The following is a 55570-nucleotide window of genomic DNA, read 5'->3' on the forward strand; positions in this document are numbered from 1 at the left end:
AGCTGCAGCGGGCGAGCCTGCTCTGGTATGCGCGCCTGGACAACGCCACCGACCGGCTCGCCTACAGCGCGACGTCGATCCTCACGCAGTCGGCGCCGGGCCGCGTGCCGCTGCCGGGGCGCAGTCTCAAGGTTGGGCTGCAGGCCAGCTTCTGAATAATTGGAATCTGACCCCGATTGGCCGAACTTTTCCAAGCTCGGCCACTCCCTCCTGGTTCCATGAAACGCTGGTCCTTCCTCGCCGCCGCCGTCACCGCCGTCGCCTTGAGCGTCGGCTGCGCCACGCTCGAGGAGCGCGAGCGGGCGCTGATCTTCCAGCCGAGCGACCGCGCCTGGGGCGGTTCTGCCGCATTGGCGGAAGGCATGGACGACGTGTGGATCGAGTTCGAGTCGAAGGTCAGCGAGGCGCCGGCCAGGCTGCACGGACTCTGGCTGCCCGCCGACAAGCCGGTGGGCGCCCCGGTGCTGCTGTACCTGCACGGCGCGCGCTGGAACGTCGCCGGCTCGGCGCCGCGCATCCGCCGCATGCACGAACTGGGCTTCTCGGTGCTGGCCATCGACTACCGCGGCTTCGGCAAGAGCACGCCGGGGCTACCGTCGGAGGAGATGGCGTACGAGGACGCGCGGGCCGCCTGGGACTGGCTGGCCGCGAAATATCCCGAGCGCCAGCGCTACATCTTCGGCCACTCGCTGGGCGGCGCCATCGCCATCGACCTGGCGTCGCGCGTGGCCGACGAGCGCGGCACGATCGTCGAAGGCACGTTCACATCGATCCCCGACGTCGCCAGCACGATGAAGTGGGGCTGGCTGCCGATCGGGCCGCTGATCTCGCAGCGCTTCGAGGCCGTGCGCAAGGTGGCCAAGGTCGGCTCGCCGCTGCTGGTGGTGCACGGCGACCAGGACCGCCTGATCCAGAGCGAGCTGGGCCGCAAGCTGTACGAGGCGGCGCAGGGCCGCAAGCGCTTCCTGCTGGTGGAAGGCGGCTCGCACCACAGCACCATGGCGGTGGGCCTCGCGCGTTACCGCGAAGCGCTGGCGGAGTTCTTCCAGCTGCACTGACCGTGCGGCCTGCCGGGGCCCGCCGCGACCACTTTCCCAAGCTCGACAATGGGTCCATACTGATCCGGCGGCCCGCCGCCGCGTCACGAACCGGAGGGGAAACATGGTTGCACCGTCGGAGTCGGCCATCCTGGCCTGCGTGCGGTTCTTCGAGACCTTGACCAAGGATTCGGTCGAAGACATCCGGACCCTGGCATCGCCCAGGATGCGCTATCGCGATCCCTTGACGGACGCCCAGGGCATAGACGCCGTGGTCGCGTACCTGCACAAGTGGTTCCGCGACCTCGACGACATCGGGTTCCAGCGCGGCGATCGTGCCCAGTGCGGCAACGTCCTGCTGTCGCACTGGACCATGCAGTTTCGCGTGAGGAAGATGCCGCGCCGGCAATGGACGATCGAAGGCATGTCCAGGACCACCTTCGACGACGACGGCAAGGTGGTCGACCACGTCGATTACTGGGACACCGCGCCGATGCTGGAAGCCTTCCCCGTCCTCGGCCGCGCCGTCACGCTGATCAGGAAGCTGGCGGCGTAACTCGCCACGGGCCGGCCGGCCGGGGCATACTGCGCCCGCATCCGAGGACACACCGATGCTGGAACTGGCCACCCTCATCCCGCGGCACGCGCGCTTCCGCCCCGACGCGACGGCCGTCGTGTTCGGCGACGAACGCCTTACCTACGCCCAGTTCGGCGCCCGCGTCGCTCGCGCCGCCAACCTGCTGCGCTCGCTGGGCATCCGCAAGGGCGACAAGGTCGCGACGGTGCTCGGCAACTCGCGCGAAGCGCTGGAACTGGTCTGGGCGGTGCCCGCCATCGGCGCCGCGCTGGTGCCGCTGTCGCCGCTGCTGATGCCGTCGGGTCTCGCCAGCCTGCTGCGCGACTCCGACGCGAAATGCCTGGTCAGCCAGCGCTCGATGCTGCCGGCGCTCGACGCCATCCGCGCCGAACTCGCGCCGCTGCTGCCGGGACGCGTGCTGCTGATCGACGGCGAGACGCGCGAGTTCGGCGACTACGCGGCGCTCACGGCAGCACAGGACGAGACGTTCGTCCCGGAGTCGTGCGGGCCCGACGACCTGTTCAACATCATGTACACCAGCGGCACGACGGGCCTGCCCAAGGGCATCATGCACAGCCACTACGTGCGGTCCATGTACTGCCTGCTGATGGCCGCCGCGTACCGCATGACGCCCGAGTCGCGCACCTTGCACGCCGGCGCCATCGTCTTCAACGGCGCCTACGTGACGATGATGCCGAGCTTCTGGCTGGGCGGGACCTACGTGCTGCTGCCGCAGTTCGACGCCGAAGCGACCATCGCCGCCATCGAGCGCGAGCGCATCACGCACATCGTGCTGGTGCCGACGCAGATCATCGCCATCCTCTCGTCGCCGCAGTATCGGCCCGAGCGCCTGGCGTCGCTGGAGTGCATCCTGTCGCTGGGGGCGCCGCTGCTGCAGCAGCACAAGGACCGCCTCAACGCCGACCTGCCGCACCGTTTCTACGAGCTGTACGGCCTGACCGAGGGCTTCCTCACGATCCTCGACCGTGAAGACGCCGTGCGCAAGGCGGGCTCGGTCGGACGCCCGCCGCAGCATTTCGACATGCGTATCGTCGACCTCGACGGCCGCGACCTGCCGCCGCGCGAGATCGGCGAGATCGTCGGCCGCGGCCCGGTCCGGATGCAGGGCTACTACAAGCGGCCAGACCTCACCCAGCAGGCGGTGAAGGGCGGCTGGCTGTTCAGCGGCGACATGGGCTACGTCGACGAGGAAGGCTTCCTGTACCTGGTGGACCGCAAGAAGGACATGATCGATTCGGGCGGCATGAAGGTGTATCCGCGCGATGTCGAGGAAGTCGTCGCCCGCCACCCCGCGGTGCGCGAAGTGGCCGTCTTCGGCGTGCCGCACGAGAAATGGGGCGAGACGCCGGTGGCCGCCGTGGTCCTGCGCGAGCCGCGTTCCGCCAGCGCCGCCGAGTTGCGCGACTGGATCAACGAGCGCGTGGCCGCGCGCTACCAGCGCGTGTCGGAGGTGCTGGTGCTGCCCGACTTCCCGCGCAGCGCCGCCGGCAAGACCCTCAAGCGTGAACTGCGGGCGCCGTACTGGGCCGGACGCGAGCAGAAGATCTGACGCCGCTGGCGCCTGCGCCATGACGGAGGGCTCCTCGAGCATGCCGTTGCAGGCCCCAGCCCCGCGCGTCCTGCAATGGCTGTGTCTCCAGGCACGGACAGGCCGCAGCGGTCCGCGCTGACAGGACAACGCGGCGACTCTGCTGAAACTCATCGCCTTTGACCCACCTGTCGAGGCATCATGAGCCAAACCGCACAGTCGCTAGCCGACCTCGCTCCCACCCTGCTGTGGTCCGATCCCACCAGCGGAGAAAACTGGGTCGACGTCAACGACACCACGCTGTGGTTCAGGTTCAGCGAGTACGTGCAGGCGCAGGCGGCCGCCGGACCGGTCGTGCTCAAGACCGCCGGCGGCGCCGTGGTGGCGAGTTGGGACCAGATCGCGGCGGAACCGATGGCGCCCCAGTGGGCATCTCTCGCGTTGCCTGCGCCGCTCGCGCCCGACACGGCCTACCGCCTCGAGTTCCCGTCCGGGGCAGTCGTCGACTTCGCGCGCAATCCATCGGCGAGCATGGCGCTCGATTTCCGGACCGCCGTTCCGCTGCCTGACTCGGCGCCCTCCCTCTTCAGGCCCGCAGCTGCGAGCCAGGCGAACGCGCTGGCGGCCGGCGAACAGACGCAGCCGCAGATCGCGCAGTTGGCCGACGGCAGCTTCTTCGTGGCGTGGGCGTCGATCCCCACGGCGAGCGCTTCGACACTGGACGGAGAGATCCGCGGCCAGCGCTATGACGCGAACGGCGCGAAGATCGGTGGCGAGGTGTTGCTGGCGCAGGACGCCGTCGTGCCGCTCGTCGACGCCCTGGAGGGCGGCGGCTTCGTGCTCACGTGGGAGGGGCCGCGCATAGCTTCTGACGGCAGCACCACGATGTTCACGCAGCGTTTCGACGCCACCGGACAATCGCTCGGCGCACCGGTCGCACCGAACACCACCCAACACGTCAGCCTTCACCCGGCGAAGACGGTTGCGCTCGATGGCGGCGGCCATCTGGTGTCATGACACTGCGCGATGGCGGCGGCGCCCTCGCCACGACCAAACTCCTGGCCCAGCGGTTCGATGCGAACGGGGCCAAGGTGGGCGGCGAGATGAGCATCGGCTCTGGGTTGAGCGGCTGGGACGTCGCGGCAGTCGCCGGCGGCGGCTGGGCGTTGATGACCCACGGCATCGACGCCCGCTACGGCGGCCTCGACAAGTTCGAGACGACGCTGTTCGACGGCTCCGGGGCCGTGGTCACCAGCATTTCGAGCTACGCCCGCGGGTTCTATCCGGAACTCGCCACCCTCGCCAACGGCACGGTCCTGGCGAGCAACGGCTGGCAGTTCGAGGTGTTCGACGCATCGGGCACGCCGCTCGCGCCACCCGTCGACTTCGACCTGCCGGGGCTGACGCACGAGAACTTCACGCGGATCCTGGTCACGCCCCGGGGCGATGGCGGCTTTTTCGCGGCGTGGAAGGAGGTCGATGCAAGCAACGAGCCGACCGGCGTCATCCTTGCCCAGTCCTTCGATGCCGCCGGTCATCGCGTCGGCCCGCCGGTGCAGGTGCCCGGAACGATGCTCGCGGCAACCCCCGAGGGCGGCTTCCTGGCAGCCTTCGAAGTGACCAATGCTGGGACCGCCACGGACGTGCAGGTCCAGAAATTCGAGGCGGTGACGGCGCCGCCCCCCGGCTCCGACACGGTGGCGCCCGCCCCGATCGACTTCTTTCCCGCCTCGGGCAGCAACTCGCTGCCGCCGGACTGGAACCTCGCCATCACCTTCGACGAGGCGGTGCAGGCCGGCGCCGGGACGATCACGCTGCGCACGGCAGGCGGCCAGGTGGTGCAGACGTTCGATGTCGCCAGCGATCCCCGCATCCGGTTCAACGGGGCCAGCGTGATCATCGATCCGGCAGCCGACCTGCTGCCGGGCGCGCACTATCAGCTGGTCGTCGCCCCCGGTGCGATCACGGACCTGGCCGGGAACGCCTATGCGGGCGTGAGCGACTACGGGTTCATGACGGCGGGCCAACCCCCTGCCGGAGGCGACGCCGGCGCGCCCGTGGCGGTCGACTTCTTTCCCGCCGCCGGCAGCAACACGCTGCCACCCGACTGGAACCTGGCCATCACCTTCAACGAAGCAGTGCAGGCGGGCGCCGGCACGATCACGCTGCAGACGTCAGGCGGCCAGGTGGTGCAGACGTTCGATGTTGCCAGCGACCCCGGCATCCGCTTCGTGGACCGCAGCGTGGTGATCGATCCGGCGGCCGACCTGCTGCCCGGCACCACGTACCAGCTCGTCGTCAGCCCCGGCGCCATCCAGGATCTCGCCGGCAATGCCTATGCGGGCGTCAGCGACTACGGCTTCACCACGGCGGGCCAGCCGCCGGCCGGAGGAGACCCCGGCGCGCCCGTGGCGGTCGACTTCTTCCCCGCCGCCGGCAGCAATACGCTGCCGCCCGACTGGAGCCTGGCCATCACCTTCAACGAGGCGGTGCAGGCGGGCTCCGGCACGATCACGCTGCAGACGGCAGCCGGCCAGGTGGTGCAGACGTTCGCGACGGCCACCGATCCTGGCATCCGCTTCGACGGAGCCAGCGTGATCATCGACCCGGCGGCCGACCTGCAACCCGGAACGACGTACCAGTTGGTCGTCAGCGCGGATGCCGTGCGTGACCTCGCCGGCAACGCCTCCGCCGGGGTGAGCGGCCACAGCTTCTCCACCGCAGGATCCGCGCCGCCGCCGGGAGGCGATTCGACGGCCCCCGCCGCCATCGACTTCTTCCCCGCCGCAGGCAGCAACACGCTACCGCCCGACTGGAGCCTGGCCATCACCTTCGACGAGGACGTGCAGGCGGGCGCCGGGACGATCACGCTGCAGACCGCGGGCGGCCAAGTGGTGCAGACGTTCGCGACTGCCACGGATCCAGGCATCCGCTTCAACGGAGCCAGCGTGATCATCGACCCGACGGCCGATCTGCAACCCGGAACGACGTACCAGCTGGTCGTCAGTGCCGATGCGATCGAGGATCTTTCCGACAACGCCTTCGCCGGCGTGAGCGGACATGCGTTCACGACAGCCGGAACCTCCACCGGCCCTAACGAAGGGCCGATCCTGCTGGGTCGCTTCCCGGAGAGCAAGATCCCGGTGGACTGGAACATGAGCCTCACCTTCAACGAGGCAGTGAAAGCCGGCTCCGGCACGATCACGCTGGAGACCGCGGCCGGCGACGTGGTGGAGACGTTCGTGACCGCGACGCACCCCGGCATCCAGTTCAGCGGCCCCAACGTCATCATCAACCCGACGGCCGACCTGCAGGCGGGAACGACGTATCGGCTGGTAGTCAGCCCCGATGCGGTGGAGGACCTGTCCGGCCTCGCCTATTCGGGAGTCACCTTCTGGCCGTTCACCGCGACGGCCAGCCAGGACATCGTCGCTCCCACGGCCACCGGGTTTGTTCCGGCGCCCGGCAGCAACACGCTGCCGCCGGACTCCAACTTCACCATCACCTTCGACGAACCGGTGCAGGCGGGTTGGGGCACGATCACCTTGCTCACGGCACATGGCGATTGGGTGCAGGCATTTACCACGGCCACCGACGCGGGCATCCACTTCACCGGGTCGAGCCTGGTCATCGATCCGGCGAACAACCTGCAGCCTGGGACCGACTACAAGTTGCTGTTCGGACCCGGCGCGGTCGAGGATCTCGCCGGCAACGAGGCCGCCATCCAGGACTACTTCTTCACTACGGCACTCGTCGGGGTGCCACCGGCCTGAGCGGCGCGCACCTCCGTCATCCGTGTCCCGGCCGGCCGGGCCGCGGCGGTCTTCCTACAGCGCATGGCCGCGGCGTCCGACCGGCGCCGCCGAGCTGACGCCGTAATGTGGCCAGATGGCGAAGGAACGCAAGGGCCGCGCCGAGCCCGACAATGACGCTGCCGCGCCCGCGAGCAGCCCCGACCCGCGCGACTGCGTACGGGTGCGCGGCGCCCGCGAGCACAACCTGAAGGACGTAGCCGTCGACATCCCGCGCGGCGCGCTGGTGGTGTTCAGCGGAGTTTCGGGCTCGGGCAAGTCGTCGCTGGCCTTCGGCACCATCTACGCCGAGGCCCAGCGCCGCTACCTCGAATCGGTGTCGCCGTATGCGCGGCGGCTGATCGACCAGGCCGGCGTGCCCGACGTCGACTCCATCGAAGGCCTGCCGCCGGCCGTGGCGCTGCAGCAGGCGCGCGGCACGCCCAGCGTGCGCTCCTCGGTGGGCAGCGTCACCACCATCTCCAGCCTGCTGCGGATGTTGTACTCGCGGGCCGGCAGCTACCCGCCGCACCAGCCGATGCTGTACGCGGAGGACTTCTCGCCCAACACGCCGCAAGGCGCCTGCCCGCGCTGCCACGGCCAGGGCCGCATTTACGACGCAAACGAGGCGTCGATGGTGCCGGACCCCAGCCTCACCATCCGCGAGCGTGCCATCGCCGCCTGGCCGCCGGCGTGGCACGGGCAGAACCTGCGCGACATCCTGGTGACGCTGGGCTACGACGTCGACAAGCCGTGGCGCGACCTGCCGAAAAAGGATCGCGACTGGATCCTCTACACCGGCGAGACGCCCACGGTGCCGGTGTATGCCGGCTTCACCCCCAAGGAGACGCGGGCCGCGCTGCGCTCGAAGATGGAGCCCAGTTACATGGGCACCTTCACCAGCGCGCGCGACTACGTGCTGAACACCTTTGCCAACAGCCAGAGCGCGCTGATGAAGAAGCGCGTATCGCAGTACATCGTCAGCACGCCCTGCCCCGCGTGCCAGGGCAAGCGGCTCAAGCCCGAGGCGCTGTCGGTGCGCTTTGCCGGCCATGACATCGGCGAGCTGTCGCAGCTGCCGCTGGCCGACGTCGCCGAGCTGCTGCGCCCCGCGGCCGAAGGCCGGCTGCAGGACGATGCGGCCGACCGGGCGACGCTCAGTCGCGGCGAGGCGAAGCGCGCCGTCGCCGATCGCGTGGCGCACGGCGGCTCGGCGCATGCCGCCGCGCCCGACGTACGGCGCACGCCGAATCTCTCCGAAGAAAAGCGCATCGCCGCGCAGCGCCTCGCCCACGACGTGCTGGCGCGGCTGAAGACGCTGATCGACCTGGGCCTGGGCTACCTGTCGCTGGATCGCAGCACGCCGACGCTGTCGCCGGGCGAACTGCAGCGGCTGCGGCTGGCGACCGCGCTCGGCTCGCACCTGTTCGGCGTGATCTATGTGCTGGACGAACCCTCCGCCGGCCTGCACCCCGCCGACGGCGAGGCGCTGCTGGCCGCGCTGCAGCGACTGAAAGCTTCCGGCAACAGCGTGTTCCTGGTGGAACACGACGTCGCGATGATGCGGCGCGCCGACTGGCTGGTGGACGTGGGACCGGACGCCGGCGAGCGCGGCGGCCGCGTCCTCTACAGCGGCCCGCCCGAGGGACTGGCGCGGGTCGCGCAGTCGCACACGCGCCAGCACCTATTCGGCGAGGCGCACCTGCCCGAGCGCGCGCCGCGCGACCCGGCCGGCTGGCTGCGCCTGCAAGGCATCACGCGCAACAACCTGCAGGGGCTGGACGCCGCCTTTCCGCTGGGATGCTTCACGTCGGTGACGGGCGTGTCGGGATCGGGCAAGTCGAGCCTGGTGAGCCAGGCGCTGCTGGAACTGGTGGCGAAGCATCTGGGACAGCCCGCGCCGGACGCGGCCGAAGACGAAGCCGACCTGATCGAGGAACAGGTGCGCACCACCAGCGGCCGGTTGGCCGGCGACCTGCACGCCATCCGCCGGCTGGTGCAGGTGGACCAGAAGCCGATCGGCCGCACGCCGCGATCGAACCTGGCCACTTACACCGGCCTGTTCGACGCCGTGCGCAAGCTGTTTGCCGCGACGCCTGCCGCGCGCAAACGCCGCTACGACGCCGGCCGTTTCTCGTTCAACGTGCCCAAGGGCCGCTGCGCCACCTGCGAAGGCGAAGGCTTCGTGATGGTGGAGCTGCTCTTCATGCCCAGCGTCTACGCGCCCTGCCCCGACTGCCACGGCGCGCGCTACAACGCGCAGACGCTGGAGATTGAGTGGAACGGCAAGAGCATCGCCCAGGTGCTGGGCATGACCGTCAGCGAAGCGGCAGAGTTCTTCGCCGAGGAGCCCGCCGTGGCCCGCCCGCTGCAGGTGCTGCAGGACATCGGCCTGGGCTACCTGCGCCTGGGCCAGCCCGCCACGGAGCTTTCGGGCGGCGAGGCCCAGCGCATCAAGCTCGCCACCGAGCTGCAGCGCGCCCACCGCGGCGACACCTTGTACGTGCTGGACGAACCCACCACCGGCCTGCACCCTTCCGACGTCGACCGCCTGCTCGCGCAGTTGCAGCGGCTGGTCGACGAAGGCAACACCGTGATCGTCGTGGAGCACGAGATGCGCGTGGTCGCGCAAAGCGACTGGGTGGTCGATATCGGGCCGGGGGCGGGACGCGATGGCGGGAGGATCGTGGCGGAGGGACGGCCGGAGGCGGTGGCGAAGGCGAAGGGGAGTCGGACGGCGGGGTATTTGGCGGAGGCGATGGTGCGGTCGGCCCCGTGAGCGAGGGATACTCGAGGTGCTACGCATCTGTCGATCCCCACATAGTGCAGTTCTTCTAATGATCACTTGATGGGACCTGTGGGTCGTTCGGCGTCACCGTATTGCGGTCGGGCCATCCGGGTGTAGCATTCCGGGTATGCAACTCGCTACTGGTACTGTCATCGATGGAAAAGTGGTCCTCGAGGGCGCCAACTTGCCTGAGGGCACAGTCGTGACCGTGCTGGCTCGCGACGCGGAGGAGACCTTCGATCTTCCTCCGGAGCTCGAGACCGAACTGGCGGCTTCCATCGCCGAGGCTGACCGTGGCGAGACCGTGACGGCCGCAGAACTCTTCGAGCGGCTTCGCCGCATCGCCTGAGCTGAGCGTGCTCGCGGTCGAGGTCACTCCGCGAGCGCTCGCACAGATCGAACGTGCCGCGTTATGGTGGGCTGAGAATCGGCCTGCGGCTCCAGACGCGATTCGCGTGGACCTGGGGGAGGCGCTCGAAGTGCTCGCCCAGCAACCTGGCATCGGGGCGCGCTGCAGCGCGCGGCACTACCCCGACATCCGTCGGCTCTATCTCGCCCGCACCAGATATCACGTGTACTACCGCGTGACTGGCGGCACGCTGGTTGTTCTTGCGTTCTGGCACGCGAGTCGCGGCCACGGTCCTGCGCTCTGAGGCTGTGATGTCGAAGAGGTCAATCGACGAGCTCCACCTCGAGATCACCGAGCGCTCCAACTGGCAGCCCTTCTACGAAAACCGGGAGCGGGCCTGCCCCATCTTCGTGCTTGCGCCGGACGAAAACCTCGACGAGTGGGTTCGTGCGGGTGCTCTCGAAGGCCAGCGAGCGCTGGACATCGGCTGCGGCAACGCGCGCAACGCCATCTATCTTGCGAGGCAGGGGTTCGCGGTTGACGCCGTGGACCAATCGGCGTCGGCTGTCAAATGGGCACGTGAGGAAGTCGGCAAGGCTGGCGTGGCGGTCGCCGTTCACTGCACGTCGATATTCGATCGCGAACTCCGTGCCGGCACCTACGACTTCGCCTACGACAGTGGTTGCTTTCATCACATTCCCCCGCATCAGCGCACGAGGTACGTTCACCTCGTCTCGAGCGCATTGAAGCCTGGCGGCGCGTTCGGGCTGGTGTGCTTCACGCCCGAAGGCGGCAACAACTTCCCGGACGACGAGGTGTACGAGCGTGGCTCGCTCGGCTGGGGCCTCGGCTACGACGAGGAGCGCCTGCGCCACCTCTGGGGGGCGGAGTTCGACATCCTGGTGTTCCGCCGGATGCGGAACCAACCCGAGGGGGCCAAACTCTTCGGCAAGGACTTCCTCTGGACAATGCTCGCGCGGCGGAAGTGATCGCCGGAACCCGTCATGCATTTACTCCCCCTCCTCTGCCTGCCCCTCCTGCTCTCCGTCGCCGCGACTGCCCTGCACGCCCAAGACCAGCCGCGCCCCGCCTACTCGCTGCGCCAGGACACCCCCTCCACCGGCACCAACATCAAGCGCGACATCGTCACGGGCGGCATCGTTCCCTACGACAAGCGCTATGCCGAACTCACGCCCGAACAGCAGGCGGCCGTCAAGGCGCTGTACGAGCAGCTCGGGCCCGGCGACGAGCCGCCGTTTCCGGCCGGCGGACTGGCGCCGATCTTGAAGGCCGTCGCGGCCGCGCAGCAGAAGCTGCAGGTGACCGGCGGTCTGACGATGGCCGTGCAAGTCAATCCGCAAGGCGAGGCCACGTCGGTGGAGGTGCTGCGGTCGCCCGATCCGCGGATGGTGCAGTTCGTCGCGGCCGTGCTGATGCTCCAGAAGTACAAGCCGGCGCTGTGCAACGGCAGCCCCTGCACGATGCAGTTCCCGTTCCGCATGGAGTTCACCCGGCGGCGCTGACGGGCCGGGGCGCACAACAAGTGCGCCTGCGCCTTCGTCCATCCTGCCACGCACGGGGTTTCCGAAACGGCCGGTGACTGCCAGAATCGGCCGCAGATTGGGTCACCGCCCGGAGCGCGCCACGACCGCGATGCGCTTCCTGGCTGATCCAATCGTCGGGTTCGCTACTGCCGCGAACGTGATCTTGCCCAACCTGGTCTGGCGGTCGAGCAAAGAGGAAAGCGATGTCAACTCCGATACGGGTCAGCGAAACCGTCGAGGCCCATTACACCCGGCCCGATCTTGGCGGCGCCATCCTGGCTGCACTCGAGCAGGCCGGCAAGGATCTCGATCGCCTGACGCCCGAAGACCTGGCCCCGATCGACGAGTTTCACATTCGCGGCCGGGTGGCGACGCTCGAACTGGCGCGCGCTGCCAATCTCGACGCCACCAAGCACGTGCTCGACGTGGGCAGCGGGATCGGTGGCACCTCGCGCTGTCTTGCCCGGGAGTTCGGATGCCGCGTCACCGGGATCGACCTGACCGAAGAGTATTGCCGCGCCGCCGCGATGCTGTCCGACCGGACGGGGCTCGCTGCCCTCGTCGAATATCGCCAGGGAGACGCCACGAACCTGCCGTTTCCGGATGCTTCGTTCGACGTCGTCTGGACCGAGCATGTGGCGATGAACATCCCGGACAAGGCCAGGCTGTACGGCGAGATGCATCGGGTTCTCAAACCTGGCGGAACGCTCGCGATCCACGACATTCTTGCCGGGCCGTCCGGTCCCGTCGTGTTCCCCGTCCCCTGGGCGCGCACCGCGGAATCGAGCTTCCTGGCGACGCCGGAACAGTTGCGCGAACTGCTCGAGAGCGCCGGTTTCACCGTGGCAACTTGGTCCGACACCACGGATGTGGCGCGTGCGTGGTTCGTCAGGCTGGCGGAGAAGATCCGCAAGGACGGCCTGTCGCCGCTCGGCTTTCATGTGCTGCTCGGGTCCGACTTTTCGGCCATGGCACAGAACCAGCGGCGCAACCTGGAGGAGGGGCGGATCGCCCTCGCACAGGTGATCGCCACCAAGTGATCGATGCCAGCGGCGCGACGGCACATGAAGTACCCTGCGCCTTCGTCCATCCAGGGAGCTGCCCATGTTCTTGCCGCCGCCGGAGCCCACTGCCGCCGTGGAGCGCATCTACGAATCGAACCAGGCCGCCCAGGGGTTCGTCATGAACCTCACCTCGGCGTGGGCGTGGCGACCCGACATCTTCGACTCGTTTGCCGCGCTGCGCGGCCAGCTCACGTCGAGCTCGGGCCTGTCCAGGCGCGACCAGGCCGTGCTGGTGTGTGCGATGGCTTCGCAATTGCAGGATTCGTACTGCTCGCTGGCCTGGGGCAAGACGCTGGCCGCCGAAGCCGGCGCCACGGCGGCTGGAGCAGTGCTCAAAGCCGGTGACGACGCCGCGCTGACCGCCCGCGACCGCGCGCTGGCGGCCTGGGCGCGCAAGGTCGTCGCCGATCCGAACGGCACGACGCCTGCCGACGTCGCCATGCTGCGCAGCGCCGGACTCGACGATCGCGCGATCTTCGAAGCGACGGCTTTCGTGGCGTTCCGGCTCGCGTTCTCCACCGTCAACGACGCGCTGGGGGCGAATCCCGACTGGCAGCTGGTCGACACCGCGCCGGCCGAGGTTCGCTCGGCCGTCACGTACGGGCGGCGGCCGGGCGCGGCGCCGGCGGACACCCCACTGCCCTGACACGCGGCGTTGGCAGCCGACGAAACATAGCGTATTTGCTATACTCTCGTCCGTGAACTGGGAGATCCGGTACCACGACGAGAGACTCCAGGAGGCCGTACTCGCGCTTCCTGCCGGGCTCCTGGCGCGATATCTGCAGTTGACCGATCGCATGCTCGAGTACGGTCCCGACCTCGGAATGCCTCACACACGGGCGATGGGCTCCGGTCTGTTCGAGCTTCGATTGAAGTCACAGGAAGGTATTGGCCGGGTGTTCTACTGCACTCTGGTGGGCCGCCGGATCGTCATGCTCCATCAGTTCGTGAAGAAGACCAACAGGACGCCGCCGAAAGAACTTGCAGTGGCGCGCAAGCGGATGAAGGAGTGGAAGGATGCTGACGCATAAGCAGTTGCGTGCGAAGGCGCTTCGGGATAGCGAAGTGCAAGCCGAGTTCGAGAAAACCCGGGAAGAGTTCGCTCTCCTGGACGAGTTTCTGAAGGCGCGCACCCAGAAGGGTCTCACACAGGCGCAGGTCGCCGAGAAGATCGGGACGACCCAGTCGGCCGTGGCGCGGATGGAGTCCGGCCGCGGCAAGCATTCGCCATCCATTGCCACCCTTTCACGCTACGCAGAGGCGCTCGGCTGCAAGCTGGAGATCCGCCTGGTCCGCCAGCGGGGGCGTCGCGTGACCTGACGGGTCGAGGAGATGGCCGATGAGCGCGCCTGACATCACGCATCCATTCAAGGCGGCGTCTGCGCTGGCCCTCCTCCTCTACGTCGTCTTCCTTTGTGTACCGAACCGCGCGTGGGCCGATCGGTCGCTGGAGCAGGCGCTGGCCGCCAAGGACCCGAAAGCGGTGCAGCGGGTCATCAGGGAAGCCGCCACCGTCGAACCGCACCTGCTGATGCAGGCGGCGGTTCCATTGCTCGAGGGCGGCCAGCGCGACCAGGCCGTGTTCTGGTTCTACTCCGGCCAGTTGCGCGCACGGTATTGGCCGACGCTCCAGGGGCAGAACGCCCAGATCCTCACGATCCTTGTCATGACCCTCGGCGAGCAGGTCAACGCCGCGGCATTCCGCGATATCCCGGCGCTGGTGAAGACGCTCGACGCCGTCGTCGCCTGGGACGAGAAAACGTTCGCGCGATGGGCCGTGGCCATGAAGCTGGACCCAACCGACCCGACGATGCGCGAACGCCGCCGCAAGGCGATCGATGGGCTCGGACCTTTCAAGGCGCGATTGCTCGCCGAGCGCGAAGCGCTGGAGCAGCAGGCGCGCGAATACAAGAGCCCGGCGCAGATCGAGAAAGAACGCGAGGAAGCCGTCGCCCGCAATTACTCGCAGGCCCCCGTGGAGGTCGATGTGGCCGGAACCCGGTTCAGGGTCCCGGCGCACTACATCTCCCCGCAAGGCGAGGTGGCCAGGTCCGAGCAGCGGTTGCCGAGCATCGGATTCTGGGTCTTCCTGCCCGACTTCGGCGGCTACACCCGCGACAACTGGCGGCAACCACTTGGCGACCCCGCCGCCATCCTCATCCGGGTCGCCGCGGAAACGCGCGCCCGCCCCGAAGACGAGGTGGAGCGTTTCCTGGCCGAAGGCGGCGCCGACACCGAGCGGGTCGGCGACCGCGAGGCGACGGTCTACGATTACCGCAAGACGCAAGCTCGCCTGCCGGTCAACGTGGTCTCGCGCCACCATGTCTTCAAGGCGGTCAAGGCCGGCGGCGGTCCGTACTACGCCGTGTGCGACGCGGAGCGGGGCATCAGCGAGGAGGGTGCGCGCTGCGAAATGTTTTTCGGCGATGCCCAGCGCGGCCTGCGCGTCTCCGCGTTGTTTCGGCGTATCCACCTGGTCCGCATGGCGGAGATCGAGGAACGCCTGAGCGCGATGCTCGAGTCGTGGATCGTCAAGTGAGGAAGACTATCGGGCGCGGTCGCACCTCGCGCAGCCGAACCCCGGTTCGGCCTGGCACCGCCGGCCGCTGCCGTCACACCCACAACCGGTACAGCCAGAACGACTCGTCTTCGGCGTAGCGCCTTGCGAATTCCGCGGGCGCGAAGCCGGTGATCCGCTTGGTGGCACGCACCAGGTGTGCCTGGTCGGCGAAACCCTCTTCCTGGGCGAGTCCCGCCCAGTCGAAGGGCGCACCGGCCTCGTAGCGTTGACGCGCTGCGAAGAACAGGCCTTCGGTCCTGACCAGGGCGGTCCATTCACGCAGCGAGCGGCCGCTCATCGCCTTGATCCGGCGCTCCACCTGGCGCGGGCTGTGCGTGCGGCGCCACTGCATCGCCTGCCATGCCAGGTGTTGGAGCCAGTGGCGTCCGATCCGGCGCAGCGATGCCAGCGGCGCCTGAGCCGGCCGCAACGCTTGCCAGCGGGGGGCGAGGTGCCGCTCCAGTGCGCGCAGGCTCGCCGCGTCGTCCGGCGCCGAACGCAGCGCATCCAGCAGCGGCCTCCACGAAGAATCGAGCGCCTCGCGGGCCGGCACGAACCGGTCCTGCAGCAGGCGCGCGTCCAACCCGAACAGGGCCTGGGCCACGTCCACGGTCAGGATGACGATGACGCCGCGTCCGGGGCCGGGCGCCCAAGTCACGGTGGGCGCGGACTGGCTTCCGGAAACCATCACGTGCGAGTCGAACGGGCGCCACGACTTGCCTCCGCCCGTGGGCTCCACCAGCCCGACGTCGAAGCCCTGAAAGCAGCTGAGGCACATCAGCGGCGAGGCCGGAAAGTGGGTCAAGCGCTGCGCGTCGTCCAGCGGCGTGCCGCGGATGTCCCGGCAGACCACGGCGACCACGGCACCTTGCAGGCCGGTGGTCGGCAGGTGCAGCCGTTCATGGTGCCCGCCCTGCGCACGCGGCGCCCGTGCGAAAGGGGCGGGGCAAGCCGGCCGTGACGGGAGCGAGACACTTGGCATCTCCGCGAGCATACCGTCGGCGCAGCGCCGGCCATGTCGTTTGCGTTCAAGACAGAAAGCCCGGCCGGGAGAACACTGCAGGCGAAGACCGATTCAACTTGTCCCCTCAAGGCTGGCCCATGAGAGTGCTGATTTCTGCAGCCGGCAGTCACGGCGACGTGCTTCCCTTCGTTGCGCTGGGCCGTGAATTCGCCGCGCGAGGCCACGAGGTCATCCTCTATGCCAACCCCTTCTTCCGCCGTTGCGCGGCGGACGCGTCGATCGCCTTCGTTCCCATCAGCACGGAAGACGCCTACCGGACGCTCTTCCGGGAAACGGTCGAGCGCCATCCCAGGAAAGCCTTCAAGCGGGTGGCCAGCGAACTGGCCGACATCGCCCCGGGTTACTACCACGCGATGAAGGCGGATGTCGTGCCCGGCGAAACCATCACGGTCGGCGGCTCCCTGCTGTTCGCGCCGCGGTTGCTGCGGGAGACCGACGGCATCCCTTGCGCGACGGTCCATCTGGCGCCTGCGGTGTTCCGGTCGAACGCGAGTCCGGCCCGGCTGGTGCCCCACTGGATCGATGCCCGCACCCCGCCGCCCGTGAAGCGGCTCGCGTGGTGGATGCTCGATACGTTCTTCTACGACCCGAACTTCACGCGGCCGTGCAACAGGTTGCGCGCCGAGCTTGGCTTGCCCCCTGTCGAGCGAATGTTCGCTTCCTGGATTCACGCAGCCGATTGCGTCGTCGGCATGTTTCCGGACTGGTTCGCGCAGCCCCAGGACGACTGGCCCTCGCATGCGGTCCTTGCCGGCTTTCCACTGCATGACCGCGGCGAGCGCCTTGCGCTGCCGCAGGACCTTCGCGAATTCATCGAGGCAGGCCCGCCTCCCGTGGGCTTTTCGGCGGGGACGGCCACGGCAACCGCCCACGGCTTCTTCGAAGCGTCCGCCAGGGCCTGCAAGGAAGCCGGGCTGAGGGGGGTTCTCCTGTCGCACTTCCCCGAGCAGATCTCCGCGTCGCTGCCCTCGAACGTCATTCACGTGAACTACGCGCCGTTCGGCGAACTGCTGCCCAGGCTGGCCGCCTTCGTTCATCACGGCGGCATTGGCTCCACCAGCCAGGCTTTCAGGGCGGGCGTGCCCCAGCTCATCCGGCCCGTGGCCTATGACCAGTTCGACAACGCCAGCCGGGCGGTGCGTCTCGGCGTCGCCAAGGAGCTGTTGCCCAAGCAGTACACCGCGCGAGCCGTGGCCGGTGCACTGAAGGATCTGGTCTCCGACAGCACGACCCGTCGGCGCTGCCAGGAAGTGGCGACACGCCTTGCCGCTTGCAATGCACCCGCCGTCGCGTGCGAGTCGATCCTGGATCGGCTCTGGGGGTCCGGCGCTCCGGCCGCCGGACGTCATCACCCCGCTGTCATGCAGGTTTCATGAGCCGGGCCTACAGTCCGGAGGCCCGCAGCCTCGCGGGTGCCAAACACCAATCCCCATGAACATCCGTCTTCTCATCGGCGCCACGGCGCTGGCGTTGCTGCAGGCTTGCGGCGGCGGTGGCAACGGCTACGCCACGCTCGGCGGCGTGCCTCCCCTGGTCATCGGCCACCGCGGCGCCTCGGGCGAGCGGCCCGAACACACGCTGGAGTCGTACGCACTGGCCATCGCGCAGGGCGCGGACTACATCGAACCCGACCTGGTGCTCACCCGCGACGGCGTGATGATCGCGCGGCACGAGCCGATGATCGACGGCACCACCGATGTGGCGCAGAAGTTCCCCGCCAGCCGGAAGACCACCAAGATGGTGGACGGCGTGTCGACCACGGCGTACTTCGCCAGCGACTTCACGCTGGCCGAGATCAAGACGCTGCGCGCCGTGCAGTCCAACGCCGCGCGCTCCAAGGCATTCGACGGGCAGTTCGGCATTCCAACACTGGACGAGGTGATTGCCCTGGCCAGGGCCGAAAGCGCGCGCACCGGCCGCACCGTTGGCATCTACCCCGAGATCAAGCACTCCACCTTCCACGCCACCGTGGTCGGTTTCGGCGCGAACGTGTTCGAGGACAAGCTGGTCGCCGCGCTGCATGGCGCCTACGGCAACACCCGCTCGGCGCCGGTGTTCATCCAGTCGTTCGAGGTCGCCAACCTGCAGTACCTCAACACCAGGACCGACATCAAGCTGGTGCAGCTGGTGGACGCCGACGACGTCAACGATGACGGCAGCATGTCGCTGGTGGCGCCGTACCGCCAGCCCTACGACTTCGTCGTCAAGGGCGACCCGCGCACCTTCGCCGACCTGCTCACCGCCAGTGGCCTGGACTTCGTGAAGACCTACGCCGACGCCGTGGGCCCCTGGAAGCCGTACCTGGTGCGGACGGTGAACGACCGGGTGGAGCGCACCGGCAACACCACGCTCACCATCAACGACCGCCGCGTCGAGGGCAGCACCGGCGTGGTGGAAGCGGCGCACGCCAGGGGCCTGCTGGTGCATACCTGGACCTTCCGCAACGATGCCAGCGGCTACGGTTTCGCCGACCCGCAGAAGGAGATGGAGTACTACATGCGGCTGGGCGTGGACGGCGTGTTCACCGACTTCCCGGCGACCGGAGTCGCCGCGCGCAACGCGCTGTAAGCGTCGGGGCTGGCGCGCCGGTGCCGGGCCGACTCACAGCACGAAGTTGCTCGTGAGAAAGCTGCCTTCGACGTAGGTCCCGCTGCCGGGCAGGTAGACGCCGGTGAGCTTGATCGCGCCGAGGTCGTGCACCTCCAGGCTCGTCACCGTGGGATCGGCGTCGTTGCTGACGTAGTAGACGTCGTCGAAGTTGTCGTTCGACTCGAACAGGAGCACCAGCGCCTTGCTGTTGGCGGCGAGGGACAGCGGGTTGCCGGCGCCGAACAACCGGTCGGCGACGAAGCCGCGGAACATGCTGGCGTCGACGTTCTTCACCAGCACCACCTTGTTGGAGACGTCGGCGGCGCCCGTCGCACTGCTGGCGAAAGCCGCCACGCCCTGCACCTGCGGCACCGGCAGCGTGCCGGCCACGCCGTTCAGCCCGAAGGCGCGCAGGTCCAGCACGTCGGCCGCCGGGCCCTGGCCGGGCGTGAAGTCGTAGATCGTGTCGGTGCTGCGATCCGGCAACGCCAGCACCACGGTGTCGCTGCCGCCCAGGGTCAGGCTGAGCAGTTCGTCGTTCGCGGTCGCGCGCAGCGTGTCGTCGCCGGCGGTGCCCGCGAGGCTCACCGGCGGAAGATCGATGACGACCTTGCGCAACACGCCGTTGCTGTCGGTGGCCATCAAGGTGAGGCTGGTGAGGCCCGGCGTCAGCGTGGCGCCGCTGCCGGTGGCGATGCGGACGGCCGATGCATAGCCTGCCGGATCGCCCGCCTGGCCCATGGTGACCACCTGCGCGCGCTCCCCGAACATGCCGAGCGAGGAGGCGTAATTCCCGAGGTTCTGCAGGTCGCCGACGTCGAGCGCCTGCGGCAGCTGCACTTCCACTGCCGACTGGGACGACAGATAGCCGATCGACGTGCCGCGCATCACCACCGACGCGGCGGGGGCCGTCGGGACGAGACGGCCCGCGTCCAGGCCCTGCTGGAAGAAGAACTGCATCACGTCGTGGCCTGTCACGCCGCCATAGATCTCGGCCAGCATCTCGGAGTCCACGCCGTACTGGACCGCCACGTCGTAGATGTACGCCGGACGGTACATGTTGTCCATGATAAAGGCGCGCGCGTCGGCAACGGTGAGGTTGTACTGCGCGAGATGGGATGCGGCAGACATGGGCAGGCTCCCGGACAAAGGCAAGCAGACAGTGCTCGTCCATCAAAAATAGGACTCCGACCCCGGCCGGCCCTGATATGCGTCAACAAATGAAGCCGCAGCTCGCCGGCAGGCGGGTCGCGCCCTCCCGCGCCTGGCCCGGTGCCATCGCCCCGGCCCGGCGCCGCCCCTTCTGCTAACCTACTGCGCGCATGCCCGCCGCGCCGCAGACCGTATCCGCCGATCGCACTCCCGCCATGACGCCGGCCGTCGTCGTGGTCGTGCTTTCGCTGCTGCTGGGCATCCAGCCGATCACCACCGACCTGTACCTGCCGTCGCTGCCGGCGCTCACCGAGAGCTTCGGCGCGTCGGTGTCGCAGGCTCAGCTCACGCTCATCACCTTGCTGCTGGCGTTCGGCACGTCGCAGCTCGTGTGGGGGCCGCTGTCGGACCGGTTCGGGCGGCGACCGGTGCTGCTGACCGGCCTGGCCGCCTACACGCTGGCGTCGATCGGGTGCGCGCTGGCGCCGTCGATGGAGCTGCTGATCGCGTGGCGCACGGTGCAGGGTGCGGCGATGGGCGCCGCGGTCATGGGCGCACGGGCCATCATCCGCGACCTCTACTCGCCCGAGATCGGGGCCCGCGTGATGGCCAACGCGATGGGCGGGCTGGGCGTGATCGCGTGCCTGTCGCCGCCGATCGGGGGGCTGATCGGCGAGGCGTTCGGCTGGCGCTGGGTCCTCGGCGGCCTCGCGCTGTTCGGCGCCACCGCTGTGACGCTGGTCGCGCTGCGCTTCCGGGAGTCGGCGCCCCGGCGCAATCCGCGCGCGCTGGAGCCGCGCACGCTGGTCACCACCTGGTGGGCGATCGTGCGCAACCCCACGTTCCTGGCCTACACGGCGCTGGCGACCTGCACGTACGCGGGCCTGTTCACCTTCCTGGCCTCGTCTTCCTTCGTCTTCATCAAGGTGCTGGGCCTCACACGCATCGAATACGGCGTGCTGGTGTTCTCGATGTCGTTCACGTACCTGGTCGGCACGCGGGTGTGCCGGCGGCTGCTGCCGCGCTACGGGGTCAGGCGCTCGGTCGCCATCGCCGGCGGCCTGTCGGTGGCGGGCGGCACCGTGCTGGGCCTGGCGGCGCTGGCCGGCGTGCGCCAGCCGCTGCTGATGATCCTGCCGTACTACCTCTTCATCCTGGCGCACGGCATCCACCAGCCGTGCGCGCAGAGCGGCGCCGTGGGCCCCTTCCCGCAGGCCGCGGGCGCCGCTTCGGCACTGAACGGCTTCATCAGCATGGTGGTCGCCTTCGGCGTCGGCATCTGGGTCGGTCAGCGGCTGGACGGCAGCGTCTTCGCGCTGACCAACGGCGTGTGGTTCTGGAGCGTCTGCCTCGCCGTGGTGGCCTGGACGCTGGTGCAGCGGCATGGCGAGCCCCGGCGGGCGTGAGCGCGCGCGGGCCGTGGCGCTCGCCGGCCCCACCGCGTCGGGCAAGACCGCCGCGGCGCTGGCGATCGCGCGCGAACACGGCGCGGAGATCATCTCGGTGGACTCGGCACTGGTCTACCGCGGCATGGACATCGGGACCGCCAAGCCGTCGGTCGACGAGCTCGCCGCCGTGCCGCACCACCTGGTCGACATCCGCGACCCGTCGCAGGCTTACAGCGCGGCGGAGTTCGCCGCCGACGCGCAGCGGCTGATCGGCGAAATCAACGCCCGCGGCCGGCTGGCACTCCTCGTGGGCGGCACCATGCTGTACTTCAAGGCCTGGTACGAAGGGCTGGACGCGATGCCGCCGGCCGACCCGGCGATCCGCGCGGAGATCGAGGCGGAAGCGTCGAGCCTCGGCTGGCCGGCCATGCACGCCCAACTGGCGCAGGTCGATGCCGCGACGGCGGCTCGGCTGGCCCCCGCCGATTCGCAGCGCATCCAGCGCGCGCTGGAGGTGTATCGCGCCACGGGACGGGCCCTTTCCAGCTTTCACGGCCAGCGTTCGGCGGGCGCCGTCAACGACACGCCGCTGTTCTCGCTGGAGCCGCGGGAGCGCTCCTGGCTGCACGAGCGCATCGCGCGGCGCTTCGATGCGATGCTGGCCGCCGGCTTCCTCGGCGAGGTACAGGCGCTGCGCGAACGCGGCGACCTGGCGCCCGGGCTGCCGAGCATGCGCTGCGTCGGCTACCGGCAGGCGTGGGAACTGCTCGACGAGCACGAGGCCGCGGGCGACGTTCACCCCTTCCCGATGCACCTGCTGCGCGAGCGCGGCGTCGCCGCCACGCGGCAGCTCGCCAAGCGTCAGCTCACGTGGCTGCGCAGCATGCCGCAGCGGCGCGTGGTCGAATGCGACGCGCCCGATGCGATGCAGCAGCTGCTTCGCGCGGTGCGGGAGGCGCTCGCATGACGGTAACGGTCAGCGTGCGCGACCTGGCGAAGCGCTACGGCGACGTGGCGGTGTTCGAACACGTGTCGCTCGACGTGGCTCCCGGCGAATTCGTCGCCATCGTGGGCGAATCGGGCGTCGGCAAGTCGACGCTGCTCAATTGCATGGCCGGCCTGGACACCTGGGACGCCGGCACCGTGTTGCTGGCCGGGCAGGACCTGTCGACATTGACCGACGACCAGCGCGCGCTGCTGCGGCGCAAGGAGGTCGGCTTCGTGTTCCAGGCGTTCCACGTGCTGCCGCACCTGGACGTGGCGCAGAACGTCACCGTGCCGCTGATGCTGCAGGGCGAGCGCGACGACGCGCGGGTGGAGCAGATGCTCGATGCGGTGGGCCTGCACGGGCTGGGGCCGCGGCTGCCGCAGCAGTTGTCCGGCGGGCAGCTGCAGCGCGTCGCCATCGCCAGGGCGCTGGTGCATCGCCCCAGCCTGCTGCTGGCCGACGAGCCGACCGGCAATCTCGACCCGACGACCGCCGCCAAGGTGATGGACGTGCTGATCGCACAGACCCGCGAACGCGGCGCGGCGCTGGTGCTGGTGACGCATTCGGCGGCCGCGGCGCAGAGGGCGGACCGGGTGCTGCACCTCACGAGCGAAGGGATCGGCGCCGCGGCCTGACGCCGGGCGCAAAGGCAGAAGGCCCTTGGCGCCCGCGCGCCAAGGGCCTTCGAACTTTCAGCCGCTCAGACCTTGTGGCAGGCCGCGCCGCAGGCGTTGCTGTACGGGATCGGCATCGCCGCGCCCGGGGCCACGCCCTTGAAGCCGACGTTCTCCTTGCGCGGCACGTCGTACAGGTGCGACGTGATGTCGTTCGCCCAGTAGTTCTTGCCGTCCCTGGCCACCAGCCCCTTGCCGCCGGAGCCGGTCTGCATGGTCTTGGTGTTGTGGCAGCTGGCGCAGGTGATCGCCGCCACGTCCACCGTGCACTTGGCCTTTTCCGCCACGTGCTGCTTCAGGTCGGCGGCCTTCTTGTGGCAGCTGTTGCAGGCCTCCACCGACTTGACGTCCTTCTTCAGCTGGTGCGCGAACTTGGCGCCGCCGTGCAGGTCATGGCAGTCGGCGCAGGACACGAGTTGCGCGCCGTTGCGGTACTTGGGCGACTTGATGAAGTCGGTGTACTGCTGGTGGTGGGCCTTGGAATGCACGCCGTCCGCCCAGTAGTCGTTCTTGCCGGCGTCCTCGCGCGTCGTGTAGTCCTTCAGGTACACGTTGCGGGCGGTGCCCGGCAGGATCATCTTGTTGTCCTTGTTGACCGGCTGGTCGTTGTTCAGGTTGCCCTGCGGCCGGCTGTGGCACTGGCCGCAGATCATGTCGGCCCGCTCCGCCGCCAGTTTCTTCGGGTTGACGATGGTGGCCGGCATGTCGATCTCGTCGGCCTTGTCGTGCACGGAGCCCGGGCCGTGGCAGGTTTCGCAACCCATGTTCAACTCGTTGGGCCGGCCGTCGCCGTCGATGTCCAGCTCGCCGTTCTTGTCGTTGGCGGAACCGGCCTTGTAGTTGCCGGCCGCGGTCTTGGTCAGCGTGTAGCCGTTGTAGTGGCAGGACGCGCATTCCTTGTCGAAGGACTTGGCCACCGGCGGATCGACCAGCTTCTTCGCCTGCTCGTTGTAGAACCAGTCGCCGTGGTAGTCGCGCCACTCCTTGCGGCCGCGGTCGGCATAGGCGTCGCTGCCGTTCTGGTTGAACTGGACGAACGGAAACACGTTCTCGCCGACACGCACCAGGTAGCGCTGCTTGTACACGCCGCCGCCGTAGGTCATTTCGACCGGGTACACGCGCGGCTTGTCGGCCGGGTCCCGCAGGTTCTCTGTCCGGAACTTGAGCTTGCCGTCCGAGTCCTTGTAGAACGTCGCGGTGAAGCTGGCGCTGCCCGCATCGGCCGGCGCCTTGGTGCTGATGTGGTACTTGTCGAAGCCGCGCTTGCCGTCATAGCCATGGAACCAGAACTTGGTGCCGGCCAGCAGCTTGTTCAGGCCCTTGTTGAACTCCGGGAAGCGCGAGTAGTCCTGCAGCTTGCTCGCCTTGCCGATCACGGCGATGCCCAGGCGGTGCAAGGTGCCGGTGAAGTGCTGCTGGTCTTCGTGGCAGGAGATGCAGCGCGAACTGCCGATGTACGTGGCGCCCGCCGGCACGTTGCCCGATACCTTGATCTTGAGCGGACCCTGGCCGAGTTCGGTGGTCGTCAGCGCCTTGCGCGCCTTGTCGCCGCCGGGCAGGTACCTGGCATTGGCCGGCTCGACGTACACGAAGTACTTGCCGCCGGCCACCTTGGCGAAGCTGAACTCGCCCTTGGCGTTGGTCTTCGCCTTCAGGTAGCGGTCCCGGTTGGCCGCCAGGTTGTCTTCCAGCGGTTCGTCGTTCTTCGCGTCCTTCCTGACCTCGATCGGCGTCTTGGCCATCGCCGCCACGTCCGCAGCCGGAATCAGCCACACCGTGGCATCGGCGACCTTCCTGAAGGTCTCGGCGCTTCCGTCCTCGACCACCCCGGTGACCGCGGCATCCGGCAACTGGCCGGTCAGCGTGCAGCCGAACAGCGCCAATGCCGATGACAGCGCCAGAGCGCCGCCGACAAGCAACTTCCTCATGGTGTACCCCTCAACGTTGTAGACCCCGACCGCCGCCTCGGAAGGAGCGCGCACGGCGGGCGGCGATGCCGCGCCGGCTGGAGCGCTCCCGCTTCCGGTCGTCGATCGCTGCGGCGGCACGATTCCAGGTACTGCGAGGGAGGAGCCACCGTCGCGACGTATTTGGCGCCGATGCGGCGCGTGCGTATTGATCCGGATCATCCGTATCGCATCTCTATATCGAAATTCGACAATACCCGATGGCGATGCTGCGGAATGCGCCGCCGCCGTCTGGCACACTTGATCCTTCAGAACGTCGGACGACAAGGCGAACGTGACGGACAAGGACCTCTACGGCGGGTTGATCCGGTTGCACATCCTGCACCACGCCAACCACGGCCCCGTGTTCGGCCTCGGCATCACCGAGGAGCTGCGCCACCACGGCTACTCGATCAGCGCGGGAACGCTGTATCCGATGCTGCACGGGCTGGAGAAGAAGGGTTACCTCAGCTCGCGGCAGGAGCGCGAGGGCCGCCGCGTGCGCCGCCTCTACGAAATCACGCGCAAGGGACGCACGCAGCTCGTCGATGCCAGGAAGAAGGTGCGCGAGCTGTTCGGCGAGCTGATCGAAGGGGAGTGACCGCGCCGCGCCGCCGGCAGCGGGACGCCGGTCAGGTGCCGCTCGCCTTGCGCAGCAACGCCAGCGCCGTCTCCAGCGCATCGATCGGCCACTGCCCCGGCGCCGACGCCTGCTGGCCGACGGCGAACGACAACGCGGAGCCGAACAGGCCGCCCGCCAGGCGGGTCACGGCGCCCGCGCCGCCCATGGACATGGAGACCACCGGAATCGGCAACGTGCGGCTGGCGTGCAGGGTCGCGGCGAGCAGTGTCAGCACGTCTTCCATGTCGCGCGGCATGACGGCAACCTTGGCGACGTCGGCGCCGAGTTGCTCGGCCAGCGCGAATTTCTCCTGCAGCTCGCCGAGCGGCGGCGTGCCCTTGAAATCGTGGAACGAGAGCACCAGCTGGACGCCGGCGGCGCGCGAGCGCTCGCGCATCTCGCACACTTCGTCGGGCGTGTTGCCCATCTCGTAGTCGACGAACGCCACGTGCCCGCTCGCGCACACGGCGCCGCACAGCGAGATCACCTGAGGCTCGAGGAGCGCGATCGGCTCGCCGCCCTCGCGGCTGGAGCGGCGCGTGAAGAGCAGCGGAATGCCGCCGGCGGCCGCCTTGATGCTGCCGGCCAGGCGAACCACCTCGGCCGTGTCGGCGATGCCGTCGTAGAAGTCGACGCGCCACTCCAGCAGGTCGGGCCGCTTCGCCGCCACGCTCGCGGCCTCGGCCAGCAGCTGCTCGCGCGTGCGGCCGACCAGCGGCGCGCAGATCGCGGGCATCCGGCCGCCGCCCAGGGGCTGGCCGGCGAGGTTGATCGCCTTCGGCTGCACGATCAGCCCGCGGCCAGTTGCGCGAAGCGCGCCAGGTCGACGTTGCCGCCGCTGATGACGATGCCGACGCGCTTGCCCTTCAGGTCGAGTCCGGCGTGGCACGCCGCGGCAAATGCGAGGCACCCGGTCGGCTCGGCAATGATCTTCATGCGCTCGGCGAAGAAGCGCATCGCCTCCACTAGCTGCGAATCGGTCGCAGTCAGCACGTCGTCGACGTCGCGCCGGATGATGCCGAAGGTGTACTGGCCCAGGTGCTGCGTCTGCGCGCCGTCGGCGATGGTCTTGGGTGTCTCGATGTGGACGATCTCGCCCTTGCGCATCGACTGCTGGCCGTCGTTCCCGGCTTCCGGCTCGACGCCATAGACCCTGGCCGCCGGCGCCAGCGCGCGTACGGCCAGTGCGGTACCGCCCAGCAGGCCGCCGCCGCCGAGCGGCGTGAGCACCACGTCCAGTGCGCCGGTTTCCTCCAGCAGTTCCTTGGCGGCGGTGCCCTGCCCGGCGATCACGTCCGGGTGGTCGTACGGCGGGATCACCGTGAGGCCGCGCCGGTCGGCCAGGTCCCGGGCAAGCGCCTCGCGGTCCTGCGTGTAGCGGTCGTACAGCACCACTTCGCCACCGTAGCCGCGGGTGGCGTCGACCTTGGCCTGCGGTGCGTCCTGGGGCATGAGGATGGTGGCCGGGATGCCGAGCAGCTTCGCCGACAGCGCGACGGCCTGGGCGTGGTTGCCGGAGGAGAAGGTCATCACGCCGGCGCGGCGCTGCGCGGCGTCGAACTTCGACAGCGCGTTGAACGCCCCCCGGAACTTGAAGGCGCCCATGCGCTGGAAGTTCTCGCACTTGAAGAACAGCTGCGCGCCGAGCAGGCGGTCCGCCGTCGCGGACCGCAACACCGGCGTGCGGTGGGCCGTGCCTTGCAGGCGGGTGGCCGCCGCCAGGACGTCGTCGTAGGTGGGAAGCTGGAGCATGGACGCAAGCTTAGCGCAGTCGCGGGCGCAACTTCTCGCGCGGCGGCCGGACGGTCGGCGGGGTTCGCCGCCGCAGTGCCGACGTTCTCCTACAAGGCCAGTCGCGGCCGCTCGCGATGATGCGTCGTTCCCAACCAAGGAGAAACCATGGCAACCCGTGCCGCGAAAGACGCCTGCGACCTGCTCGATGCCGACCATCGCGCCGTCAAGAAGATGTTCAAGGAATACGAGGAGCTGACCGGATCGCGCGCCCGCAGCGCCGCGCAGAAAAAGATGGACCTGGCGCACCAGATCTGCCACGAGCTCACCGTGCACGCCCAGGTCGAGGAGGAGATCTTCTATCCGGCGCTGCGCGAAGTGATGAAGGACACCGACCTGCTGAACGAGGCCGAGGTGGAGCACGCCAGCGTGAAGGACCTGATCACCCAGATCCAGGAGATGCCCGAAGCCGACGAGATGTTCGACGCGCGCGTGAAGGTGCTCGGCGAGTACGTCGACCACCACGTGAAGGAAGAGAAGAACGAGATCTTCCCGAAGGCGCGCGCCGCCCGCAAGCTGGACCTGGTCGCGATGCGCGAGCAGCTGGAGACGCGCAAGGCCGAGCTGATGGGCGAGATGGAAGAGATGGCCTGATCCTCGAAGCGGACAGCCGGACCACGGCTGCCCGCACTGGGGTACGCGTTGGCACAATGGGCGCATGCTCGCCCTGCTCCGCACCTTCTCATGGCAGGAGCTGCGGCGCCACCCATGGCGCAACGCCGCCGCGGTGCTCGCGGTCATGCTGGGCGTGGCCCTCGCGTTCTCGGTCCACCTGATCAACGCCTCGGCGCTCAGCGAGTTCTCCTCCGCCGTGCGCTCCGCCGGCGGCCAGCCCGACCTGCAGTTGCGCGCCGTCCAGGGCACCTTGGACGAAGCCCTTTACGCCACGGTCGCGCGCCATGACCAGGTAAGCGTCGCCAGCCCGGTGCTGGAGCTCGCGACGCTGGCTCTCGCGGCGACGGGCGAACGCAAGCAGCTACGCGTGGTCGGCATCGACGCCCTGCTCGTCGCGACCGTTGCCCCCGACCTGATGCCGGTGCCGGCCACGGGGGCCGACCGGCTGGCGATCCTGGCGCCCGAAACCGTCTTCCTCAACCCTTCGGCCCGGGCCCTGCTCGGCGCGGCCGTGCCCGGAACGGTGCGGCTGCAGGCCGGGCTGCAGCTGCGCGAAGCCAGGGTCGCCGGCACCGTCGCCGCGGCCGGGTCGCCGCTGGCCGTGATGGACATCGCCGCGGCCCAGGACTTCTTCGGGCGCCAGGGACATCTCTCGCGCATCGACGTCAAGCTGCGGCCGGGCGCCGACCGCGCGGCGTTCCTGCAGTCGCTGCAATTGCCCGCCGGTGTGGTCGACACCGAACCGCGCGAGGACACGCAAAGGGTCAACAACCTGTCGCGCGCCTACCGGGTCAATCTGGCCGTGCTGGCGCTGGTCGCCCTGTTCACCGGCGCCTTCCTGGTGTATTCGGTGCTGTCGCTCAGCGTCGCGCGGCGCGCGCAGCAGTTCGCGCTGCTGGGGGTGCTGGGACTCACCGCGCCGCAGCGCCGCCACCTGGTGGTGATCGAGTCGGTGCTGCTGGGCGTCGTCGGCAGCGCGCTGGGCGTGGCGCTGGGCACGGCGCTGGCCGCGGTCGCGCTGCGCGTGCTGGGCGGCGACCTGGGCGGCGGCTACTTCACCGGCGTTGCACCGCGATTGCAGTGGAGCGGCTGGGCGGCCGCACTGTACGGCGTGCTGGGCGCCGTCGCCGCCGCGGCCGGCGGCTGGATGCCGGCGCGGCAGGCGCAGCAACTGCCGCTCGCACAGACGCTCAAGGGCCTGGGCTCGGGCGGGGCCCGCCAGCGCGACCGGCGCGCGCTGGGCCTTGCGCTGATGGCGGCCGCCGTCGCGCTGGCCCTGCTGCCGCCGGTCCGTGGCATTCCGTTGGGCGCCTACGTGTCGGTCGGGCTGCTGCTGGTCGGCGGGATCACGGCCCTGCCCTGGGCCGTGGAACTGCTCTACGACCGGCTGGCGCCGGCGCTGCGCGGCCGCCTGCTGCCGCTGCTGGCCGTCGAGCGGGCGCGGCGCGTGCGCGAGAGCGCCGCCGTGGCGGTGAGCGGCGTCGTCGCGGCCCTGAGCCTGGCCGTCGCGCTGACGGTGATGGTGGCGAGCTTCCGGGATTCGGTCGCGCGCTGGCTCGACGTCGTGCTGCCGGCCGACCTCTACGTGCGAACCGCGATCTCCGGCGCCGCGGCGGAGACGGCCTGGTTCTCGCCGGAGTTCGTGCAGGCCGCGGCCGGAGCGGAAGGCGTGCGTCGCGTCGCCGCCACCCGCACGCGCTCGCTGCTGCTGGACCCGTCGCTGCCCAACGTGACACTGCTGGCGCGCGACGTGGAGCGTGGCGGCGATGCCGCGCCGCTGGTCGGTGACCTGCATCCAGCACCCGCCGGCCAGGTGCCTGTCTACGTGAGCGAAGCCATGGTCGACCTGTACCGGGCCCGGCCCGGCGCGCCCTTCGAGCCGCTGGCCCAGGCGTTTCCGGCGGGCAGCGCGGCCCCGGTGTTCTTCGTCGCCGGCGTCTGGCGCGACTACGTGCGCCAGAGCGGCGCGATCCTGATGGACAGACGCGACTACCAGCGCCTGACCGGCGACGCCCGCGCCAACGACCTGCAACTGTGGCTGGCGCCCGGCGCGGACGCTGCGCACGTGCAGCAGCGATTGCGCGGCCTGGCGCAGCGAGAATCAGGCAGCGCCGGCGGCCTGGACTTCGCGTCGGCCAGCGAGCTGCGCGCGATCTCGCTGCGCATCTTCGACCGCAGCTTCGCCGTCACCTACTGGCTGCAGGCGGTGGCCATCGGCATCGGCCTGTTCGGCGTGGCGGCGAGCTTCAGCGCGCAGGTGCTGGCGCGGCGCAAGGAGTTCGGCCTGCTGGCGCACCTGGGACTGACCCGGCGCCAGATCCTCGGCGTGGTGGCCGGCGAAGGCGCCGCCTGGACCCTGATCGGCTCCGCCGCCGGGCTGGGACTCGGCCTCGCCGTGGCGGTGGTGCTGGTGCACGTGGTCAACCCGCAGAGCTTCCACTGGACCATGGACCTGATGCTGCCGTGGGCGCGGCTGATCGCGCTGTGCGCGGCCGTCGTGGCCGCGGGGACGGTGACGGCGTGGCTGGCTGGCCGCGCGGCCGCCAGCCGCGACGCGGTGCTGGCGGTGAAGGAGGACTGGTGATGCGGCGGCGCCCGCTCCTCGTGGGCCTCCCTGCCATGGCGATGCTTTGGCGCGCGTACGCCCTGCCGCCGGCGTCGCTGCAGTTCCCGCGCGACTTTGGCGCGCACCCGGATTTCCGCACCGAATGGTGGTACGTGACCGGCCACGCCCGCGCGGGCGAGCGCGAGTTCGGCTTCCAGGTGACATTCTTCCGCACCCGCGTGGCTGCCGCACAGGAGATGAAGTCGCGCTTCGCCGCGAAGCAGCTGGTGTTCGCGCACGCGGCGCTTACCGACGTGCAGGGTCGCAAGCTGTGGCACGACCAGCGCATCGCGCGCGCCGGCTTCGACATCGCGAAGGCCGCCACCGGCGACACCGACGTGCGGCTGCGCGACTGGGCTCTGGTGCGGCGCCCCGAGGGCTACCGGGCGCAGCTTGCGGCGGCCGACTTCGCGCTCGACCTGCGCTTCGCGGCGACGCAGCCAGTGCTGCTGCAAGGCGAGCAAGGGCTGTCGCGCAAAGGCCCGGAGCGCAAGCAGGCCAGCTACTACTACAGCGAGCCGCAGCTCGCGGCGGCGGGCGCGGTCACGCTCAAGGGACAGCGATTCGAATGCTCTGGCAGGGCCTGGCTCGACCACGAATGGAGCGAGGAACTGCTGCATCCGCAGGCCGTCGGCTGGGACTGGATCGGCATGAACCTGGATGACGGCAGCGCGCTGACGGCCTTCAGGCTGCGGCGCGCGGACGGCTCGACGCTGTGGGCCGGCGGGTCGTTGCGCTCGCGCGGCGGCGGGTTGCAGGCGTTCGGCCCGCAGGACGTCGTGTTCACGCCGGGGCGGCGCTGGACCAGCCCCCTTTCGCAGGCCAGTTATCCGGTGGAGTGGGACGTCCGCACGCCGGCCGGCGCCTTCAAGGTGAAGGCCGTGATCGACCAGCAGGAGCTCGACAGCCGCGCGTCCACCGGCGCGATCTACTGGGAAGGCCTGAGCGAACTGCTGGACGAGAGTGGAAGGCGCATCAGCCGCGGCTATCTGGAGCTGACCGGCTACGCGCAGCGATTGCGGCTCTCCTGATTCCGCGCTCGCCCCTGGCGGCGCCGATCACGAGATCCGCGCCGGCCGTCCGGTGCTCGTCCTACAGGGCCCGTCCGTTGCCGGCGGTATGGTCGCCGTACCATGCCAGCCGCCGCCCGTTCCCGAACGCCGACGCTGAAGATCACGCATGGCGAGCGCGTGATCGACCCGGCCTCCGGTCTCACAAAGCTAGACCTCGCGCGCTACTACGCGGAGGTGGCTCCGTGGATCCTGCCGCACCTGGAGGACCGCCCGGCCTACGTGCGGCGCGCGCCGGAGGGACTTGGCGGCACGGTGTTCTTCCAGGAGCATCCGGAGAACACCGGCCTGCGCGGCACCGATCCGGCCTTGTGGCCTGGCCACGAACCCGCGTTCGCCTTCGACTCGCCCGGCGACCTGGTCGCGGCGGCGCAGCTCGGGGTGGTGGAAATCCACACGTGGAATTCGACGGCGGGGGCGATCCTGCTGCCGGACCGCATGATCTTCGACCTCGATCCCGGCGACGGCGTCCCGTGGGGCCTGTTGCGCGAAGCCGCCTTGCTGGTGCGCGCGCTGCTGGACGAACTGGGCCTGGCGAGCTGGCTCAAGACCACCGGCGGCAAGGGCCTGCACGTCGCGGTGCCGTTGCGCCCGGAGGAGGACTATCCGGCCACCAACGCGTTCTCGCGCGCCGTCGTGCAGCACATGGCGCGCACCATCCCCCGGCGCTTCGTCGCGAAATCGGGGGCCCGCAACCGGGTCGGCCGCATCTTCATCGACTTCCTGCGCAACGGGCAGTCGCAGTCGACGTGCGAGGCGCTGTCGGCGCGGGCGCGTCCCGGCCTCGGCGTGGCGATGCCGGTCGGCTGGGACGAGTTGCCGCAACTCACCGGCAGCGCGCACTGGACGATCGCGACCGCCGTCGAACACCTGCGCCGGCAACGCGCCGATCCGTGGGCCGGGTACTGGACGTCGCGGCAGCGGCTGCGCCCGGCGATGCAAACGCTGGGCGTGCGGCCGGGCGTTTGAGATCGAGCCGAGCGCAGGGTGCCGGCTCGTGCCGCCGCGCCGCCTAGGGCGCCGCCACCTGGCCCAGCGCGACCTGGTCCACGTACGCGAAGCCGCCGCCCGCGTTCTTCCACACGTACACCAGCGCGCGCGTCGCATTCGCTGGCGCCACCAGCTCGAGTTGCGCCGCGGCGTACGCGGTCGAACCGAATGCCGCGCTCTGTTCCAGCAACCTCGTGCCGGCGTCGTCGGTGAATCTCACGCCCAGGTAACCGGTCTCCCCGGCGGTGCTCACCTTCGCCAGACCGCTCAAGCGGTACGTCCCTCCGGCGACGATGCCGCCGACGTCCTGGCCGAAGCCACCAGCGCCGGTGCCGACCTGGGCTGCGGCGGCGCCCTCGGCGGCTTGGCCCGAGGTGGCGGCATTGCCCCAGTCGACCCAGCCGGACAGCGCGCTCTCGAACCCTCCGTTCGTCACCAGGTTGGCCGCAGGCGGCGGGGCGGGCGGCGCCGACCCGTCCGCGGTCTCGAGCACGAAGTCGTCGACGTAGGCGAACCCGCTGCCCGCGTCCTTCCAGACGTAGACGACGGCCCTGACCGCGTTGGCCGGCGCCACGATGGAGAAGCTGGCCGTGCCGTAGGCGGTGCTGCCGACCGGCACGAAGTTGCGCGCGATCACGGCATGCGACTGGTCGAGGATGTTGATGCCGACGTACACGGTGTCGGAAGGGGCGCTCACCATCGCCTTGGCCGTCAGCCGGTAGGTCGCGCCGGCGACGATACCGACGTCGTGTCCCGCGCCGCCCGCCGCGGTACCGACGCGCAGCGCCCAGGTCCCCGAGCTCCCCTGGCCGGAGGCCAGGGCGGTGTTGCCCCAGTCGACCCAGCCCTGCATCCCGCTTTCGAAGCCACCGTTGGCGAGCAGGTTGCCTGACGGGGGAGGTGCAGCGCCGGCCGGACCGAACACCACGTCATCGATGTAGCCGTAGCCGGCGCCCGCGTTCTTCCACACCCAGACGTCGGCGGAGGTCGAACTCCCTCCGGCGGCAAAGTCGACGCTGACGACAACGTAGCTGGTACTCGTCACCGGGCCGGAGCGCGTTCCCCCGTTGAAACCGCCCGACGAGTTCAGCATGTTGATGCCGGCGAACACGGTTTCCGAGGGGTCGCTGACCTTGAGCCGGGCAGTGAGGCGGTAGGTGGTTCCTGGCACCAGGCCGGACACCCTGAACGCGGCGCCGCCGGCGCCGGTCCCCACCTGCATCGCATTGGAGCCGGACGTTCCCTGCCCCGCGACGACCTGCGCGTTGCCCCAGTTGGACCAGCCCGTCATGCCGCTCTCGAATTCACCGTTGGAGATCATGTTGCCGGACGGTGGAGGAGGAGGCGGCGGCGGGGGCGGCGGCGTCGTGCCGTCGACGGGCCCGAACACGACATCGTCGATGTAGCCATAGCCGGTGCCTTCGTTCTTCCACACCCACACGTCCGCCGACGTCGCTGTCTCGGTCGCGGCAATTTCGGCGCTGATGGTCACGTATCCGGTGCTGCGCACCGGCCCGGGCCGCGGGCCGAAGCTGCCCGACCCGGTCAGCATGTTGATGCTGGCGAACACTGCTTCCGAGGGGTCGCTCACCTTGAGCCGGGCGGTGAGGCGGTAGGTGGTTCCGGGAACCAGGCCGGTCACCCGCAGGGCGGCGCCGCCGGCGCCGGTGCCCACCCGCAGCGCGTGGGAGCCGGACGTCCCCGCCCCGGCCACCACCTGCGCATTGCCCCAGTTCGACCAGCGCGCCATGCCGGCCTCGAAGTCCTCGGCCGCGCTGTCGGTCGACCCGGCGGCGAGCGCGCCGGCGCGCGGTAGCGCCAGGCGTTGGCCCCTCGCTGGCTGCGGCAACTCCATGGCCTGGGCCTGGGAAGCTCGCGCCGGCGCGACGGCCGCGTTCGCGTCCGCGGGTGCCACCGTGTCGCCGCCGCCGCAGCCCGCGAGCGCCAGCGCCACGGCGACGGGACCGGCGGCCCACCTGAGCAGGAGCGCGAAGTTCTCACGCATGGAGGTGGCGTTCACGCGGGCACGGCTCATCTGGTGGACCCCTTCCGCGAAAAATGAATCGCGGCGAGCCATGATGTGGTGGCCGGTAATGCGCCGTGGGGCATCCCAGCGAACTGTTTCAGTTTTCAGAACCGCTTACGAGTCGGACTGCGCGGGCGGGGAAGTACCGCGACTGCCGCGCACCTTGGCGGAAAAACGATCACGCTACCGCGCCTTGCGTGCCCCCGGCCTTGATGCTGCCGTCGGGTCGCGTGTAGGTCCCGATCAGCATTCCGCTCGCCACGCCGCGTTCCTGGATCGCGCGCATGACCTCCTCGCGTCCCGGCGTTCCACGGAAGGGCTCGCCCGCCCCGAGCGCAAAGAGCTGGAACGCATAGCGGTGTTCGCCGTGTCCCGGCGGCGGATCGGCGTCTTGCACGATCAACACCAGGCTCGCGGCGTTGCCGGGGACGCCCTGCCATTGCAGCGGCGGCGAGACCCCTCCCCCGCCGTGTAGCGCGCCGGGATCGGCGCGTGGTCGGCGAACGCGAGGCTGGACAGTTGCAGCATGCCTTGCCAGACCCGCAGCCCGCTGCGGTTGAAGGCGAGCTTGTCGAGGCCGGCGCGGCGGTCGCGCAGCACATGGCCCACGACGCCGGGCAGTTTTTCGAGCATGGCGTTTTCTGGCGGGCTGTTGTCGAGAAGCCTTCACTATCCGCGTCAGCCCGAGAGGCTTTCGTAGGACGGCGCCGCCTGCCGCAGGGGACGCTGTGCGCGCTGCTGCGTCGGGCCAGGTCAGCCGTCGCTACACTGCCCGCATGTCCTCCCTTGCCCCCGCGGACGCTGCCGCTTCGCCCGCTCCGGCCGTGGCGACGCCCCGCTCGCTGACGGGACTGCTGCCCTTCCTGCGGCCGTACCGCGGCCGGATCGCGCTGGCGGTGCTGTTCCTCGCGCTGGCCGCGGCGACCACCTTGATCTTTCCGCTGGCGCTGCGCGGGCTGATCGACGGCGGCCTGTCGGCCAGCGACAAAGGCACGCAGCTGGTGGGCCTGCGCTCGCATTTCCTCGAGCTGTTCGCCGTCGCCGTGGCGCTGGGCCTGTTCTCGGCCGCCCGCTTCTACATGGTGAGCTGGCTCGGCGAGCGCGTGACGGCGGACCTGCGCCTGGCCGTGTACTCGCACGTGCTGGAACAGAGCCCGGAGTTCTTCGAGACCACGCAGACCGGCGAAGTGCTGTCGCGCCTGACCACCGACACGACGCTGGTGCAGACGGTGGTCGGCTCGCAACTGAGCCTGGGGCTGCGCAACTTCGTGATGGGGCTGGGCGCGCTGGCGATGCTGGTGTGGACCAACCCCTACGTGATGACTCAGGTGCTGCTGATCATCGTGCTGGTGGTGTTGCCGACGATGTGGTTCGGCCGCCGGGTCCGCCGCCTCTCGCGTGCCAGCCAGGACCGGGTCGCCGACTCCAGCGCCATCGCCGCCGAAGTGCTCAATGCGATCCCGGTGGTGCAGAGCTACACCGCCGAGCCGCGCGAGGCCGCGCGGTTCCACGCGGCGACCGAGAGCGCCTTCCGCACCGGCGTGCGCCGCACGCGTGCCCGCGCCGCGCTGTTCGCCTTCATCATCATCGCCAACGCGGCGCTGCTGCTCTGGGGCCTGTACCAGGGCACGCAGGCGGTGCTGGCGGGCACCATGTCGGCCGGCCACCTCGGCGCGACGGTGGTCTACGTGATCATCCTGGCCGGTGCCGTGGCGGTGCTGGGCGAGGTGTACGGCGACCTGCTGCGCGCGGCCGGCGCCACCGAGCGCCTGATGGAACTGCTGGCGACCCGCTCGCCGGTGGCTTCGCCGGCGATTCCGGTGCCGGCACGCGCCGCGGCGGGCGGCAGCGCCGTCGCCTTCGAGCGCGTCACCTTCCACTATCCGTCGCGGCCGCTCACGGCGGCGCTGCACGACTTCAGCCTGGCCGCCGCGCCCGGGGAAACGGTGGCCCTGGTGGGACCGAGCGGCGCCGGCAAGAGCACGGTGTTCCAGGTGCTGCTGCGCTTCTACGATCCGCAGGAAGGCCGCGTGCTGCTCGATGGCGTGGCCACGCGCGACCTGAGCCTGCACGACCTGCGCTCGCGCATCGCGCTGGTGCCGCAGGAGCCGGTGATCTTCTCGGCGAGCGCGCTGGAGAACATCCGCTACGGCCGGCCGCAGGCCAGCGACGAAGAGGTGGTGGCGGCCGCCACGGCGGCGTTCGCGCACGACTTCATCAGCGCGCTGCCGGAACGCTACGACACCTTCCTGGGCGAGCGCGGTGTGCGCCTGTCGGGCGGGCAGCGCCAGCGCATCGCGATCGCGCGGGCGATCCTCAAGAACCCGCCGCTGCTGCTGCTGGACGAGGCCACCAGCGCGCTGGACGCCGAGAGCGAGCGCATGGTGCAGGCCGCACTGGAGTCGGCGATGCGCGATCGCACGACGCTGGTGATCGCGCACCGCCTCGCGACGGTGCAGCGCGCCGACCGCATCGTGGTGCTGGAGCACGGCCGGATCGTCGAGCAAGGCACGCACGAGACCCTGGTGGCCGCGAACGGCGTCTATGCCCGGCTGGCGGCGCTGCAGTTCATGGACTGACGCGCCGTGGGCGCGTCAGCCTGGGGCGAGGGCCCAGGGCCTGCCCCTCGTTACTGCAAAGGCTCCTTCAGCGCCTTCGGGATCGGCAGCGGCACCACCCCGATGCCCTCCTCCAGCAGCGCCTCGGTCTGCTGGGGCGTGGCCTGGCCGCGGATGCCGCGCTCCTCGCTCTCGCCATAGTGGATCCGGCGCGCCTCTTCCGCGAAGCGCTCGCCGACGTCCTCGGTGTTGGCCATCACGTGGCGCACCATCTTCAGCCACGCGGCCTGCAGCTTCGCGTCGGGCGCGGTCATCACTTCCTGTTTCGGCTTCGGGTGCGCGGCGCCCAGGTTCAGGCGCGGCGCGCTCAATTTCTTGGCGACCGCGGTGTCGCCGCACATGGGGCACTCCACCAGCCCGCGCGCGAGCTGCCCCTGGAAGTCTTCTTCCGAGGCGAACCAGCCTTCAAACTGGTGCTGGGCTGAGCACTGGAGGTCGAGCACCTTCATACAAGATGAATTATGTCCTCCAGTCGAGTTTCCAAGCCCCGGAAAGGACGTTCTGCAGCCACAGGCACCCGGCCAGCGTCTTGGCGTCGGTCACGATGCCGTCCCGGCACCACTCGACCAGCTGCTGCGGGGTGGCCGTGATCACCTCCAGGAACTCCTCGTCGTCGAGGCGCCTTTCCTGCAATTCCAGGCCCCGGGCGAACCACAGGTCGATGAACTCGGTGGAATACGAGATCACCGGGTGCAACTGCCCGGCGTGCGCCCACTCGCGGGCGGTGTAGCCGGTTTCCTCGAGCAGCTCGCGCTTGCCGCAGGCCAGCGGGTCCTCGCCGGGATCGAGCTTGCCGGCCGGGAATTCGACCATCACGCGCTGCATCGGCCAGCGGTACTGGCGCTCCAGCACCAGCCGGCCGTCATCCAGCAGCGGGATCATGCAGACGGCCCCGGGGTGCCTGACGTATTCGCGGGTGGCGGAACTGCCGTCCGGCAGGCGGACGGTGTCGCGGAACGCGTGCAGGAAATTGCCCTTGAGGATCTCCTGGCTGGCGATCTTCTGCTCGATCAGGTGGCTGTCTTCGGTCGTCTTGTTCACTTCGCGTTTCCCGTTGGAGGCAGTGGCGCCGGGCCGTGGAACACCGACTTTAGCCAACAATGCCGGCGCGGTGGAGCCGCCGGCGGCGCTCCCAGGACGGCAAAAAGCCGCCCGCAGGCGGCTTTTCGGCAGGCGGGGGCCCTTCAGCTGCCGAGCGTCTTGACGATCGCCTGCGCGCACAAGGTCATCAGCCCGCCCGGCAGGATGCCCAGGACCAGGACCAGCGCGCCATTGAGCGTCAGCACGACCCGCACTTCGGCCGTGGCCGAAACCGTGGTGGCCGTGATCGGTGCGTCGAAGTACATCACCTTGACGACCCGCAGGTAGTAGAACGCGCCGATCAGCGACATGATCACGGCGAACACGGCCAGCCAGATGTATGGCTCCTGGCCGGTGCCGATCAGCGCTTCCAGCACCGTCAGCTTGGCGTAGAAGCCGACCAGCGGCGGGATGCCGGCCAGCGAGAACAGGCACACGGCCATCACGCCGGCGTACAGCGGGCTGCGCTGGTTGAGGCCCGCCAGGTCGGCAATCTCCTCGCTCTCGAAACCTTCGCGCGCCAGCAGCAGGATCACGCCGAAGCTCGCCAGGGTGGTGAGCACGTAGGTGACGATGTAGAACATCGCAGCGCTGTAGGCCGTGGTCAGCGAAGCCGGCGAGGCCTTGCCGGCGACCACGCCGGACAGCAGGCCCAGCAGCACGAAGCCCATCTGCGCGATGGTCGAATAGGCCAGCATGCGCTTCAGGTTCGTCTGCGCGATGGCCGCCAGGTTGCCGATCAGCAACGAGCCGATCGCGAGGATGGCCAGCATCTGCTGCCAGTCGATCGCCAGCGGCAGCAGTCCTTCCACCAGCAGGCGGATCGCGATGGCGAAGGCGGCCAGTTCCGGCGCGCTGCCGATCATGATGGTCACGGCCGTCGGGGCGCCCTGGTAGACGTCGGGGATCCACATGTGGAACGGCGCCGCGCCCATCTTGAAGGCCAGCCCGGCGACGATGAACACCAGGCCGAACACCAGCACCTGGTGCTTCACCTGCCCGGAGCTGATCACCTTGAAGACGGTGGAGATTTCCAGCGAGCCGGTTGCGCCGTACAGCATCGACAGGCCATACAGCAGGAAGCCGCTGGCCATGGCGCCGAGCACGAAGTACTTCATCGCGGCCTCGGTCGACGCGGTGTGGTCGCGGCGCAGAGCCACCAGCGCGTAACTGGAGAGCGTGAGCAGTTCCAGGCCCAGGTAGATGATCAGGAAGTTGCTGCCCGAGATCATCACGAAGATGCCCAGCAGCGAGAACATGGCCAGCGTGAACAGCTCGCCGCCGCGCAACATGTCGCGGTCGGCCGCGTACGGCCGGCCGTACACCAGGCACACCATCATGGCGATGGTGGCGAAGCACTTGAGCCAGTTGCCCATCGGGTCGCTGACCACCATGTTCGAGAAGCCGTAGACCGTCGAGCCCTCGCCCGCCTGGTATGCCAGCATCACGGCGACGACGGCCAGCGTCGCCAGGGTGAGCACGTAGGTGAGGGTGCGCCGGGCGCTGGTCACGCCCAGGTCCACCATGGCGATCACGCACGCCATGACCAGCAGCACCACTTCGGGGTAGGCCGTCGTCCAGCTGAGTTTGTCAATCATTTGTTCTCTTCCTGCCCACGACTCACAGTTTGGAAGCGGCCACGTGCCTGAGGAAATCGGCCACCGTCACGTTCATGATGTCGGTGAAGGGTTTCGGGTAGACACCCATCGCCAGCACCGCGACCGCCAGCAGGCCCAGCATCAGGAATTCGCGGCCGTTGATGTCGGTGAGCTCGCGGACATGGTCGTTGGCCACCGGTCCCAGGTACACCCGCTTGAACATCCACAGCGTGAACGACGCGCCGAGGATCAGCGAGGTGGCGGCGGCCAGCCCCATCCAGAAGTTCACCCTCACGGCGCCCAGGATCACCATCCACTCGCCGACGAAGCCGGCCGTCGCCGGCAGGCCCGCGTTGGCCATGGCGAACAGCAGCGCGAACGCGGTGAAGTTGGGCATCGTGTTGACGACGCCGCCGTAACTGGCGATCTGGCGCGAATGCACGCGGTCGTACAGCACGCCGATGCACAGGAACATGGCAGCCGAGACGAAACCGTGGGCGATCATCTGCACGATGCCGCCGGCCACGCCGATGTCGTTGAAGATGAAGAAGCCGAGCGTCACGAAGCCCATGTGGGCCACCGACGAATACGCCACCAGCTTCTTCATGTCCTGCTGCACCATCGCGACCAGGCCCACGTAGACCACCGCGATCAGCGACAGGCCGATGATCAGCCAGGCCCACTCGTGGGCGGCGTCCGGCGCGATCGGCATGGAAAAGCGCAGGAAGCCGTAGGCGCCCAGCTTCAGCATGATGGCCGCCAGCACGGCGGAGCCGCCGGTCGGCGCCTCGACGTGCACGTCCGGCAGCCAGGTGTGGACCGGCCACATCGGCACCTTCACGGCGAAGGCGGCGAAGAACGCGAAGAACAGCAGCGTCTGCGCCGTGGACGACAGCGGCAGCCGGTGCCAGGTCGCGATGTCGAAGCTGCCACCGGACTGCACGTACAGGTAGATCAGCGCGACCAGCATCAGCAGCGAGCCGAGCAGCGTGTAGAGGAAGAACTTGAAGGCCGCGTAGATCTTGTTGGGGCCGCCCCACACGCCGATGATCAGGTACATCGGGATCAGGGTCGCCTCGAAGAACGTGTAGAACAGGATCCCGTCCAGCGCGCAGAACACGCCGATCATCAGGCCCGACAGGATCAGGAACGCGGCCATGTACTGGTTGACGCGCTCGGTGATCGACTCCCAGCTGGCGATCACGACCACCACCGTGATGAACGCCGTCAGCAGCACGAACCAGAAGGAGATGCCGTCGATGCCCAGGTGGTAGCTGACGTTGAAGCGCTCGATCCACGGCGCCTTCTCGACGAACTGCATCGCCGACGTTCCGACGTCGAAGCCGGGATACAGCGGCAGCGTTACCGCGAGCCCCGCCAGGGCCCCGATCAGCGCGATCCAGCGCACCATCCGGGCCTGGTCGTCCCGTCCGAAAGCCAGCAGCACAGCACCGAAGAAGATCGGTGTCCAGATGGCGAGGCTCAACAAACCCATTTTGTTCTTCCGTCTTTGCTTCGTTGGTCAGTCGGGGACAGCGCCGAAGATCCGTCCCGCAAATTCATCTGCTTTCAGCGGTTCAGCCAGACGAACCATGTCATCAGCACGAACACGCCGATGATCATCGCGAAGGCATAGTGGTAGATGTACCCGGTCTGCACCCAGCGCACGATGCCGGCGATCCAGCCGACGGCGCGCGCGCTGCCATTCACGAGGGCACCGTCGATGACGCCCTCGTCGCCGCCCTTCCACAGGCCGCGGCCCAGCAGGCGCGCGCCGCGGGCGATCACCTGCTCGTTGAACCAGTCCATGTAGTACTTGTTCTCGAGGACGGTGTAGACCGGCTGGAACATCCGCTTGATCGCGGCCGGCAGCGCGGGGTTGACCAGGTACATGTACCAGGCCGCCACCACGCCGGCCAGCGCCAGCCAGAACGGCGCCGTCGTGAAGCCGTGCAGGGCCATCTGCACCGGGCCATGGAACATCTGCGCCAGGCCGGCCATCGCGCCGTGCTTGGCCGGGTCGACGAAGATCGAATCCTTCAGCAGGTCGCCGAACAGCATCGGCTGGATCGTGAGGAAGCCGATCACCACCGAGGGCAGCGCCAGCAGCAGCAGCGGCACCGTCACGACCCAAGGGGTCTCGTGCGGCTCGTGGTGCTCGCCGTGGCCATGCGCGTCATGGCCGTGGCCGTGGTGCGCGTCGGGGTTCTGGTCAAAGCGCTCCTTGCCGTGGAACACCAGGAAGTACATGCGGAACGAATAGAAGGCCGTGATGAACACGCCGGCGACGACCGCGAAGTAGGCGAAGCTGTGTCCCGGCAGCTTGCTGAAGTGGACGGCCTCGATGATGCTGTCCTTGGAGTAGAAGCCGGAGAAGAACGGCGTGCCGATCAGCGCCAGCGAGCCGAGCAGCGAGGTGATCCAGGTGATCGGCATGTACTTGCGCACGTTGCCCATCCAGCGGATGTCCTGGTTGTGGTGCATGCCGATGATCACGGAGCCGGCGCCGAGGAACAGCAGCGCCTTGAAGAAAGCGTGCGTCATCAGGTGGAACACGGCGACAGAATAGGCCGACACGCCCAGGGCGACCGTCATGTAGCCGAGCTGCGACAGCGTGGAATACGCGACCACCCGCTTGATGTCGTTCTGGATGATGCCCAGGAAGCCCATGAACAGCGCGGTGATCGCGCCGATCGTCATCACGAACGACAGGGCCACGTCGGAGAGTTCGAACAGCGGCGACATGCGAGCCACCATGAAGATGCCCGCCGTCACCATGGTCGCGGCGTGGATCAGCGCCGAGATCGGCGTCGGGCCTTCCATCGAGTCGGGCAGCCACACGTGCAGCGGGAACTGCGCGCTCTTGCCCATCGCGCCGATGAACAGGCAGATGCAGATCACCGTGATCAGCATCCAGTCGGTGCCGTAGCCGAAGTTCAGCTTCGCCAGCTCGCCGGCCTTGGCGAAGGCCTCGTTGTAGCTGAGCGTGCCGGCGTAGGCGGCGATGAGGCCGATGCCCAGGATGAAGCCGAAGTCGCCGACCCGGTTGACCAGGAACGCCTTGAGGTTGGCGAACACGGCCGTCGGACGGGTGTACCAGAAACCGATCAGCAGGTACGACACCAGGCCGACCGCTTCCCAGCCGAAGAACAGCTGCAGGAAGTTGTTGCTCATGACCAGCATGAGCATCGAGAACGTGAACAGCGAGATGTAGGCGAAGAAGCGGTTGTAGCCGTCGTCTTCCTCCATGTAGCCGATGGTGTAGATGTGGACCATCAGCGACACGAAGGTCACCACGCACATCATCATCGCCGTCAGGCCGTCGACCAGGAAGCCGACCTCCATCTTCAGGCCGCCGACCACCATCCATTCGTAGATGGTCTGGTTGAAGCGGGCGCCGTCCACGGCGACGCTCTTGAGCGTCATGGCCGACAGCACGAAGGCGATGAACACGCCCAGGATGCACAAGGTGTGCGACAGGCGCCGCCCGATCCAGTTGCCGCCGAAGGTGGTGCCGAAGATGCCGGCCAGTGCCGCCCCGACCAGGGGGGCCAGCGGCACGGCGAGCAGCGTGGTTGCGTTGAGAGTCTGGCTCATGTTTCTTGCCCGTCAGCCCTTCAGCTCGTTCAGTGACTCGACCTGGATGTTGGACTTGTTGCGGAACAGCAGCACCAGGATGGCGAGGCCGATCGCGGACTCCGCCGCCGCCACCGTCAGGATGAAGAACACGAAGATCTGGCCGTGCATGTCGCCCAGGTAGTGCGAGAAGGCGACGAAGTTCATGTTCACCGCGAGCAGCATCAGCTCGATCGCCATCAGCAGCACGATCAGGTTGCGGCGGTTCAGGAAGATGCCGATCACGGACAGCGCGAACAGCATCGCGCCGAGCGAGAGGAAGTGGCCGAGGGTGATGGTCATGCCTTGGTCTCCGCGCGGGCCGCCGGCAGCGTGGGCGGCAGCTTGACGACTTCCAGCCGGTCGCGGGCGTGCACTCGCACCTGCTGCGAGGGGTCGGTGAACTTGCTGTCCTTGCGCTTGCGCAGCGTGAGCGCGATCGCCGCGATGATCGCCACCAGCAGGATGACGGCGGCGACTTCGAGCGCGTAGAGGTACTGGGTGTACAGCAGCTTGCCCAGTTCCTTGGTGTTGGAGACCTGGACGGCGGCCTGCGCGGCGGCAGGCACGGCCTTCGGCTCCTCGCCCATGCGGAAGCCGCCCATCAGCACGGCCGCCATTTCCAGCGCGATCAGCACGCCGACGGCCGCCGCCAGCGGGAAGTGCTTCCAGAAGCCGGACCGCAAGGCATCGACGTCCACGTCGAGCATCATCACCACGAACAGGAACAGCACCATCACGGCGCCGACGTACACCAGGACCAGCGTGATCGCCAGGAACTCGGCCCGCAGCAGCAGCCAGACCGCGGAGGCCTGGAAGAACGCCAGCACCAGGAACAGCGCGGCGTGGACCGGGTTGCGCGCCGTGATGACGCGGAAGGCCGCGAACAGCAGCAGCGCGGAGAACAGGTAGAAGAAGCCGGTTCGGATATCCATGATCGTTGCCTTGTTGTTCTGGTCCCGGCTACCGGTACCTGGCGTCCGCCGCCTTGCGCTCGGCGATCTCGGCCTCGTAGCGGTCGCCGACGGCCAGCAGCATCTCCTTGGTGAAGTACAGGTCGCCCTGCTTCTCGCCGTGGTACTCCAGGATGTGCGTCTCGACGATCGAGTCGACCGGGCAGCTTTCCTCGCAGAAGCCGCAGAAGATGCACTTTGTGAGGTCGATGTCGTAGCGGGTCGTGCGGCGGGTGCCGTCGGCGCGCTGGTCGGATTCGATGGTGATCGCCACCGCCGGGCATACGGCCTCGCACAGCTTGCAGGCGATGCAGCGCTCCTCGCCGTTCTCGTAGCGGCGCAGCGCGTGCAGGCCGCGGAAGCGCGGCGACAGCGGCGTCTTCTCCTCGGGGAACTGGATCGTGATCGCGCGCTTGAAGGCGTACTTGCCGGTGATCGCCATGCCCTTGAACAGCTCCGTGAGGGCGAAGCTGGCGAGGAAGTCCTTCAGCGAGAAGGGCAGGTGGCGCGGTGCGGTGGCTTGGTGCGTAGACATGGCGGGTACTTCTGCTTTGCTACTTCCAGATGTTGAAGGGGGTCTGCATCCAGAGTCCGACCACGACCAGCCAGACCAGCGTCACCGGGATGAAGATCTTCCAGCCCAGGCGCATGATCTGGTCGTAGCGGAAGCGCGGGAACGTGGCGCGGATCCACAGGAACATGGTGACCAGGACGAAGGTCTTGATGCCCAGCCAGATCCAGCCCGGGATGAAGGACAGGAACTCGAACGGGGGCAGCCAGCCGCCCAGGAACAGCGTGGCGGCGAGGATCGAGACCAGCCACATGTTGGCGTATTCGGCCAGGAAGAAGGTGCCGAAGCTCATGCCCGAGTACTCGATCATGTGGCCGGCGACGATCTCCGACTCGCCTTCCACCACGTCGAACGGCGCGCGGTTGGTTTCGGCCAGGCCCGACACGAAGTAGACGACGAAGATCGGCAGCAGGGGCAGCCAGTTCCAGGACAGGAAGTTGACGCCGTTGGACGCGCCGATGCCGCGCGCCTGGCTCATGACGATGTCGGTCATGTTCATGCTGCCGGACACCATCAGCACGACGACGAAGCAGAAGCCCATCGCGATCTCGTAGCTGACCATCTGGGCCGACGCGCGCATCGCGCCGAGGAACGCGTATTTCGAATTGGAGGACCAGCCGGCGATGATGACGCCGTAGACCTCGATCGAGGTGACGGCCATCAGCAGCAGCAGGCCGGCGTTGACGTTGGCCAGCGCCACCTCGGGACCGAACGGGATCACGACCCAGGCCAGCAGCGCCGGCGTGATGGTCATGATCGGGCCCAGGAAGAACAGGCCCTTGTTGGCCATCGTCGGGCGGATGATCTCCTTGGTCAGGAGCTTCACCGCGTCCGCCATCGGCTGCAGCAGGCCCATGGGACCGATGCGGTTGGGGCCGAGGCGGATCTGCGTGAAGCCGATCGCCTTGCGTTCCCACAAGGTCAGGTAGGCCACGGCGCCCATCAGCGGCGCGACGAGCACGACGATCTTGATCAGCGCCCACGTCACCGGCCAGCCCATGGTGGTCCACCACGGTGCGGCGATCAGGCCGTTCCCCAGGCCCCAGATCTGGTCGATCATGCTGGCGTCTCCTCACGAGCCATGGCCGCCCTGCGGCCGTCGGCGGTCAGTTGCAGCGAGGTCGCGCGGCGCACGATCCCGTCGAGCTGGTAGATGGCAGCGCTCGCCGGCTTGCCGGCGGCGGCGGCGACGTCGATGCCGGCGCCCGTCGCGTTCGAGAGCACCCCGCCTTGCACATGGGTCGCCCCCACGTCCTGCGGCCCGCGGGCGGCGGCCAGGACTTCCTGGGCGGACTCGAACTCGAACCCCGGCAGGCCCATGGTGTTGGCGATCACGCGCAGCACCTTCCAGGCCGGACGCGCCTCGCCCAGGGGCTTGACGACGGCATGGAAGCTCTGCACGCGGCCCTCGGCGTTGACGAAGGTGCCGGGAGTCTCGGTCCACGGCGCGATCGGCAGCAGCACGTCGGCGATGTCCATGTTGGCCTTGAACGGGCTCATGGAGATCACCATCTCGGCCTGGCCGAGGCCGGCCAGCGCCTTCTTGCCGTCCGCGGCGTCGAACTCGGGCTCGACGTTCAGCAGGATGGCGGCCTTCAGGCCGCCCGCCAGCATCTGGCCGGCGTTCAGGCCATCGCCGCCCGGCAGCGCCTTCACGAGCTGCGCGCCGACGGTGTTCGCGGCCTCCGTCAGGTAGCCGACGGTCGCGCCGGTCTGGGCGCCGATCCAGTTGGCCAGTGCCAGCAGGCCGGACGCGTTCGCGTGGTGCGCGGCCGCGTTGCCCAGCAGGATCGCCTTGCGCTCGCCGGACAGCAGCGATTGGGCGATGCGCTTCGCGGCGTCGCTGGCGCTGCCCTTCGCGGGAGCGGCACTGCCCTTGCTCTCGGCGACGGCGGCGGCCACGTCGGCCAGCGCCTGCGCCCAGCCGGAAGCGGGCGCGACGGTCGAGGACGCGATGGCCATCGCCCAGTCGTCGGCCTGGTCGTGGATGACGTGCACCGCGGCGCCCTTGCGCGTGGCGGCGCGCACCCGCATCGCGAACAGCGGATGGTCCTTGCGCAGGTTCGAGCCGACCACCAGCGCGGCCTGCAGGTTGGCGAGCGAGGCGATGGAGGTGCCGAGCCAGCGCACGCCCTCGGGCCTGGCGAACTGCGCGTTGCGCAGCCGGTAGTCGACGTTCTCGCTGCCCAGCCCGCGCACCAGGGCGCCGGCCAGGTACAGCTCCTCGACGGTGCTGTGCGGGCTCACCAGCGCGCCGATCGCCTTGGCACCGTGGTCGCCCTTGACGTGGCGCAGGCCGTTGGCGACGTACTCGAGCGCGGTCTGCCAGTCGACGCTCTTCCACTCGCCGCCATGCTTGATCATGGGCGTCGCCAGGCGCTCGGTGGAGTCGAGCGCCTCGTAGGAGAAGCGGTCGCGGTCGGCCAGCCAGCACTCGTTGACTTCCTCGTTCTCGAGGGGCAGCACGCGCATGACCTTGTTGTTCTTCACCTGCACGATCAGGTTCGCGCCGGTGGAATCATGGGGGCTCACCGACTTGCGCCGGGCCAGCTCCCAGGTGCGGGCCTGGTAGCGGAACGGCTTGGACAGCAGCGCGCCGACCGGGCACAGGTCGATCATGTTGCCCGACACCTCGGAGTCCACCGTGTCGCCGGACACCGTGGTGATCTCGGAGTGCTCGCCCCGGTGGATCATGCCCAGCTCCATCACGCCGGCCAGCTCCTGGCCGAAGCGCACGCAGCGGGTGCAGTGGATGCAGCGGCTCATCTCCTCCATGGAGATCAGCGGGCCCACGTCCTTGTGCAGCACGACGCGCTTTTCCTCCTCGTAGCGCGAGGCGGACGCGCCGTAGCCGACGGCGAGGTCCTGCAGCTGGCATTCGCCGCCCTGGTCGCAGATCGGGCAGTCGAGCGGATGGTTGATCAGCAGGAACTCCATCACCGACTGCTGCGCCTTGATGGCCTTGTCGCTCTTGGTGCGCACCACCATGCCGTTGGTCACCGGCGTGGCGCAGGCCGGCATCGGCTTGGGCGCCTTCTCCACCTCGACCAGGCACATGCGGCAGTTCGCCGCGATCGACAGTTTCTTGTGGTAGCAGAAGTGCGGAATGTACGTGCCGGCCTTGTCGGCCGCATGCATGATCATGCTGCCTTCGGGCACTTCGACCTTCTTGCCGTCGAGATCTAGTTCAATCATTGACGCGGTTCCCTTCGATCAGCCGCGGGCGCCGGCGGGTACCGGCTGCTTGCCATCCGACGTGGGCAGGTCCGGGCGCCGGATCCGCGCTTCGAACTCGTGCCGGAAGTGCTTCAGCATGGCGCGCACCGGCATCGCGGCGGCGTCGCCCAGCGCGCAGATCGTGCGGCCCTGGATGTTGTCGGCCACCGAGTCCAGCAGGTCCATGTCGCCGGGCTTGCCGTGGCCGTTGCAGATGCGGTCGACCACGCGCCACAGCCAGCCCGTGCCTTCGCGGCAGGGCGTGCACTGGCCGCACGACTCGTGCATGTAGAAGTAGGACAGGCGCCGCAGCGACTCGGGCATCGGCCGCGAGTCGTCCATCACGATCACCGCGCCCGAACCGAGCATGGAGCCGGCCTTGGCGATGGAGTCGTAGTCCATCGTGCACTGCATCATGATGTCGGCCGGCAGCACCGGGGCCGACGAGCCGCCCGGGATCACGGCCTTGAGCGTGCGGCCCTTGCGCACGCCGCCGGCGAGCTCGAGCAGCTTCGCGAACGGCGTGCCCATGGGCACTTCGTAGTTGCCGGGCAGCTCCACGTCGCCGGAAACCGAATAGATCTTGGTCCCGCCGTTGTTCGGCTTGCCCACCTCGAGGTAGGCCTGGGCGCCGTGGTTGATGATCCAGGGGACCGCGGCGAAGGTCTCGGTATTGTTGATGGTGGTCGGCTTGCCGTACAGGCCGAAGCTGGCCGGGAACGGCGGCTTGTAGCGCGGCTGGCCCTTCTTGCCTTCCACCGATTCGAGCAGCGCGGTTTCCTCGCCGCAGATGTAGGCGCCCCAGCCGTGCACGGCATGCAGCTGGAAGCTGAAGTCGCTGCCCAGGATCCGGTCGCCCAGCAGGCCGGCCGCCCTCGCCTCTTCCAGCGCTTCCTCGAAGCGGTGGTAGGTCTGCAGGATTTCGCCGTGGATGTAGTTGTAGCCGACGGTGATGCCCATCGCGTAGGCCGCGATGATCATCCCCTCGATGACGATGTGCGGATTGAACTGCAGGATGTCGCGGTCCTTGCAGGTGCCCGGCTCGCCTTCGTCCGAGTTGCACACCAGGTACTTCTGCCCGGCGTAGTTCTTCGGCATGAAGCTCCACTTCAGGCCGGTCGGGAAACCGGCGCCGCCGCGGCCGCGCAGCGCCGAGTCCTTCACCGTCTGGGTGACCGTCGCCGGATCGATGCGCTCGTTCAGGATCTTGCGCAGCGCGCCGTAGCCGCCGCGCTGTTCGTAGTCCTTCAGCCGCCAGTTGGTGCCGTTCAGGTCCTTGTAGATCTGCGGATCGATGTGGCGGCCGTGGAAGCAGGTCTGGACGCCGGTGGCCTGGAACTGGGCCAGCACTTGCTGCGCGTTCATGCCGGCTCCCCGCCCGAAGCCGTGCGCAGGCCTTCGATCAGCTGGTCGAGTTTGTCGTTGCTCATGAAGCTCACCATCGTGCCGTCGTTGACCAGCAGCACCGGCGAGTCGGCGCAGGCGCCGAGGCACTCCGACTGCTGCAGCGTGAACAGGCCGTCGGGGGTGGTCTCGCCCATCTTGATGCCCAGGCGCTGCTCCAGGTGGTGCAGCGCGCGCGCGCCGTCGCGCAGCTGGCACGGCAGGTTGGTGCACACGTTGAGCTTGTACTTGCCCACGGGCGCCTGGTTGTACATGTTGTAGAACGTCGTGACCTCGTGCACGGCGATCGTCGGCATGCCAAGGTAGTCGGCGATCTGCTCCTCGGTCTGCTGGCTGATCCAGCCACGCTCTTCCTGCATGATCCGCAGGCAGCCCATGACGGCGGACTGCCGCTGGTCGGCCGGGTACTTCGCGACCTCGCGGTCGAAACGCGCCCTGGTGGCGTCCGACAGCGCCGGCTCTTGTCTTGCTGGTTGGGAACTCATCGGTCAATCTCTCCGAACACGATGTCCATGGTGCCGATCACCGCCACGGCGTCGGCGATCATGTGGCCGCGCGCCATCTCGTCCATCGCCGACAGGTGCACAAACCCCGGCGGGCGGATCTTCATGCGATAGGGCTTGTTGGCGCCGTCGCTGACGAAGTAGATGCCGAACTCGCCCTTCGGGTGCTCGACGGCCGCGTAGGCCTCGCCCTCGGGCACGCGGAAGCCTTCCGAGAACAGCTTGAAGTGGTGGATCAGCTCCTCCATGTTGGACTTCATGGATTCGCGATCGGGCGGCGCCACCTTGTGGTTGTCGGTGATCACCGGGCCCGGGTTGGCCTTGAGCCAGTCCACGCACTGCTTGATGATGCGGTTGGACTCGCGCAGTTCGCGCACGCGGACCAGGTAGCGGTCGTAGCAGTCGCCGGTGTGGCCGATCGGGATGTCGAAGTCCATCCGGTCGTACACGTCGTACGGCTGCTTCTTGCGCAGGTCCCAGGCGAAGCCGGAGCCGCGCAGCATGGGGCCGGTGAAGCCCAGGTTCAGCGCGCGCTCGGGCGAGACGACGCCGATGCCCACCGTGCGCTGCTTCCAGATGCGGTTCTCGGTCAGCAGCGTCTCGTACTCGTCGACGTAGCCCGGGAAGCGCCGGCAGAAGTCGTCGATGAAGTCCAGCAGCGAGCCCTGGCGGTTCTCGTTGAGCTGGCGCACCGAGCGCTCGTTGCGCACCTTGCTCGTCTTGTACTGCGGCATGGAGTCCGGCAGGTCACGGTAGACGCCGCCCGGGCGGAAGTAGGCCGCGTGCATGCGCGCGCCCGACACCGCTTCGTACATGTCGAACAGGTCCTCCCGCTCGCGGAACGCGTAGATCAGGATGTTCATCGCGCCGCAGTCGAGCCCGTGCGCACCGAGCCACAGCAGGTGGTTCAGCAGGCGCGTGATCTCGGAGAACATGACGCGGATGTACTGCGCGCGGACCGGCACGTCGATGCCGAGCATCTTCTCGACGGCCAGGCAGTACGCGTGCTCGTTGGCCATCATCGACATGTAGTCGAGCCGGTCCATGTACGGCAGCGCCTGGATGTAGGTCTTGGTCTCGGCCAGCTTCTCGGTCGCGCGGTGCAGCAGGCCGATGTGCGGGTCGGCGCGCTGGATCACTTCGCCGTCGAGCTCCAGCACCAGGCGCAGCACGCCGTGCGCGGCCGGGTGCTGCGGACCGAAGTTGAGTGTGTAGTTCTTGATTTCTGCCATGGTCTGGAACCTATTGCAGGCCGCCGTACTTGTCTTCGCGGATCACGCGCGGGATGATCTCGCGCGGCTCGATCGTCACCGTCTGGTAGATCACACGCCGGCGCTCCGGGTCGTAGCGCATCTCGACATGGCCTTCGGTCGGGAAGTCCTTGCGGAAGGGATGTCCCACGAAGCCGTAGTCGGTGAGGATCCGGCGCAGGTCGGCATGGCCTTCGAAGACGATGCCGTACAGGTCGAAGGCCTCGCGCTCGAACCAGTTGGCCGAGTTCCACAGGCCGGTGACCGAATCCACCACGGGCACGTCGTCGTCGGCAGCGAACACCTTCAGGCGCACGCGCTGGTTGAGGCTCACCGACAGCAGGTGCGACACGACGCAGAACCGCGGCCCCTCGTAGCCGCCCATGCGGTATTCGCTGTAGTCGACGCCGCACAGGTCGACCAGCTGCTCGAACTGGCAGCCGGGCGATTCCTTCAGCAGGCGGGCGGCCGCCAGGTAGTCGGCGGGCGCCACCACCACGGTGACTTCACCCCATTTCAGGTCGATGCGTCTGGCCAGCGCGCCCAGCGTCGCGGCCACCGTGTCCTTGAGAGCTTGGGGATCGACGGCGTAGAGAGTCATGAGTGGATGCCTTTCAGGCCCGGGCGATGGTCTGTGTGCGCCGGATCTTCTGCTGCAGCTGGATGATTCCGTACAGCAGCGCCTCGGCCGTCGGCGGGCAGCCGGGCACGTAGACGTCGACCGGGACGATGCGATCGCAGCCGCGCACGACCGAGTAGCTGTAGTGGTAGTAGCCGCCGCCGTTGGCGCAGGTGCCCATCGAGATCACCCAGCGCGGCTCGGCCATCTGGTCGTACACCCGGCGCAGCGCGGGCGCCATCTTGTTGCACAGGGTGCCGGCGACGATCATCAGGTCGGACTGGCGCGGACTCGGGCGGAACAGCATGCCGAAGCGGTCGATGTCGTAGCGCGCCGCGCCGGCGTGCATCATCTCCACCGCGCAGCAGGCCAGGCCGAACGTCATCGGCCACAGCGAGCCGGTCTTGGCCCAGTTGATGACCGTGTCCACGGTCGTCGTGACCATGCCCTTTTCGAGAATGCCTTGGTTCGCCATGTCAATACTTCCTTGCGGGGCGCCGCCCCTGGAGCGTCACTCCCAGTCGAGCGCGCCTTTTTTCCACTCGTAGACGAAGCCGACCACCAGGATGGCCAGGAACACCATCACCGACCAGAAACCCACGGGCCCGATCTCGTTGAGCGCGACGGCCCACGGGAAGAGGAAGGCGATCTCGAGGTCGAACAGGATGAACAGGATGGCGACGAGGTAGTAGCGCACGTCGAACTTCATGCGCGCGTCCTCGAAGGGCTCGAAGCCGCACTCGTAGGCGGCGTTCTTGGCGGGGTCGGGCTTGTCGAAGCCGATCAGGGCGCTGAAGCCCCAGCCCATGGCGATGGGCATGATTCCCACGGCCATGCCAACGAGCAGAAACAGGAGGACAGGGAGATACTGTTCAAGATTCATCTTGAGTCTGAGTCCGCTCATTGACCTGCCGTCTCTGCCCGGCAGGGTTTCTCGTTGTTGGTGCCGTCGGCGAGACTCGAACTCGCACAGCTTTCGCCACTACCCCCTCAAGATAGCGTGTCTACCAATTTCACCACGACGGCGGTTTTTCTCATCGCAACGGGCCTGGGCTGACGCCTCTTTTCACCCGCTCGCGACAGGGTAGAGTTTACCCTGAAAAGACATCGTTTCGACTGTTGCTGAGTTGCGCCACATCAATCGCAACAGGGGATAACGATGGCAGTGCCGCGGCTGCGTGCGACGCTCCGCACGCAGCGCGGGCGCAGGCTCAGCGCGCCGGGATCTGCGCGGCGCCGGAAGCGCCTGCAGCCGGCGGCAGCGCGCTCGCCGCGCCAGCGGCAGGCGCGACGGTACCCGGAATCTGCGCGGCGGCCCCGGATGCGGCCGGCGCGGGCGCCGGTGCCGGTGCGGTGGTCGCGGCGCGGTCCAGCACGCTGCCGCCTTCGGGTGCGCGCAGGTTGCCGAAGTAGGCCAGCAGCAAGGTGGCCGCGAAGAACACGGCCGCGAGCACCGCGGTGGTGCGCGACAGGAAGTTGGCGCTGCCGCTCGCGCCGAACAGGCTGCCGGAGCTGCCGCTGCCGAAGGCCGCGCCCATGTCGGCGCCCTTGCCGTGCTGGATCAGGATCAGGCCGATCATGGCGAGGGCCGTCAGCATCTGCACGGCCAGGAGTGCGGTGAGGAGGTAATTCATTCTGGATGGGGCTCCGTGTCGTTGTCGTCGGCCGCGCGGTCAGCGCGCGGCTGCAATGATCTGCAGGAAGTCGGCGGCCTTCAGCGATGCGCCGCCGACCAGGCCGCCGTCGATGTCGGCACAGGCCAGCAGCGACGCGGCGTTGGCCGCGTTCATGCTGCCGCCGTACAGGATGTGGACGCGGTCGGCGTGCGGCGTGGCCGCCTTGAGCTGCGCTCGCAGCACCGCATGCACCTGCTGCGCCTGGTCGGGCGTGGCCGTGCGGCCGGTGCCGATCGCCCAGACCGGCTCGTAAGCGACCACGATCTCGCTGATGCAGTGGCCGTTGGCGTGGATCACCGCCGCCAGCTGGCGCTTGACGACCTCCTCGGTCCGGCCCGCCTCGCGCTCGGCCAGCGTCTCGCCCACGCAGACGATCGGCGTGATGCCGCAGGCCAGGGCCGCCTTGGCCTTGTCCGCGACCAGCGCGTCCGACTCGCCGTGGTACTGCCGCCGCTCCGAGTGGCCGACGATCGCGAAGCGGACGCCGAACTCGCGCAGCATGGCCGCCGAGACCTCGCCGGTGTAGGCGCCTTCGGCATGCTGCGAGACGTCCTGGGCACCGAGCTCCAGGGCGCAGCCGGCGCGCAGCATCTGCACCTGCGCGAGATACGGCGCCGGCACGCAGACGGCCACCTGGCAGGCGGCGTCGCCCAGGCCCTTGGCGATGGCGCGCACCAGCGCGTCGTTGGCCGCCAGGCTGCCGTTCATCTTCCAGTTGCCGGCGATGAGTTTCTTCTTGGTCATGTGCGCTCCCGTCAGTTCCAGGTGAGCACGATCTTGCCGATGTGCTGGTTGGACTCCATCAGGACATGCGCCTGGGCCGCGTCGGCGGCGGCGAACGTACCGTGGATCACCGGCTTGATCGCGCCGCTTTCGAGCAGCGGCCACACCTTCTCGCGCAGCTGCCGCGCGATCGCCGCCTTGAACGCCACCGGCCGGGGCCGCAGCGTCGAGCCGGTGATCGCGAGGCGCCGGCGCAGCACCAGCCCGGCGTTGAACTCGCTCTTGATCCCGCCTTGCACGGCGATGATCACGAGCCGGCCGTCCTCCGCCAGGCATTCGATTTCGCGTGCGACGTAGGCGCCGGCGACCATGTCGAGAATCACGTTGACGCCGGCGCCGCCGGTGAGCTTCTTCGCCTCTTCGGCGAAGTCCTGCGTCCGGTAGTTGATCGCCGCGTTCGCGCCCAGCTCGAGGCAGGCCTTGACCTTGGCGTCGCTGCCGGCGGTGGCGACCACGCGCGAGCCCAGCGCCCTGGCCATCTGGATGGCCGTGACGCCGATGCCGCTCGTGCCGCCTTGCACCAGCAGCGTTTCGCCCGGTTGCAGCTTCGCGCGGTCCCAGACGTTGCTCCACACGGTGAAGAACGTCTCGGGCAGCGAAGCCGCCTCGACGTCGGACAGTCCCTTGGGCACCGGCAGGCACTGCCCCACCGGCGCGTTGCACAGCGACGCGTAGCCGCCGCCGGCCACCAGCGCGCAGACGCGGTCGCCGGTCCTGAAGCCGGCCTGCGCCATGGCGGCGGCGTCGCCGCCCACGATCTCGCCCGCGACCTCGAGGCCGGGGATGTCGGAAGCGCCAGGCGGCACGGGATAGTTGCCGGTGCGCTGCAGCACGTCCGGCCGGTTGACGCCGCTGGCGGCAACCCGGATCAGGACTTCGCCGGCGGCGGGGACCGGGTCCGGACGCTCCGCCAGGCGCAGCGCCTCGGGAGCGCCGTAGGCGCTG

At 68.8% G+C, this 55570-nt stretch carries 54 protein-coding genes and 1 tRNA gene (2 of these 55 only partly in view); 27 read left to right on the forward strand and 28 right to left on the reverse strand.

All coding sequences use genetic code 11. The features are described from left to right. The 16 genes from RAMLITH_RS05500 to RAMLITH_RS05575 all read left to right on the forward strand — a co-directional run. On the forward strand, positions 1–155 hold the final stretch of the coding sequence (locus RAMLITH_RS05500) for a TonB-dependent receptor (protein WP_168106274.1). 1915 nt of this gene lie to the left of the window's left edge; the window shows 155 of its 2070 coding nt (coding positions 1916–2070); its start codon lies off the left edge, out of view; it ends in the stop codon at positions 153–155. Positions 156–218: 63 nt separating this feature from the next. Beyond that, a complete protein-coding gene (locus RAMLITH_RS05505) occupies positions 219–1058 on the forward strand; it encodes an alpha/beta hydrolase (protein WP_168106275.1) in 840 nt (279 codons plus the stop codon). Positions 1059–1161: 103 nt separating this feature from the next. Beyond that, complete coding sequence (locus RAMLITH_RS05510; protein WP_168106276.1) at positions 1162–1593, forward strand: nuclear transport factor 2 family protein; 432 nt, start codon at positions 1162–1164, stop codon at positions 1591–1593. A gap of 55 nt (positions 1594–1648) precedes the next feature. Then, the gene (locus tag RAMLITH_RS05515) at positions 1649–3184 is read left to right on the forward strand and encodes a class I adenylate-forming enzyme family protein (protein ID WP_168106277.1); all 1536 of its coding nucleotides are present in this window, start codon (positions 1649–1651) and stop codon (positions 3182–3184) included. 180 nt (positions 3185–3364) lie between these two features. Further along, on the forward strand, positions 3365–4180 hold the full coding sequence (locus tag RAMLITH_RS05520; RefSeq protein WP_168106278.1) for an Ig-like domain-containing domain: 816 nt from the start codon (positions 3365–3367) through the stop codon (positions 4178–4180). After that, the gene (locus RAMLITH_RS05525; protein WP_168106279.1) at positions 4177–6936 is read left to right on the forward strand and encodes an Ig-like domain-containing domain; all 2760 of its coding nucleotides are present in this window, start codon (positions 4177–4179) and stop codon (positions 6934–6936) included. Before RAMLITH_RS05520 ends, RAMLITH_RS05525 begins: the two co-directional genes overlap by 4 nt. A gap of 115 nt (positions 6937–7051) precedes the next feature. Next, positions 7052–9733 (forward strand): excinuclease ABC subunit UvrA, encoded by a 2682-nt coding sequence (locus RAMLITH_RS05530; RefSeq protein ID WP_168106280.1) that lies wholly within the window; start codon positions 7052–7054, stop codon positions 9731–9733. 136 nt (positions 9734–9869) lie between these two features. Then, positions 9870–10091 carry a hypothetical protein gene (locus tag RAMLITH_RS05535; protein WP_168106281.1) on the forward strand — a complete coding sequence of 74 codons (222 nt, stop codon included), beginning with the start codon at positions 9870–9872 and terminating at the stop codon, positions 10089–10091. Between the two features lie 7 nt (positions 10092–10098). Then, the gene (locus RAMLITH_RS05540; RefSeq protein WP_168106282.1) at positions 10099–10395 is read left to right on the forward strand and encodes a type II toxin-antitoxin system RelE/ParE family toxin; all 297 of its coding nucleotides are present in this window, start codon (positions 10099–10101) and stop codon (positions 10393–10395) included. Positions 10396–10402: 7 nt separating this feature from the next. After that, entirely contained in the window at positions 10403–11080 is a 678-nt protein-coding gene (locus RAMLITH_RS05545) for a class I SAM-dependent methyltransferase (protein ID WP_168106283.1), read from the forward strand. Positions 11081–11095: 15 nt separating this feature from the next. Continuing rightward, a complete protein-coding gene (locus RAMLITH_RS05550; protein WP_168106284.1) occupies positions 11096–11614 on the forward strand; it encodes an energy transducer TonB in 519 nt (172 codons plus the stop codon). 224 nt (positions 11615–11838) lie between these two features. Next, positions 11839–12675, forward strand: a complete 837-nt coding sequence (locus tag RAMLITH_RS05555; protein ID WP_168106285.1) for a class I SAM-dependent methyltransferase — start codon at positions 11839–11841, stop codon at positions 12673–12675. 64 nt (positions 12676–12739) lie between these two features. Continuing rightward, the gene (locus RAMLITH_RS05560; protein ID WP_168106286.1) at positions 12740–13345 is read left to right on the forward strand and encodes a carboxymuconolactone decarboxylase family protein; all 606 of its coding nucleotides are present in this window, start codon (positions 12740–12742) and stop codon (positions 13343–13345) included. A gap of 52 nt (positions 13346–13397) precedes the next feature. After that, positions 13398–13730: a type II toxin-antitoxin system RelE/ParE family toxin gene (locus RAMLITH_RS05565; RefSeq protein WP_168106287.1), complete on the forward strand. Its 333-nt coding sequence runs from the start codon at positions 13398–13400 to the stop codon at positions 13728–13730. Then, positions 13717–14019, forward strand: a complete 303-nt coding sequence (locus RAMLITH_RS05570) for a helix-turn-helix domain-containing protein (RefSeq protein WP_168106288.1) — start codon at positions 13717–13719, stop codon at positions 14017–14019. The genes RAMLITH_RS05565 and RAMLITH_RS05570 overlap by 14 nt, the downstream gene beginning before the upstream one ends. Before the next feature lie 19 nt (positions 14020–14038). Further along, entirely contained in the window at positions 14039–15238 is a 1200-nt protein-coding gene (locus RAMLITH_RS05575) for a hypothetical protein (RefSeq protein WP_168106289.1), read from the forward strand. A 73-nt stretch (positions 15239–15311) separates the two neighbouring features. Here the strand turns inward: RAMLITH_RS05575 and RAMLITH_RS05580 are convergent, their stop codons facing one another. Continuing rightward, positions 15312–16241 (reverse strand): helix-turn-helix domain-containing protein, encoded by a 930-nt coding sequence (locus tag RAMLITH_RS05580; RefSeq protein ID WP_168106290.1) that lies wholly within the window; start codon positions 16239–16241, stop codon positions 15312–15314. A 119-nt stretch (positions 16242–16360) separates the two neighbouring features. On the opposite strand from RAMLITH_RS05580, the gene RAMLITH_RS05585 reads away from it, so the two are divergent. Both RAMLITH_RS05585 and RAMLITH_RS05590 read left to right on the forward strand, forming a co-directional pair. Beyond that, positions 16361–17659 (forward strand): glycosyltransferase, encoded by a 1299-nt coding sequence (locus RAMLITH_RS05585; protein ID WP_168106291.1) that lies wholly within the window; start codon positions 16361–16363, stop codon positions 17657–17659. Between the two features lie 55 nt (positions 17660–17714). Beyond that, positions 17715–18851 (forward strand): glycerophosphodiester phosphodiesterase, encoded by a 1137-nt coding sequence (locus RAMLITH_RS05590; RefSeq protein ID WP_168106292.1) that lies wholly within the window; start codon positions 17715–17717, stop codon positions 18849–18851. A 33-nt stretch (positions 18852–18884) separates the two neighbouring features. On the opposite strand, the gene RAMLITH_RS05595 is transcribed toward RAMLITH_RS05590, so the two are convergent. Then, positions 18885–20003 (reverse strand): hypothetical protein, encoded by a 1119-nt coding sequence (locus RAMLITH_RS05595; protein ID WP_168106293.1) that lies wholly within the window; start codon positions 20001–20003, stop codon positions 18885–18887. A gap of 191 nt (positions 20004–20194) precedes the next feature. On the opposite strand from RAMLITH_RS05595, the gene RAMLITH_RS05600 reads away from it, so the two are divergent. The 3 genes from RAMLITH_RS05600 to RAMLITH_RS05610 are packed head-to-tail and all read left to right on the forward strand — an operon-like array spanning position 20195 to position 23035. Next, on the forward strand, positions 20195–21430 hold the full coding sequence (locus tag RAMLITH_RS05600; protein WP_202883234.1) for a multidrug effflux MFS transporter: 1236 nt from the start codon (positions 20195–20197) through the stop codon (positions 21428–21430). Then, positions 21408–22379, forward strand: a complete 972-nt coding sequence (gene miaA, locus RAMLITH_RS05605; RefSeq protein ID WP_168106295.1) for a tRNA (adenosine(37)-N6)-dimethylallyltransferase MiaA — start codon at positions 21408–21410, stop codon at positions 22377–22379. Before RAMLITH_RS05600 ends, miaA begins: the two co-directional genes overlap by 23 nt. Then, complete coding sequence (locus RAMLITH_RS05610) at positions 22376–23035, forward strand: ABC transporter ATP-binding protein (RefSeq protein ID WP_168106296.1); 660 nt, start codon at positions 22376–22378, stop codon at positions 23033–23035. Before miaA ends, RAMLITH_RS05610 begins: the two co-directional genes overlap by 4 nt. 65 nt (positions 23036–23100) lie before the next feature. Here the strand turns inward: RAMLITH_RS05610 and RAMLITH_RS05615 are convergent, their stop codons facing one another. Then, the gene (locus tag RAMLITH_RS05615; RefSeq protein ID WP_168106297.1) at positions 23101–25002 is read right to left on the reverse strand and encodes a hypothetical protein; all 1902 of its coding nucleotides are present in this window, start codon (positions 25000–25002) and stop codon (positions 23101–23103) included. A gap of 313 nt (positions 25003–25315) precedes the next feature. Between RAMLITH_RS05615 and RAMLITH_RS05620 the strand changes: the two genes are divergently transcribed. Then, entirely contained in the window at positions 25316–25621 is a 306-nt protein-coding gene (locus tag RAMLITH_RS05620; protein WP_168106298.1) for a helix-turn-helix transcriptional regulator, read from the forward strand. A gap of 31 nt (positions 25622–25652) precedes the next feature. On the opposite strand, the gene aroD is transcribed toward RAMLITH_RS05620, so the two are convergent. Both aroD and RAMLITH_RS05630 read right to left on the reverse strand, forming a co-directional pair. Next, positions 25653–26429 carry a type I 3-dehydroquinate dehydratase gene (aroD, locus tag RAMLITH_RS05625; protein WP_337786108.1) on the reverse strand — a complete coding sequence of 259 codons (777 nt, stop codon included), beginning with the start codon at positions 26427–26429 and terminating at the stop codon, positions 25653–25655. 2 nt (positions 26430–26431) lie between these two features. Further along, positions 26432–27394: a threo-3-hydroxy-L-aspartate ammonia-lyase gene (locus RAMLITH_RS05630; RefSeq protein ID WP_168106299.1), complete on the reverse strand. Its 963-nt coding sequence runs from the start codon at positions 27392–27394 to the stop codon at positions 26432–26434. A 147-nt stretch (positions 27395–27541) separates the two neighbouring features. Between RAMLITH_RS05630 and RAMLITH_RS05635 the strand changes: the two genes are divergently transcribed. From RAMLITH_RS05635 to ligD, 4 genes are all read left to right on the forward strand, one after another. Continuing rightward, the gene (locus RAMLITH_RS05635) at positions 27542–28027 is read left to right on the forward strand and encodes a hemerythrin domain-containing protein (protein ID WP_168106300.1); all 486 of its coding nucleotides are present in this window, start codon (positions 27542–27544) and stop codon (positions 28025–28027) included. 64 nt (positions 28028–28091) lie between these two features. Continuing rightward, positions 28092–30632, forward strand: a complete 2541-nt coding sequence (locus RAMLITH_RS05640) for an ABC transporter permease (protein WP_168106301.1) — start codon at positions 28092–28094, stop codon at positions 30630–30632. A gap of 35 nt (positions 30633–30667) precedes the next feature. Continuing rightward, positions 30668–31684, forward strand: a complete 1017-nt coding sequence (locus RAMLITH_RS05645) for a lipocalin-like domain-containing protein (RefSeq protein ID WP_238343994.1) — start codon at positions 30668–30670, stop codon at positions 31682–31684. Positions 31685–31786: 102 nt separating this feature from the next. Then, positions 31787–32692 (forward strand): non-homologous end-joining DNA ligase, encoded by a 906-nt coding sequence (ligD, locus tag RAMLITH_RS05650; RefSeq protein ID WP_168106303.1) that lies wholly within the window; start codon positions 31787–31789, stop codon positions 32690–32692. Between the two features lie 43 nt (positions 32693–32735). On the opposite strand, the gene RAMLITH_RS05655 is transcribed toward ligD, so the two are convergent. The 3 genes from RAMLITH_RS05655 to RAMLITH_RS25685 form a co-directional block, all read right to left on the reverse strand. Then, positions 32736–34748: a carbohydrate binding domain-containing protein gene (locus RAMLITH_RS05655; RefSeq protein ID WP_168106304.1), complete on the reverse strand. Its 2013-nt coding sequence runs from the start codon at positions 34746–34748 to the stop codon at positions 32736–32738. Positions 34749–34917: 169 nt separating this feature from the next. Then, positions 34918–35136, reverse strand: a complete 219-nt coding sequence (locus RAMLITH_RS25680) for a YbhB/YbcL family Raf kinase inhibitor-like protein (protein ID WP_337786109.1) — start codon at positions 35134–35136, stop codon at positions 34918–34920. A 2-nt stretch (positions 35137–35138) separates the two neighbouring features. Beyond that, positions 35139–35372 carry a hypothetical protein gene (locus tag RAMLITH_RS25685; protein ID WP_238343995.1) on the reverse strand — a complete coding sequence of 78 codons (234 nt, stop codon included), beginning with the start codon at positions 35370–35372 and terminating at the stop codon, positions 35139–35141. A gap of 143 nt (positions 35373–35515) precedes the next feature. On the opposite strand from RAMLITH_RS25685, the gene RAMLITH_RS05665 reads away from it, so the two are divergent. Next, positions 35516–37318 carry an ABC transporter transmembrane domain-containing protein gene (locus RAMLITH_RS05665; RefSeq protein WP_168106305.1) on the forward strand — a complete coding sequence of 601 codons (1803 nt, stop codon included), beginning with the start codon at positions 35516–35518 and terminating at the stop codon, positions 37316–37318. A 50-nt stretch (positions 37319–37368) separates the two neighbouring features. Here the strand turns inward: RAMLITH_RS05665 and RAMLITH_RS05670 are convergent, their stop codons facing one another. The 20 genes from RAMLITH_RS05670 to RAMLITH_RS05765 all read right to left on the reverse strand — a co-directional run. Next, positions 37369–37806, reverse strand: a complete 438-nt coding sequence (locus RAMLITH_RS05670; protein ID WP_168106306.1) for a DUF1178 family protein — start codon at positions 37804–37806, stop codon at positions 37369–37371. Positions 37807–37816: 10 nt separating this feature from the next. Continuing rightward, entirely contained in the window at positions 37817–38398 is a 582-nt protein-coding gene (locus RAMLITH_RS05675) for an NUDIX domain-containing protein (protein ID WP_168106307.1), read from the reverse strand. Positions 38399–38541: 143 nt separating this feature from the next. Beyond that, positions 38542–40035, reverse strand: a complete 1494-nt coding sequence (nuoN, locus tag RAMLITH_RS05680; protein WP_168106308.1) for an NADH-quinone oxidoreductase subunit NuoN — start codon at positions 40033–40035, stop codon at positions 38542–38544. 22 nt (positions 40036–40057) lie between these two features. Further along, on the reverse strand, positions 40058–41530 hold the full coding sequence (locus RAMLITH_RS05685; protein WP_168106309.1) for an NADH-quinone oxidoreductase subunit M: 1473 nt from the start codon (positions 41528–41530) through the stop codon (positions 40058–40060). Positions 41531–41604: 74 nt separating this feature from the next. Next, the gene (nuoL, locus tag RAMLITH_RS05690) at positions 41605–43632 is read right to left on the reverse strand and encodes an NADH-quinone oxidoreductase subunit L (protein WP_168106310.1); all 2028 of its coding nucleotides are present in this window, start codon (positions 43630–43632) and stop codon (positions 41605–41607) included. 12 nt (positions 43633–43644) lie between these two features. Further along, positions 43645–43953, reverse strand: a complete 309-nt coding sequence (gene nuoK, locus RAMLITH_RS05695; RefSeq protein ID WP_168106311.1) for an NADH-quinone oxidoreductase subunit NuoK — start codon at positions 43951–43953, stop codon at positions 43645–43647. After that, complete coding sequence (locus RAMLITH_RS05700) at positions 43950–44585, reverse strand: NADH-quinone oxidoreductase subunit J (protein WP_168106312.1); 636 nt, start codon at positions 44583–44585, stop codon at positions 43950–43952. Before RAMLITH_RS05700 ends, nuoK begins: the two co-directional genes overlap by 4 nt. A gap of 28 nt (positions 44586–44613) precedes the next feature. Beyond that, a complete protein-coding gene (gene nuoI / locus RAMLITH_RS05705; protein WP_168106313.1) occupies positions 44614–45138 on the reverse strand; it encodes an NADH-quinone oxidoreductase subunit NuoI in 525 nt (174 codons plus the stop codon). A 19-nt stretch (positions 45139–45157) separates the two neighbouring features. After that, entirely contained in the window at positions 45158–46234 is a 1077-nt protein-coding gene (gene nuoH, locus RAMLITH_RS05710) for an NADH-quinone oxidoreductase subunit NuoH (RefSeq protein WP_168106314.1), read from the reverse strand. Continuing rightward, positions 46231–48369, reverse strand: coding sequence for an NADH-quinone oxidoreductase subunit NuoG (gene nuoG, locus RAMLITH_RS05715; protein WP_168106315.1), 2139 nt, complete (start codon positions 48367–48369; stop codon positions 46231–46233). The genes nuoH and nuoG overlap by 4 nt, the downstream gene beginning before the upstream one ends. An 18-nt stretch (positions 48370–48387) precedes the next feature. Beyond that, on the reverse strand, positions 48388–49755 hold the full coding sequence (gene nuoF, locus RAMLITH_RS05720) for an NADH-quinone oxidoreductase subunit NuoF (RefSeq protein ID WP_168106316.1): 1368 nt from the start codon (positions 49753–49755) through the stop codon (positions 48388–48390). Continuing rightward, positions 49752–50279, reverse strand: a complete 528-nt coding sequence (gene nuoE, locus RAMLITH_RS05725; RefSeq protein WP_168106317.1) for an NADH-quinone oxidoreductase subunit NuoE — start codon at positions 50277–50279, stop codon at positions 49752–49754. The genes nuoF and nuoE overlap by 4 nt, the downstream gene beginning before the upstream one ends. After that, complete coding sequence (locus RAMLITH_RS05730) at positions 50276–51529, reverse strand: NADH-quinone oxidoreductase subunit D (protein WP_168106318.1); 1254 nt, start codon at positions 51527–51529, stop codon at positions 50276–50278. The genes nuoE and RAMLITH_RS05730 overlap by 4 nt, the downstream gene beginning before the upstream one ends. A gap of 10 nt (positions 51530–51539) precedes the next feature. Continuing rightward, on the reverse strand, positions 51540–52148 hold the full coding sequence (locus RAMLITH_RS05735) for an NADH-quinone oxidoreductase subunit C (RefSeq protein ID WP_168106319.1): 609 nt from the start codon (positions 52146–52148) through the stop codon (positions 51540–51542). A gap of 13 nt (positions 52149–52161) precedes the next feature. Continuing rightward, positions 52162–52641 (reverse strand): NuoB/complex I 20 kDa subunit family protein, encoded by a 480-nt coding sequence (locus tag RAMLITH_RS05740; RefSeq protein WP_168106320.1) that lies wholly within the window; start codon positions 52639–52641, stop codon positions 52162–52164. A gap of 36 nt (positions 52642–52677) precedes the next feature. Continuing rightward, on the reverse strand, positions 52678–53049 hold the full coding sequence (locus tag RAMLITH_RS05745) for an NADH-quinone oxidoreductase subunit A (RefSeq protein ID WP_168106321.1): 372 nt from the start codon (positions 53047–53049) through the stop codon (positions 52678–52680). A gap of 58 nt (positions 53050–53107) precedes the next feature. Continuing rightward, positions 53108–53192 (reverse strand) — tRNA-Leu (locus tag RAMLITH_RS05750). Positions 53193–53377: 185 nt separating this feature from the next. Then, on the reverse strand, positions 53378–53800 hold the full coding sequence (secG, locus tag RAMLITH_RS05755; RefSeq protein WP_168106322.1) for a preprotein translocase subunit SecG: 423 nt from the start codon (positions 53798–53800) through the stop codon (positions 53378–53380). A gap of 39 nt (positions 53801–53839) precedes the next feature. Continuing rightward, complete coding sequence (gene tpiA / locus RAMLITH_RS05760) at positions 53840–54586, reverse strand: triose-phosphate isomerase (protein WP_168106323.1); 747 nt, start codon at positions 54584–54586, stop codon at positions 53840–53842. An 11-nt stretch (positions 54587–54597) separates the two neighbouring features. After that, positions 54598–55570, reverse strand: partial view of an NAD(P)H-quinone oxidoreductase gene (locus RAMLITH_RS05765; protein ID WP_168106324.1) — the 3' portion only. It continues 17 nt past the right edge of the window; 973 of the gene's 990 nt are visible here — the last part of the coding sequence; its start codon lies off the right edge, out of view; its stop codon occupies positions 54598–54600.

Origin of the sequence: Ramlibacter lithotrophicus (assembly GCF_012184415.1) — a bacterium.
Taxonomy (GTDB): Bacteria; Pseudomonadota; Gammaproteobacteria; order Burkholderiales; family Burkholderiaceae_C; genus Ramlibacter; species Ramlibacter lithotrophicus.

Excerpts from the sequence above, each read along its gene's own strand:
- RAMLITH_RS05505 (WP_168106275.1), top strand. The coding sequence starts at position 219 with ATGAAACGCTGGTCCTTCCTCGCCGCCGCCGTCACCGCCGTCGCCTTG.
- RAMLITH_RS05510 (WP_168106276.1), top strand. The coding sequence starts at position 1,162 with ATGGTTGCACCGTCGGAGTCGGCCATCCTGGCCTGCGTGCGGTTCTTC.
- RAMLITH_RS05515 (WP_168106277.1), top strand. The coding sequence starts at position 1,649 with ATGCTGGAACTGGCCACCCTCATCCCGCGGCACGCGCGCTTCCGCCCC.
- RAMLITH_RS05520 (WP_168106278.1), top strand. The coding sequence starts at position 3,365 with ATGAGCCAAACCGCACAGTCGCTAGCCGACCTCGCTCCCACCCTGCTG.
- RAMLITH_RS05525 (WP_168106279.1), top strand. The coding sequence starts at position 4,177 with ATGACACTGCGCGATGGCGGCGGCGCCCTCGCCACGACCAAACTCCTG.
- RAMLITH_RS05530 (WP_168106280.1), top strand. The coding sequence starts at position 7,052 with ATGGCGAAGGAACGCAAGGGCCGCGCCGAGCCCGACAATGACGCTGCC.
- RAMLITH_RS05535 (WP_168106281.1), top strand. The coding sequence starts at position 9,870 with ATGCAACTCGCTACTGGTACTGTCATCGATGGAAAAGTGGTCCTCGAG.
- RAMLITH_RS05545 (WP_168106283.1), top strand. The coding sequence starts at position 10,403 with ATGTCGAAGAGGTCAATCGACGAGCTCCACCTCGAGATCACCGAGCGC.
- RAMLITH_RS05550 (WP_168106284.1), top strand. The coding sequence starts at position 11,096 with ATGCATTTACTCCCCCTCCTCTGCCTGCCCCTCCTGCTCTCCGTCGCC.
- RAMLITH_RS05555 (WP_168106285.1), top strand. The coding sequence starts at position 11,839 with ATGTCAACTCCGATACGGGTCAGCGAAACCGTCGAGGCCCATTACACC.
- RAMLITH_RS05560 (WP_168106286.1), top strand. The coding sequence starts at position 12,740 with ATGTTCTTGCCGCCGCCGGAGCCCACTGCCGCCGTGGAGCGCATCTAC.
- RAMLITH_RS05570 (WP_168106288.1), top strand. The coding sequence starts at position 13,717 with ATGCTGACGCATAAGCAGTTGCGTGCGAAGGCGCTTCGGGATAGCGAA.
- RAMLITH_RS05575 (WP_168106289.1), top strand. The coding sequence starts at position 14,039 with ATGAGCGCGCCTGACATCACGCATCCATTCAAGGCGGCGTCTGCGCTG.
- RAMLITH_RS05580 (WP_168106290.1), bottom strand. The coding sequence starts at position 16,241 with ATGCCAAGTGTCTCGCTCCCGTCACGGCCGGCTTGCCCCGCCCCTTTC.
- RAMLITH_RS05585 (WP_168106291.1), top strand. The coding sequence starts at position 16,361 with ATGAGAGTGCTGATTTCTGCAGCCGGCAGTCACGGCGACGTGCTTCCC.
- RAMLITH_RS05590 (WP_168106292.1), top strand. The coding sequence starts at position 17,715 with ATGAACATCCGTCTTCTCATCGGCGCCACGGCGCTGGCGTTGCTGCAG.
- RAMLITH_RS05595 (WP_168106293.1), bottom strand. The coding sequence starts at position 20,003 with ATGTCTGCCGCATCCCATCTCGCGCAGTACAACCTCACCGTTGCCGAC.
- RAMLITH_RS05600 (WP_202883234.1), top strand. The coding sequence starts at position 20,195 with ATGCCCGCCGCGCCGCAGACCGTATCCGCCGATCGCACTCCCGCCATG.
- miaA (WP_168106295.1), top strand. The coding sequence starts at position 21,408 with ATGGCGAGCCCCGGCGGGCGTGAGCGCGCGCGGGCCGTGGCGCTCGCC.
- RAMLITH_RS05610 (WP_168106296.1), top strand. The coding sequence starts at position 22,376 with ATGACGGTAACGGTCAGCGTGCGCGACCTGGCGAAGCGCTACGGCGAC.
- RAMLITH_RS05615 (WP_168106297.1), bottom strand. The coding sequence starts at position 25,002 with ATGAGGAAGTTGCTTGTCGGCGGCGCTCTGGCGCTGTCATCGGCATTG.
- RAMLITH_RS05630 (WP_168106299.1), bottom strand. The coding sequence starts at position 27,394 with ATGCTCCAGCTTCCCACCTACGACGACGTCCTGGCGGCGGCCACCCGC.
- RAMLITH_RS05635 (WP_168106300.1), top strand. The coding sequence starts at position 27,542 with ATGGCAACCCGTGCCGCGAAAGACGCCTGCGACCTGCTCGATGCCGAC.
- RAMLITH_RS05640 (WP_168106301.1), top strand. The coding sequence starts at position 28,092 with ATGCTCGCCCTGCTCCGCACCTTCTCATGGCAGGAGCTGCGGCGCCAC.
- RAMLITH_RS05645 (WP_238343994.1), top strand. The coding sequence starts at position 30,668 with ATGGCGATGCTTTGGCGCGCGTACGCCCTGCCGCCGGCGTCGCTGCAG.
- ligD (WP_168106303.1), top strand. The coding sequence starts at position 31,787 with ATGCCAGCCGCCGCCCGTTCCCGAACGCCGACGCTGAAGATCACGCAT.
- RAMLITH_RS05655 (WP_168106304.1), bottom strand. The coding sequence starts at position 34,748 with ATGAGCCGTGCCCGCGTGAACGCCACCTCCATGCGTGAGAACTTCGCG.
- RAMLITH_RS25685 (WP_238343995.1), bottom strand. The coding sequence starts at position 35,372 with ATGCTCGAAAAACTGCCCGGCGTCGTGGGCCATGTGCTGCGCGACCGC.
- RAMLITH_RS05665 (WP_168106305.1), top strand. The coding sequence starts at position 35,516 with ATGTCCTCCCTTGCCCCCGCGGACGCTGCCGCTTCGCCCGCTCCGGCC.
- RAMLITH_RS05670 (WP_168106306.1), bottom strand. The coding sequence starts at position 37,806 with ATGAAGGTGCTCGACCTCCAGTGCTCAGCCCAGCACCAGTTTGAAGGC.
- nuoN (WP_168106308.1), bottom strand. The coding sequence starts at position 40,035 with ATGATTGACAAACTCAGCTGGACGACGGCCTACCCCGAAGTGGTGCTG.
- RAMLITH_RS05685 (WP_168106309.1), bottom strand. The coding sequence starts at position 41,530 with ATGGGTTTGTTGAGCCTCGCCATCTGGACACCGATCTTCTTCGGTGCT.
- nuoL (WP_168106310.1), bottom strand. The coding sequence starts at position 43,632 with ATGAGCCAGACTCTCAACGCAACCACGCTGCTCGCCGTGCCGCTGGCC.
- nuoK (WP_168106311.1), bottom strand. The coding sequence starts at position 43,953 with ATGACCATCACCCTCGGCCACTTCCTCTCGCTCGGCGCGATGCTGTTC.
- RAMLITH_RS05700 (WP_168106312.1), bottom strand. The coding sequence starts at position 44,585 with ATGGATATCCGAACCGGCTTCTTCTACCTGTTCTCCGCGCTGCTGCTG.
- nuoI (WP_168106313.1), bottom strand. The coding sequence starts at position 45,138 with ATGTCTACGCACCAAGCCACCGCACCGCGCCACCTGCCCTTCTCGCTG.
- nuoH (WP_168106314.1), bottom strand. The coding sequence starts at position 46,234 with ATGATCGACCAGATCTGGGGCCTGGGGAACGGCCTGATCGCCGCACCG.
- nuoG (WP_168106315.1), bottom strand. The coding sequence starts at position 48,369 with ATGATTGAACTAGATCTCGACGGCAAGAAGGTCGAAGTGCCCGAAGGC.
- nuoF (WP_168106316.1), bottom strand. The coding sequence starts at position 49,755 with ATGAACGCGCAGCAAGTGCTGGCCCAGTTCCAGGCCACCGGCGTCCAG.
- nuoE (WP_168106317.1), bottom strand. The coding sequence starts at position 50,279 with ATGAGTTCCCAACCAGCAAGACAAGAGCCGGCGCTGTCGGACGCCACC.
- RAMLITH_RS05730 (WP_168106318.1), bottom strand. The coding sequence starts at position 51,529 with ATGGCAGAAATCAAGAACTACACACTCAACTTCGGTCCGCAGCACCCG.
- RAMLITH_RS05735 (WP_168106319.1), bottom strand. The coding sequence starts at position 52,148 with ATGACTCTCTACGCCGTCGATCCCCAAGCTCTCAAGGACACGGTGGCC.
- RAMLITH_RS05740 (WP_168106320.1), bottom strand. The coding sequence starts at position 52,641 with ATGGCGAACCAAGGCATTCTCGAAAAGGGCATGGTCACGACGACCGTG.
- RAMLITH_RS05745 (WP_168106321.1), bottom strand. The coding sequence starts at position 53,049 with ATGAATCTTGAACAGTATCTCCCTGTCCTCCTGTTTCTGCTCGTTGGC.
- secG (WP_168106322.1), bottom strand. The coding sequence starts at position 53,800 with ATGAATTACCTCCTCACCGCACTCCTGGCCGTGCAGATGCTGACGGCC.
- tpiA (WP_168106323.1), bottom strand. The coding sequence starts at position 54,586 with ATGACCAAGAAGAAACTCATCGCCGGCAACTGGAAGATGAACGGCAGC.